The following is a 55,161-nucleotide window of genomic DNA, read 5'->3' as shown; positions in this document are numbered from 1 at the left end:
AAGCACCTGACCAGCTACAGCCACTGGTGAACCGCAGATAAGCGAGTTGGGCGGCGCGGTGAAGAACGTCATCGCGCTCGCGGCCGGCATCGCCTCCGGTATGGGCCTGGGCGACAACGCCACCGCGATGCTCATCACCCGCGGTCTGGCGGAGACCACGCGCCTCGGCGTCGCCATGGGCGCCCACCCCGAAACCCTCGCCGGACTGGCCGGCCTGGGCGACCCGGTCGCGACCTGCTCCTCTCCGCTCTCCCGCAACCGCACCTTCGGCACTCACCTCGGCCGCGGCATGACCATCGCCCAGGCGACGGCCGCCACTCGGCAGACCACCGAGGGCGTCAAGTCCGCCGAAGCCCTCCTGGCCATGGAACGCGTCCACGACATCGAGATGCCGATCAGCGAGGTCATCTCGGCCCTGCTGATCGAGAAGGTCACCCTCGACCAGGCCGCGGCCGCCCTCATACAGAGGCCCCCAAGCCCGAGCGCTGACCCGGAGTACGCCCGCCCGCCGGGCACCTGCTCGTCCCTCCCCCGATCCTCCCGGCCCGGAGGTTTCCCATGTACCTGTCCGTGCTGCCCGCTGCCCAGATCACCGCGACGCTCGCCCTGACGGGGTGGATGATCACCGGATTCACCGGCCTGCCCGGTCGCTGGAAGCGCTGGAAGATGTTCTGCCGGGCCACCTTCACGATCATCACCCTGACCCGAACCACCCGCGACGGCCGCACCGAGCCCGTCAACGTCTACGACTACCTCGGCCCTGGCTCCTTCATCCTCGGCCCGCCCCAGCTCCAGACCGTAATCGACCACCTCACCGCAAGCGGCCACTACGACCGGATCGACGGCCACGGCCACAGCCGCGTCCGGTCCGCACGCGGCGAGCAGCCCGTCGAAGTCAGGAACAGCCGTGTGGTTCTCTGACGCCCTCGCCACCGGATTCCGGCACCCGACCGACCTCGCACGCCTCCAGACGTACCGGATCCTCTTCGGCACCGTCCTCACCCTGCGCTTCGCTCTCACCTTCGGCCAGGGCGGCTGGACCCGCTTCGCCCCCACCTCGCTCAGCACCGCGCTCATGCTGGTCCTGCCGGAGCCGTCATGGAACGGCTCTACCTCAAAAGCCCCAACGCCGTCCGCTGCACCCTGCTCACCGAGGGCTGCCTCCTGCTCGCCGGAGACCTCGGCACCGACCCGCACCTCAGGCACGGCTCCAGCACGGCCAACACCTGGGCACAGCGCCTCCTGGTGCTGATCACCACCGATATCTACTGGAACTCCGCCTGGAACAAACTCCGTTCCCCACAGTTCCGCAGCGGGCTCCACCTGGCCCAATGGGTGCACGTCTACACCCAGGTCCGCGAACAGCTGCCCTACCGCCGCCGGTACGCCATCCCCAGCCCGGTCCGCCGCAACGCCGAGAACCTCACCTTCCGCGACATCCAGTTTCTGGCGGACCGTAGCGGCCGCCGTCATCGCCATGGAGATCGCCCTGCCACCCGGGACTGCTCTTCCCGCAGACCACGCCGTACGCCGTCGCCGCCGGCATCGCCATGCACATCGCTTTCACCCTCCTCAAGCCCCGCCGGCTCATCACCTTCTCCGGACTCACGACGGGCACCTACCTCGCCTTCACCGGCTGACGCATCGCCACCACCGGCAGGAGGGCAGGAATCCACGAGGCATCGCTCGCCGGCCACCCTCGTGAACACCATGGCTCCGGGGCGGGTGAACCTGGGGGATACCCGCCCCGGAGCCGCCCGTGCGGTCGCGATACTGGCCGTGATGACGGACCACCCAGCCCCACCGACACCGTTCACCCGACCCAAGATCCGCGTCAGCGCGCTCGTGTTCTGCGGCGGCAACGTCGGCCCTCATCCGCCGCGACCGCGCTGACTCCGTGCACTACTCGACCATCGGCGGGAACGTCGAAGTCCCGAGTGCTGCCCGACGCCCTGCGCAGGGAACTTGCCGAGGAACTCCGTCGCGACGTCGGCCAGGCCGAGGGCGGCGAACTGCTGTGGGTTGTCGACCAGAGTGTCTCCCGCCCCGGCCCCACGCCCCCGCCCCGCAAACTGCACCTGATCTACCGCTGCCACGTCACCGCGGGCGTCCGCGCCACCCTCGCCGAGCAGGAACTCGACGAACTCGCCGATGGCTCCCATGAGGTCGGCACCGTCGTGTGGATCGACTACTGCCAGACCGCCGACCTGCCGCTCTTCCCGCCCGTCGGCGCTGCCCTGCCGCTCTGACCTCTCCTCGCGCCCACGTTGCCGGCGCCGAGCTTCCGGCCCGTCACGGACCAGAACTGTCGCTGGGTCTGAAGTCTCGCCGACTTCATCCGGTCGGGCCTGGCCCCTGCGCACAGTCGTACGCCATGGAGGTCGCGTCATGACCCGGGAGTGACGCGGAGCCGTTGGACCCGGCCTTCTGCGCGGGGCGTGCACGGCGCTCAGGGCGGGTCCTGGGCCCGCTCGGGGCAGGCCGGTGCATCGTGTCAATCCGTGAGCCCCCGGTGAAGGGGTGTTCCGGGAGGGTTCGGGCCGTTACATCTGGATCAAGCACAATCGCCCGAAGCCGGTTCACGAGCGCGCAAGTGTTCAGCGCGTTCACGCAGGTTCGGGCCCGATCTCCTGAAGAACGTCCCAGGCCGCGCACAGCACCTCTGTGGGAGTGCGATGACCACAAGCTCTGCCGCCGACCCGCCCCTGCCCCCTGCGGAGTACCTTCCTTCGCCGTGTCCGAGCAAGGCAGCACTCCGGCATGTCGCCGTGATCGTGGACGGCAATCGCCGGTGGGCGCGCGCACATCACACAGATCCGGCCGCCGCCTACCGGCGTGGCGGTGACCGAGTGCACGAACTGCTGACCTGGTGCGAGGCGGCCGGCATGAGTACGGTCACGCTGTGGCCTCTGTCCGCCGACAATCTGCGGCGCGATCCCGGTGATGTCGGCGCCCTGGTCCAGGTGATCAGCGAAGTGGTGGGTGAGCTCGCCGATGCCAGGCGCTGGCAGTTGAACCTGTTCGGCAACACCGCGCTGCTCGGCCGGGGCGCGCGCCGCAGGATTCGCGCCGCCGCGCGGCGCACGGCCGCGGGGTCCGGGATGGCGGTCAACATCGCGGTGGCCTACGACGGGCGTGAGGACATCACCTCGGCCGTCCGGTCGCTGCTGGCCGAGCAAGCCGGCCGGGGGACGGCGGTCGCGGACATCGTGGATGGCCTCACCAGTGATCAGATAGCCCGTCACCTGTCGCTGGCCGGGCAGCCTCCGGTGGATTTGATCACTCGGACTTCGGGCGAGCATCGTCTGTCGGGTTTCCTGCCCTGGCAGAGCGCGTACAGCGAGTTCTACTTCTGTGACGTGAACTGGCCCGACTTCACCCGGGCGGACTTTGACGCCGCCCTGCTCAGCTATGACCGACGATCGCGGAGGTACGGGCAGTGACGACGTACACGACGCTCTGGACACCCTACGATCCCCCGCGCCCGGCCCTTCCGTTCCCGTCGCTGCGCAGCGCGCATGCCGCGGGGTTCGAGGACGACGCGCTGCAGTGGGCGACCCAGCGGGGGCTGGTGAGCGGCGGGAACGACGAGGCGTACTGGCGCGAGGTGGGCCTGGGGGAGCTCAGTGCCCGCGCGTATCCGCATGCGGAGGCGTCCACGGGGCTGCTCCTCACGTGCTGGATCGGCTGGACCGCCTGTGTGGAGCGGCACTTCGACGAGCCGGCCACGCCTGCCCCGCGGGAACTGCTCGCCCTGGCCAAGAGTCTGGTGGGCAGGGGGGAGCCGCTGCGGGTGCGGCATCCGCTCGCAGCGGCGCTGTCCGATCTGTGGCGGGACACCAGCAGGCTGATGCCGCCGCACTGGAGCCGGCATCTCGCGGTCAACCTCGCGGGCTACCTCCACGCCTGCGCCGCCGAATCCCAGGAGCACGGCAGCGACCCCGGGCACGTCGGGGTCGAGGACTTCTTCGAGCAGCGCCGGCTCACGGTCGGCAGCTACGTCTACTGCGACCTGGTCGAGCTGTCCGTGGGCTTCGCCGTTCCGGACGGCCTCTACCGAAGCGAGATCTTCAGGCGGATGCGGCAGGTCTTCAACGACCTGACCTCACTCGTCAATGATCTGGCGTCGGTTCCCAAGGAACTGGCGGTGGGGGACATGCGGCACAACCTGGTGCTCCTCACCCACCAGCGGGAGGCGATACCCGTTGCCCGGGCCGCCTGCCAGGTCGCCGCGCGCATCGAGGAACTCGCCGGGACCTTCACCGCCCTCAAGGAGCAGCTCGAGGCCGAAGCCTGCCGGCAGGCGCTTGCGGCGGGGGACCGGGAGGGCCTCCGGTGCTGTGTCGAGGCCATGGAGGCGTTCATCGCGGGAGAACAGCGCTGGCACGAACTCAGCGTCCGCTACACGCAGGCCAGTGAACCTCCCGCAACACCGCGAAGGGACTGTGATGCTCGGTCGTAGGCGACAGCGCTGGTACACGAAACCCGACCTGCGCCCCACGGCGGGCGACGAAGCGTTCCCGCCCGCCCTGCCCAACCCCATGGGCTGGTTCTGTATCGGCTTCTCCGACGAAGTCCGGCCCGGCCAGGTCGTCACCCGCAGGCTCGTGGACGGCGACGTCGTGCTGTACCGCACCCGCAAGGGGCTCCTTCGGGCGACCGAGGCGTACTGCCCACACCTGGGCGCGCACCTGGGGGTCGGCGGCGCTGTCGAAGGGGAGAACCTCGTGTGCCCCTTCCACCGGTTCGCCTACGCACCCGACGGAACCTGCGTGAAGACCGCGTACGGCACGCGCCCTCCCAAGGCCCGGCTGCGGCAGCTTGAGGTCCGGGAGATCAACGGCGGCATCATCTTCGTCTGGTACGACCATGACGGCGCCGGACCGCATTGGGAACTCCCCGAGGTCGACCTGACCGGGTATTCGCCGCTGGTGCACATCACCGTGGATATGCCCACCCACCCGCAGGAGGTCGGCGAGAACACGGTCGACGAGGGGCACTTCCCCGTCATGCACAAGTCGCCGATCCTGGAGATCCGCCCGTACAACTTCACCGGGCACGTTCTCGGCCTCAACTTCACGATGCGCGTCCCGCTCCCTCACCTGCCCCGCGCGGCCATGACCGTGACGTACGACGGGGAACTCCACGGCCTGGGCTACACGGCCGGCTCCATGACCTTGAAGGCCGGGCCCGTCCTGCGCGGCTGGATCATGCCCACCGTCGTGGGGCCCTGGCGGATCCAGCTGCGGTTCGCCGCCTGCCTGCGGCTGCCCGCCCCGCGCTGGCTTCCTCCCCGCCTCGGACAGGCGCTGGCCTACGCCGCCGCCCGGGCCCTGTGCGATATCGGGCTGCGCGCCACCGCAGCCGGTTTCGTGCTGAACGACGACAGCCCGATCTGGCACACCAAGCGCTACCAGCCGGCCCCGCGCCTGGCCGACGGAGACGGCCCGATCATGGCCTACCGCCGCTGGGCCCAGCAGTTCTACCCCGGCCGGCATCAGCCGGCCGACGAGCAGAAGGGCAGCCATGCCGCCTCTCTCCCCAGCGATCGACAAGCGCCCCTTCTACTGCCCCGTACCCCCCGCACCCCATCCGCCGGCTGACACACTCGACGCCGACTCGGTGCGCTGGATGGTGGACTTCGGGATATGCACGCCCGGCTCCTGGATCGCCCAGATCAACAGCGGGCACGTCGCCGCCATGATGATCCCGCTCCACGAGGGCATCCCAGCCCAGCACATGAGCTTGTTCTCCGACGTCTGCTACTGGACCTACGCCTGGGACGACGCACGCGACGCCCGCCTGGACCTGCGGCCCCCCGCCGCACTGACCTCACACTGTCATCGCCTGGACCGGATCCTGGACCACCCCGAAATCCGCCCGCACGAGAGCGACCCCTACTGCCAGGCACTGTGGGACCTGCGCCGCCGCCTCGCCGAACTCGCCGACACCGACCAGGCCATCCGCGTCACCGACGGTCTGCGCCGCTTCTTCCACGGCTGCCACCACTGGACCCGTATGCAGCGCCTCCGCGCGATTCCCAGCCTCAACGACTACCTGCTTGCCCGCAGCGACGACTGCGCCGGCAGCTGGATGGTGCCGTTCTACCCCCTCATCGGCGGCTACCGGCTCACACCCCAGGAAGCCGCCGACCCGCTCACCCTGATCCTCAACGACCTCGTCCCCCTGGTCGGCGCCCTGGACAACGACATCGTCTCCTACCACCGTGAAGCCGCCATGGGAGAGTTCAACGTCCTCGACGTCCTGCGAAAGGAGAACGGCTACTCCCTCCCATACGCCGTCACCGACGCGATCGCCCTGCGTGACCGCCTCATGACCCTGTACGTGCGCATCCGCGACCACCTGGCCCGCACCGCCGGCCCCCACCTCGCCCGCTTCGCACACGACATCGGATACATCATCCGCGGCCATATGGAATGGGCTCTGGAAACCAACCGCTACCGAACACCCCAGAACGCGAAAACCGGGACACTCCACGACGCCACCGCCTACACCATCGACTGGAGCGACCGCCCCGCCGACGACAGCCCCCAACCACCACAGCTCCCTGCCATCGCCTGGTGGTGGGACCACATCCGGGCCGCCGAAGCCAACGGGTGCAGCGTGCAGGACCCGCCTCCCGCCGGACTCTGACAGGCGCCCCGAGCAGTCGGCCGGAGCGGCCCTCACGGGCTGCTCGGGCGGAGCAACGACGCGCACGCCACCGCGACAGACGCGAGCGCAGGCTGCGGTGGGCCTCCGGCCTCCGGGTTCGGCATGACTTCCCCCTCCTGTTGTTGATGATCCGAGGGTGATGACGAAAGCGTGATGGAGAAGCCCGCACGTGATCGACACAAGAAGATCGCCCAGGGCAAGCACCACACCCAGGCCGTGCTCTGCCTCGCGAGACGCAGGGCCGACGTCCTCTTCGCGATGCTCCGCGACGGAACCTTCTACGAACCGCAGCCGTCAGCCTCAGTTACCTGACCTGCGGGTCTGCGAGGAGAACGACTCAGAACACATCAAGTCGCTCCCGGCCCTGCAACTCCCGCAGGTCGACGTCGACTTCATCGTCGGCTTGGAAACGGAAGATCGCCAGCACGTCGGCAGACGGCCAGACCCGCAGGTCCGGACACTCGGCATCCGCCGGGCGGGACAGCACGCCCTCCGCCCGGGGGGACGGGAAGCACCGTCTCTCCCTCGGAGTACTCGCACTTCCAGTCATTCGGGACCCGCACGTCCGGCAGCAACCCCATGAGGTCCGGGTCGAAAAAGCAGCTCACGTCATCCCACAGCAGATCAGCCACCCCGCCATGCTGCCCGGCTCCCAGACCCAACGCACCCCCGTTTCCCTTGACCAAGGACATAGGGTCCCCCGGGAGTTGCCGCCCGCTCACAGAAGCGATTTTGGTGACGCAGCTTGCCCCTCAACCTCTCAAACCTCAAACCTCGAACAGGAACGGGGACTCACTGCCGCTCGCCAGAACCCGGTCCCCGGCCGGATGCGGGACACCGAACGGTGTGCCACATGACCGGAACCGCGTCGGTCACCACAGCCAGCTCGGCATGTCGCGGGGGAACGGGCCGCCGAGTTCCGCGATGACGACGTTGCTCAAGAGATAGGCCAGGACCACGACGTTGGCCAGGCCCACGCCCGCGAGGAGCCGGAGGAGAGGGCGCGCCGACGTAGTGGTTCGGCTGCTCGTCGTGAAAAGCCAGGGGACCGGGCGGGACTGGTCGATCCGGCGCAGGACGAGGATGGGTGTGACCAGGACGAGGCTGGCCGACAGAACCTCCAGCAAAGGCAGCTGGTACCAATGCCCGGCGAACAGCGTGAGCGGGGGATACCCGACCGGATAGACGAACAACCCGCTGGACAGGAAAAGGGCCTCGAGGGGCACGTCGATGAGGGCCCCGATGCCCGCCGCGGCCAGGAACAGCCGCCAGTTGCTCCAGTGCGGCCGACGACGGGCGATCTGCCGGTACAGCACGTACTGGAGCCAGAACCAGAGCATCACGATGGGATATGCCAGCCCCGAGCCGCCGGCCGCCGACTCGTAGCTGGGCGCGCCTCGACTCCTGCTTGTGGTGGACAGAGTGTGTGGGCGGCCGGCCGCTACCCGCACACCACCCCGACTCCCGCAGGCGGCCCTGGAAGCCAGCCTGCGGGAGGCTGCCCGCACCAACAGGGGGACTTCTTGTCCGTTTCACCTTGTGTCAATCGGCTCGCAGGGGGAGAGGCTGGGGTGTGGGTACTGGGGCTGTGCTGAGGGGGCGTGGCCGAGTGCTGCCGGCGCGCCGTACGGGAGTGGTCTGCTGTTCGGCGAGTCTGTTGACAAGCCGGTTTTCCGGCCGTCCTCGACCGTGCGGTTCTCGGTGAGGACCTTGCTGAACGATGTCCGGGCTGTGGTCCGGCCAGCCGATCTCACTCAAGCTCGACGATCTGGACGTCATCTGCGTCGTCCTCGGCTGCGAGATCGGCGACTTGCTGATCCCCGAACCGGGCAAGATCCGATGCCCCGGCGAGGAGACCGAGGCGCGAGAGGCGACAGGCGGCACGACCGCGGCCCCGGTGGTCGTGCCCAAGCGGCGCGACGGGCGGTCCCTGCCGCCTCTGTGCCGCGGGGAAGTGCAGCGATGGGAAAGATCAGCGACAACAAGCCGGCAGCCTCCTGCACGGGCTGTCTCGCCTGGGGGCAGCAGCTACCGGGCCGATACTGCCGCGGCTGCTACACCCGGGGTGAGACCGGTGAGACGCTCGTGGTCGTGGCCAGGACGACCACCCCGATGTGGCAGATCGTCCAACGTGTCGAGAGCCTGCAGACCGAGCGCGGCCGGGCCGATACCGAGTAGCGGCCGAGAGGATACTCAGTGCCCTGGCGGGGGCCTCAGTCGTTATGGGCGACCGGCTCGGGATCGGCGTCGAGCGCATCGAGTACTGCGTCGCCGTTCGCCCTCGCCCACTCGGTCAGCATGTGGATCGGATCGATCAGCGTCGCCCCGAGCGGGGTGAGCTCGTACTCGACGCGGGGCGGCACCTCGGCGTAGGCGTGGCGGCGGATGAGTCCGTGCGCCTCGAGCCGTCGGAGCGTCTGGGTGAGCATCTTGCGGGAGATGCCGCCGATCAGGTCGATCAGCTCGCCATGGCGCACCGGGCCCTTGCTGAGGCCGTAGAGCACGACCGCCGTCCACTTGTCGGCGATGAGCTCGACCGCCAGACGCGCCGGACAGTCGGCGAGAAAGGGATCACCGGGACCGAAACCGCTCATGACGCCAAAGGTAGCTGCTGGTTCAGGTACCTGCTGGTTCCTATCGGAAACCTAGCCTGGGTTCTCTCCCCCCTTCAAAGCCAGGAGAGTCATGCGAGTCATCACCCAGCAGTCGCTCGGCGGTCCCGAGGTGCTCACCGTCGTGGACGCGCCCGAGCCCCGGCCCCTCCCGACCGAGGTTCTCGTCCGCGTCAAGGCGATCGGGCTGAACCCGCTGGAGGCGCGCCTGCGCGCCGGCGAGTTCCCGCTGATCGGCCGGCCGCCGTTCATCCTCGGCTGGGACATCAGCGGCGTGGTCGAGGAGGCGTCGCAGACGTGGCGGTTCAGGCCCGGCGACGAGGTGTTCGGGATGCCGCTGTTCCCGCGAGCGGCGAACGCGTACGCCGAGGTCGTGTCGGCGCCGGCGCTGCACCTGGTACGCAAGCCGGCGTCGCTCTCGCACGTTGAGGCGGCGGCGCTGCCGGTCGTCGGCCTGACGGTGTGGCAGGGACTCGTCGACCTCGCCGGCGTGACCGAGGGCGACCGCGTCCTGGTCCACGGCGGTGGTGGCGGGGTCGGCCACGTCGCGATCCAGATCGCGAAAGCGCTCGGCGCGCACGTGATCACGACCGCCAGCGGGAGCAAGCAGAAGTTCGTCGAGGAGTTCGGCGCCGACGAGGTGATCGACTACACGGCGGTCGACTTCACCAAGGCGGTCCGTGACATCGACGTCGTGCTCGACACGATCGGCGGCGACACCGTCGAGCGGTCGCTCGAAGTGCTCCGCCCAGGCGGTCACCTGGTGACGGCGGTCGCCGAGGGGGATCCGGAGCTCATCGCCAAGTACGAGGCGGCCGGCATGCGCTTCAGCGGCATCGCGGTCGACCCCGATCCGGTCGCCCTGCGAGGTCTCGTCGAACTCGTCGAACAGGGCAAGCTCCGGGTCCACGTGCAGGAGACGTTCCCGTTCGAGCGCGTCGCCGACGCGCACCGACTGCTCGACGGCGGTCACCTCCAGGGCAAGCTCGTCCTCACCGTCTGATCCCGTCGGCGCGGCGATGAAGGCGGCCGCCGGTGTCCTCGTATCTGACGCTGGTCTGCCACGAGGACACGTGGACGTTCGTCGCCACCGAGGCGTTCGGCCGGTGGAAGCCGTGCTGGATCGCGAGCACCCACGACCAGAACGACACGCGCGGCCCGAACATTGCGTGGGTCGGGAGCGGCCGCCACATCCTGGACGTCGTAGGCAACGGTGGCAGCGATCAGCAGTCTTACTGCCGGCGTTCCACATTGATGGCTTCCGCAGGCCTACGGGCTCGTCTGTGTTCGACTGCGGCAGCAGACCGATCTTGGCTCCACACCCTCGTCATCAGTACCGGACTCGCCCCAACCGTCGTAACCCCAGCCATTGAAGATCTCTAGCCGGGATGTGTGACTCCGCCCGATGCCCCCAGGCCACCCACCACCCCTGCCACCGGCCCGTCTGGGCGTCGGCTGCCGCCACCAGCAGGGGCTTCCTCAGCAAGATCGGCCGATCCCAGACGACCGAGAAGTCGCGACTCACGGCCGAGGTCGAGCGGGCCGACCAAGTCGTCGCCGCCATCGATGCGGCCCTGGCCACCGCCACTGGAGGAGTGCATGGGCAGGATCAGTGACACCGACCGGCCCCGCAACGAGGAAGCGATCCGCGCCGCCATGGACCGGCTCCTTCGCGGCGAACTCCCGCCCGGCGGCCGATGCGACCTCAAGAGCTTCGCGGCAGAGGCCGGAGTGACCCGCACCGGCTTCTACCCGAGGAAAGACCGCGACGGCAGCGTCCGAGAGGGGCCCTACCAGCACCTCGGCGACGAGTTCGTACGCCGCCTGGCGGCCCTCCAGGAGGCCGGGGAGATACCCGACCCTGGAGACGCCCAGATCGAGCGCCTGACGGCCCGAAACCCGCTCCCGGCTTCTCAGCGCCGGCTCATTGGATCAGGTCGGTGTGCGGATGGTCTGGGGATGCCGGGCAGACGTAGAGCTGCAGGTTGTCGGTGCTGCCGACTTCGACCGCGGTCGGCTGCGCGGGATTCGCGCCGGCGACGTAGCTGGGGGAGAGGGCGGCGGCTTGATCCTCGTACGGGGCCCAACCATGGGTGCCGCCGTCCCATTCGAAGGAGGCGATGGTCAGCAGCGGGACCATCTGACCCCTCATAGAACTCCTCCGGGTAGTCCTCGTACGAGCTGTCCACGCCGACGTCGGCCGCCTGCCATCTGCTCCAGTCCTTGAGCAGTTTCCGCAACTCTCCGCTCAAATCGGCGGAGTTGGGATACTCGGTGATCTGCTCCGGCGCGAGCAGACACGGCTCCGGCACATAGCCGTCGTAGTCGGCCTCATACGGTTCGGGGGGTACGGCGAGGACGTCGACGACCTCGGCGGCAGACCGCCAGAACAGCGCGGTCGAAGGTTTGTAGTGCGGTTCGTGGTCGTAAGGGCACCACAGCACCTGAAGCAGATCGGCCTGTCCAGGCGGCCGCAACAGGGGTACGTCGCGCAGATACAGCTGGGCCACGGGCAGCATGGGGACCGGACTTTCAGCGGGCCACGGAGGGCCGGCGTCGAGGCGCTCCATGAACACCGCGTCGTTCCGCTCCTTGATTGACGTCTCCTCAGGTGTTTAGTGAGGGCCGTGGGGATCACGGCGCAGCCGGGCCCGCCTGCGCCGCTCCAGCCGTATGTCTGCCGGTGACTTGGACCTGCCGCTGCCGGGGTGCGAGCCGTTGCAGCGCGGCCACGGCTCCTCAGCGGGCCACAGCAACGGCCCCCCGACCGAACTCTCGAACACCGAAGGCGACCCGGCACAAGGGTGCAGCCGAATCGCCGCCCGCGCCAGCGGAGCCAACTCGGGAAAGACCGCGGCGACGTCGACCGGCCTCGGCGGAGTGGTACGAACGAAGTCCATACCAGCGATCCTGCCACCGGCCCCTGACACAAACGCCCTTGCCGGATCCACGTACAGTCGTCACCCGGCTGCTCTCTCCGTTCGGGACGGAGCGACAGTGAACACCTCGGCAACCACATCGGCTTGTGGAGCAGCCCGAGGATGCCCGCTGGCAATTGAACCTCGCTGTCACAAACCGGTCGTTGGTCAACATTCAATGACAACCGATCAAGGTTCGGTGACACGGGACACCTGATAACAGCCACGTTGGCCGTGCTTGAGCAGGCCCCAGTACCGGCCCGTGACCGGGGAAACAGGCCCTTGAGCGGCTTTGGTGAAGTTCGCCGCTGATCCCTGGATGCGGGTCTGCTGGCGGGTCAGCGCCTGGTCCACGGCGGTGCCGATGGCTTCGATGCTGGTGTGAGCGCGGTGCGGGTAGTCCTCGTGTACTTGGCGGAGCGCCAGACGCGTTCGATGTCGTTGAGTCCGGGGCTGCGGGGTGGCAGGTGGAAGAGCACCACTCCGATCTTCGACAGCCGGTCGCGGCGGCTCTTGAACGCCTTGGCCACGTGCGCGGAGGCGTTGTCCAGCACCACCGTGCACGGCCGGAACCGCCGCCAGACGGGCAGAGCCCCGACGCCGTCCGCTGCCAGGGACAGGGCGGCGGCCCCGCCGGACAGGCAAGGCCAGGCGGGAGCAGACGAACTCCAGCAGCATGGCCGCGTCGATCTTGCCAGGGGTGCGCTCCCACAGCAGATCGGGATCGACGCCCACGAGCAGGGCGCCCAGCACATTGACCCGCCGGTTGCGGGTGTCCTCACAAGGCACCACCGCCCGCTGCCCGATCCGTGACCAGGTGTAGCCGGTGGGCATGGTGGGCGCGAATCCCGACTCGGCGAGGAAGATCACATCGTGCGTGCCCGCGTCGGCCTCCATCCGTAAGTCCGTAGTCCGTAAGTCCTCCAGCCGGGCCCGTGCGGCCTGCTGGAGGACGGGGTCGGCCTGGTGCCGGAGGCTGTCGCGCCTCGGCCGAGGCGTCCAGCAACGCCCCCACCGCATTGAGGTCCTCGTCAGTGACCTGGGCGGGCCGGCCCGGACGCGGGGCATCAGCCAGGGCATCGAAACCGCCACCGACGAAACGGCGCACTGCATCGCGCACCGTGACCGGGTTGCATTCCACCAGGCCGGCGACCTGCGGCACGCTCAGCCCCCGGCCCAGCAGCCGGATGCACTCCAACCGCCGCCGCTCATTTAGCCGCGCGGCAGCGCGTCCAGGCCCTTGGTCAGCTCCCACAGTGGCCCGAACTTGCCCGCCCGGGCAGCCAGTTGCCGCAGCTCCGGGAGTCCGGCCAGGGCGCCGCGGATGTCCCGGGGCCCGAATGTGGGGGAATGATTTGGCGATCTCGCCCACGACCTGCGGCGGAATTCCTAGGGCGAGCCCGGTGTCCCGCAGCGCGTGCCGGGCCCGGTAGGTCTCGGGCATGCCGGTGACCGCGGTCCGCTCCCGCCCGAACCGCTCGATGATCACGTCGTACACCTCCAGACGCCGATCGGACTCCACGTCGAGGTCGATGTCCGGGAGTGACGTGCGGCGATCGTTTGTAGGTGCCTTTTGAACGACAAGTGATGTTCAAGGGGGTTGGCGGTGGCCACGAACAGCGTGTGGTCGACTATGCTCCCGGCGCCGGAGCCGCGCGCTGCAACCCGGATCCCGAGCGCCCTCGTATCCGCGACCGCCTGGGTCACGACCAGGTAGTACCCCTCGTACGAGAGGCGGCCGATGCACTCCAGCTCATATGCGAGCTGCCGTACGGCACGCTCGTCCCGAGCCAGGCCACGGGCGACCATCCCGCTCTCACACCGCTGCCGCAGCAGCCGCATCGCTGAACCGGGCTCGCCGATGGCGCCCACGACGGACGCCTCGGGGAGGCGCGTCTGTCCCCGGCCGAGCTCGGCCGGGGTGAGGGTGCAGGACTGGCCGGTGTCCGCAGTCTCGGCCAGCAGGCTACGGCCCGGGCGGGGTCCTCGCCGACGGCCTGGGCGATCCGCTCGGCGGCCGCCGTCATGGCGCCCGGGCCCTTCAGCCAGCGCTCGCCGCCGTCCAGGCGCCGGCGGTCGACGGGCCGCAGCAGCCGGGCCGCATCGAGCACGTCGGCCAGCCGGTGCTGGACAGGGTCGGCATAGCGGACGGCGTTCGACAGCACCACGGGCACGCCGAGCTCGTCGGCCAGGCCCACGGTGCGCGGCCAGCCCCAGCGAGCCCGCACCGGTGCCCTGCCTGCCCAGATACACGGCCTCCAGCCGCAGCCGCTCTCGGGGCTGTGCCGTCTCGTGTCCGCCGCGCACGCCGCGACGGACGGGGGCATGCCGGTCGTGTCCTGGCCGGTCCTGCGCGAGTTCGCCGAGCCGACCTGGTGGTCCTGCTCGGTCCCGGCTCCGAACCGGTCCGGGCCCTGTCCGTCGGCCGTCCCGACGTCGCCGAGCAGCTGCTCGCGCCGTGGCGGGAGCTCGCGGTACGCCGGGCCGGGCGGGGTGATGGGGGGCGACGGCGACGTCGACGCCGAAGACGGGGCGGATGCCGGCGGCTGCGGCGGCCTTGGCGAAGCGGACCGTTCCCGCGACGGTGTCCCGGTCGGTCAGCGCGAGCGTCGTCATCCCGCGCTCGGCAGCACGCTGCACGAGGGCATGGGGGAGGGAGGCGCCGTAGCGGGCGGAGTAACCGGAGGTGACCCGCAGATGAGTAGATCCACGGCTTCCCACCTCCCACCTCCCGTCTCTCGACAGTTGGCAAATCAGCACGCCTGTTGGCAAACGCCGAGAGCCGGGTCTTCTGCATCGCCCATGTGACGAGGGCTGAGGGGGACCGCCTACGGTTCGACGATGTGCCGCAGATAGGTGTGCGGGTCGGCGAGATAGCGGCGCCAGTGATCCACGACGCCGAGCTCCCGCCAGGCGACCCTCCGCATACCGTGCTCACCGACCTCGATGATGTCCGCGCCCGGCAGTGCGGTCAGCAACGGGGAGTGCGTGGCACAGATGACCTGGCCGCCCTCCTTGGCCAACCGGTCGATGTGCCCGATCAGTTCGAGGCACGAGGAGAAGGAGAGCGCTGCCTCCGGCTCGTCGAGAACATAGAGCCCGGCGTGCAGGAACTTCCCGCGGAACGCCGCGAGAAAGCCCTCACCATGGCTGACATGGTCCGGCGAGAACCCCTCCCTGTCCAGGGCGTCCAGCGCGGTCTCGGCACGCAGGAAGAAGCCCTTGCGAGCTGACCAACTGGTGGCCATACGGCGCCCGCGCCCCGAGGCGGCGTCGAATTTCATACGCTCGCCGAGGGTCGACTTGCCGCGCGAGGAAGCGTAGCGCCAGTCATGGGAGCCGCCGTAGGAGTCCAGGCCGAACCCCTCCGCCAACGCCTCGACCAGGGTCGACTTCCCCGAGCCGTTCTCACCGACCAGAAAGGTCACCGGTGCGGTGAACCGCAGCCCTTCGTTGAGCAGCTGTCGGACGCAGGGCACCGACCAAGGCCAGGTTTCCTCGTCGTACGAGGAGAGATGGGCATACGCGCGTTCGATAATCACGCAACCAGTGTCGCCTGGACTCGGACAGCGTACGTGCACCGTTCGACGGAACAGACGTCCTTGTCCTCCTCGGGGAGTCGGGCGAGGAGGACAACACAGTCGGCCGCATTCCCCGGCACGAAGGGTCGATCCGCCGCGCCGACCATCCGTCCGAGATCTTCACGGTCGGCCAGCAGATCGAAGCCGAGGAGATCGGACGCTGGCGAGGGCAGCTGAACCTCTCGGCCCGTGCCTGCGAGAACCCAGAGCTACGCGCTTTCCTGGTGGCCATTCAGCCTGAGATCGTCTCCGGGACCGTGTCGGGAGTTCACAACTTCGGGGTCTTCGTCCAACTCGACGGCGAGTCCGACGGGCTCTGTACTCGGTTCATCCGCGTGTCCGACTTGACGTGGTCCCGGATCAATCACCCCTGAGATGCGGTCGAGGCCCGGCCAGCGGATCACCGGCGAGGTGATCATCTCTGAGACGCGTAGTGGCCAGGTCACGATCTCCTTGAAGGCTCTCCTGGAGGACCCCCTCGTGCGGTTCGCTGATCAAACAGGTCATGTCCTCAACGGGACTGTCACGAAGATCGTCCCGTTCGGCGTGTTCGTGCGACTCGCCCCCGGCATCGAGGGGCTTCTGTACGTCTCCGCGAAGACCGACTCGCCAGTCGAAAGCCCAGACCAGCTCGTGAGCGATCACGGGCGGCACCATGCCCGAATACCTCATGCGCCGTACCGACGGCGTCGTCGGCCTGCTGGAGCGCCTCATCGAGGACGGCTGCCAGGAGGCCATGGACAGCGGCAGGGAACTGCTCGACGAGAACCTCCTCGATGAGATCATCCTCAGCCTCGACGACCCCGACCGTGACCTGCAAGCTGGCGAAGCCCCGCCGATTTCCGGTTCGTCCTCCTCGGCCCGGCCGGCTCCCGCAACCCACGCCAGAACACCGTCTTCGACGACCGCTGCCCCGTCGGCGCAAGGGGATGAACCGCCCATGCCACGACCGCTCGAACCGCTGCCCCGAGCCCTGGCCCCGCTCCTGGGTGAAGGGCTGCCCGGGCTCGTCCTGCGCCTGGCCCGCCGGCTGGATCTGCCTCCCAGCCAGGCTCTCACGCGGACCGGCATCCTGGACGCGGCCAGCCCCTACAGCCCGGACCGGCTCCTGCTGACCCTGGACGAGCGGCTCCCAGCCTTCGCGCACGCGACCCAGCATCGAGGGGGGAGACGACGAAGCCTCCGGGGCCTGGCCGTCCGCGGAGGCTTGTCCCTTGCTCCGCAGACCCGTTCAACGAACCGGGCGCGTCGGCGTCACGCCGCAGCGGTCTGCTTCGCCAGTGCCGAGAGCGGGGAGCGCCGGCCCTTGGGGACCGCCTCGGCGATCCGGTCCGCCGCTGCACCGCCGGACGGCGGGCCGGGCATCGCGGCCCGGATCACGTCGGCGTCAGGCGCCTGCACAGTGGTCCGCGACTACTGCCCCGGCGGTGGTTCATGAGCCAGCCGAGGGTGCGCATGCCCCGCCTGACGTTTTCACCGCAGGTCGTCAACCAGGACCCGACACCACCGCACCAGCACCGTCGGCTCGCCATGTTCCGGCGGGTCCTCAACAACGACTCCCTGCCGCTACGGACCCGGACCGCTGCCGCCCTCGTTCTCCTCTACGCGCAACCGGTCACCCGCATCGTCCGGCTCACCCTCGAAGACGTCATGGACGACGGGTCTCCCAGACGAAGGTCACCGTCCGTCTGGGAGACCCGCCGTCCCCGCTCCCAAAGCCCGCCGTCGGCCTGATGCGGGCCTACATTCAATGCAGCCAGCCCCTGCCCTACGCGAGCAGCGAAGCTCCCGCTGGCTCTTCCCTGGCCGCCAGCCCGGACAGCCGATGGACCCGACCGGCTCCAAGCCCACCTGCGAGAGATCGGTGTCCCTCCACAGTGCGGCAGGGCCTTCGCGATTCACCAGCTCGCCCTCCAGGCCCCGGCCCCGTCGTCGCCAAGGCGCTCGGTTACCACGACAAGACCGCCACCCGATTCGTCACCGAATCCGGCGGAACCTGGAGCCGATATGCCCCCGGCGACCACACACGCTGACCGGGGCGACGTGGGTGACTCTGGCGAGCCAACCTCCCGGGACCGGCGCGGTGTCAGTACCAGGTGGCATGCTCTGCCGCCATGAACAAACAGCAGTTCTGGCAGCTCATTGAGACAGCCCGCAACCAAGCGTCCAACCCGAACGACGGAGAAGCGGTTGCCCGCCGGACAACCGCGCTGCTGGCCACGCACCCGGCCGAGGAGATCGTTGCCGCTCAGCAGGTGTTGTGGGACCTGATGGCCGACTCCTACACGAATCCTCTGTGGGCCGCTGCCTACGTGATCAACGGCGGATGCTCCGACGACGGCTTCGACTACTTCCGCGGTTGGTTGATCGCGCAGGGGCGCGAGGTCTTCGAGCGCATAGTCGCCGACCCCGATGCCCTCGCAATAGTGCCCGTCGTGCGAGCTTCAGCGGCCGACGGAATCGATCTCGATTGTGAGGAGACGCTGAGCATCGTCTGGAACGCACACGTCACGGCGACCGGCAAGCAACTCCCTGACGACGCGTTCACCATCCGATACCCGGAGCTGGACCTCGCTTGGGACTTCGACTTCGACGACCGAGCCGAAATGACTCGCCGACTGCCACGCTTGGCAGCTCTCTACCTTGAATAAGTGGAAACTCGCGGTCACGATGCGAGGTCGAACAGCGGAGGCAAGGCTTCCTTCCAGAGGTCACGGTCTGTCACACCCTCAGGACAAGAACCCGCCTCTGCTGACGAATACGCGACGCATCAACATGCGACCTCACCAGTCTCGACCCCCGGGATCGACGTGTGCCCCCTGTGGCCGGGCCCGGGCGGCCCACGACATGCTCAGTGATGGAAGGACGGCAGGCTCGTGACGGCGGCTGGCCTGCCCCCGGACGAGATCCTCGCCGCTGTCGCGTACCTCCAGGCCGTCCGGGAGGGACCTCGACGCGGTCACGGTGCTGTCGGACCGCGACGGCTCCGAGCGCGGCCTCCTCCGCCTGGTCGTCGACGTCGCGGACGCTTTCGGGCAGCTGTACCTGCTCGGGCATGAACGCGCCGTACGAGGGTGACCGCGGCGAGGCCGCGGGCAACGTCGACGAAGACCCCGCCGCAGCCGTCGCCGCGGTGCTGACGGCTACTGGTCCGAGGTCTGCCGTTCAGGAGACGCCTGCCGGACAGCCTCCTGGACGCCGGCGTCCTCGCGGAGCCCGGCTCGACGCCGGCGGCGCCGGGAAGCGAGGACCACGGCGACGAGTCCCCACACGACGAGGATGAGGACGAGGAGGGTCAGCAGCGCCCAGGGAGTGGTCCAGGTGTGCGTCGTGGACTCGACGGCGGTGAGCGGGCTGATGGAGTTCGCCGCGTCCGTGAGCAGCGGGACGAGGGTGACTGTGCCGGTCAACTGGAGAGCGGGAGTCACTCCGTGGACCGGCACGATGACCTTCCAGGTCTCGCCGGGGAGCAGGTGGGGCGAGTCGTCGACCTGGCCCGAACGCGCCTGCCAGCGGCCGAAGGGGCCGGATACGGATGCCGACTGGCGGGCCGCGAGGATGCTGTTGCCCGTGTTGTGGATCGTGTAGGTGACGGTGGCGTCACCCTTCCCGAACGGATCGGACGTGCCCGAGTAGTGCACCTTGAGGTCCTCGACCGACAGGCTCGGCCTGACGTCGCCGCCCACGCGCAGATGGATCCGGATGGCGAGGCGCCGGTCCACGTCGATCCCCTTCGCCTCGTCGGTCCGCGTCAGCGAGGTGACGATGCCGCCCATGTGGTCGCCGGGCGTGGCGTCGTCCGGCACGGTGATCGTCAACGGCACCTCGACGGACTGGCCCGGCTGGAGCCTCAAGCGGCTCCGGTCCGCGTGGACCCACGTGCCCACATCCGTCGACGCCGTGTCCTTGGTACGGAGGTCGAGCCGCCCCGCGTCGTTGGTGAACGCGTCGGCGGCGTACACGGCCAGGTCGAGTGGCGTGGTGCCGTGGTTGACGACCACGAGACCGTCCTCGACCTTGCCGCCAGGGTTGACGGTGTAGCCGTAGTTCTGCCGGTGGGATCCGTAGCTGTTGGACGCCGTGCTGACCCCCCAGGGGACGTCGTCGGCGGCGGCAGCGGGTCCGGACCACACCCCGGTGAGGCCGAGCACGGCGAGCAGCACCACGACAGCGGCCCTGGAGAGGGCTTGGCGGGCCGTGGTCGTACATGGTGTGGACAGGCGCATCTCATGGTCCTCGGACACTGTGGGAACGGGAGGGAACACGCACCGGTGGGGTGGGCACCGACGGACGCCCACCCCACCGGATTCGAGCGGATACCGATCAGCTCAGAGAGGTGAGCGTCAGCGTCTCCCCGCCGTCACCGTTGCCGCCCTTGCTGGCTGTCCAGGCGTCATCACCCAGGCCGGCCGTGGACAGCTTCTGGGAGTCCTTGTCGCTGTACGGCTCGACCACCACGCTGTCGACGAGGGAGCCGACCGGCTGAGCGGCGCCGGCGCCGCTGTCCGGGCCGCACCACGACACCTTGCCCGTCTCCACCGCGGTATTGGGGGCGGCGCAGGTGCCGCTGCGGACGTTCTCGACGACGAGCCTGTTGTTGCGCACCTCGACCTTGACGTAGGTGCGGACGTGCTCCTGGTTCTCCACCGAGTTGGCCCAGTGGTTGCTGGGGTTCAGCGGGTCCGGTCCGTAGTTCGGGTCCTGCGTCGTGTCCGGGGCGGTGAGGTCGTAGTACTTCGAACCCGAAGCGGAGTTGCCCGTCACGTAGATGACGCCGCCCGGACCCTGTTCCACGTGGGCGGCACCGGGCTGCTCGTCCGGGTTCGCCTTCTTCCCGTTCTTGATCACATAGCTGCGGCTGTAGCTGTGGTCGTGTCCCTGCAGGACCAGGTCGACGCCGAGGTTCGAGAAGGCGGTCGGGAAGTCCTGCCGGCGCTGCTGGTTGTCGCTGTCGTTCGCGTGGTCGGCCGGAGAGTAGATCGAGTGGTGGTACACGAGAACCGTGTACTTGGCCTTGGCGCCCTGCTCCTGGACGACCTTGGAGATGTAGGAGATGTGCGCGGCGTCGGCGCCGTTGGCGTAGGCGTTGCTGTTGAGGTCGATGAACAGGACACCCTTGTAGGTGTACCAGTAGTCACCGCCGGACTCGGTCTTCGCGTCCTTCTTGTAGAACGGCGCGGACCGGTCGGTGTTCGGGGTCCAGAAGTGCTGCTCGTACGCCTTGCCGCCGACGTCGTGGTTGCCGATGGTGGCGGCCCACGGGTACTGGCGCAGCTGGTCGGGCGCGAGGAACGCGTTCCACTGCGACTCGGTGTTGGCGCTCTCGACCTGGTCACCGCCGGAGACCAGCAGCTCGGCGTGGGGGTTCGCGCCGAGGGCGACCTTCATGGTGTCCGCCCAGCCGGCTCCGTCCTTCGCCACGTCGCCGGACGCGCCGATCTGCGGGTCGCCGAAGAACAGGAAGTCGAAGTTGCCGTCGGCGCCCCGGGTCTTGAAGGAGTACGTCGGAGACCAGGCTCCGGCGGTGCCCACGCGGTAGGAGTACGAGGTGCTCTGCTGCAGTCCGTCGATCGTCACATGGCCGTTGAAGCCGCCGTTGACGCTGTTCGCGGTGACCGTGGCCGGGTAGCTGGTCGCGTCCGCGGGGAACTTGCCGTTGACCAGCCTGGCCGTCGGAACGGCCTGCACGACCTGCGCGGTTCCTGCCGAGGAGTACCAGCTCACGACGCGCTGGGACTCGGTGGCGCCGACACCGAGGACGATGCCGGTGGGCGTGGCGGCCGTCGTGGGCACGTCGGCGTGAGCCACCGTCACCAGGCCACTGCCGAAAGCCACGGTGGCACCCAGGGCAGCCGCGGTGACGCCGCGAGTGACACGGCGTCGCACAAGCCCGGGGGCCTGCGTCGATCTGAAGGGCTTCATCTGCTTTGCATCCGTTTCGGATCAGAGGGATGAAAAGGTAGGTCTGGAGCGTTTCGGGTGTTGATGTGATTCAGGTAAATAAGGAAGGACTAAGTAGTGGCTGGATCCGTAAGTCCGGTGATGGTCACATTCCGGATACTCGCTGCACGAACCACGCCAGACCCATCACCGAGACGCCCGCCGCGATTGCCCCGGTAGTCCACCGCGACGCGAGCGGTGCGCGGCGGCGCAGCAGGGCGAGCAGGGGGAAGGCGGCCAGGATGAGTGTCAACTGCACAACCTCGATACCTATGTTGAAGACGAGCAGCGACCAGAGCAGCGTCCACGACCAGGCCTGTTCGATCCCCAGCGCTCCCGCGAATCCGAGTCCGTGCACGAGACCGAAGCAGAAGACCACCGCGAGCCGGGCCCAGCCGCCGCGGTCCAGGCTGAGGCGACCGTCCCCCGCGGTCCGGAGGTCGGTGGCGTGCGACCCGCGCCGCCAGAGCCGCCACAGCGGCCAGCCCGCGACGACCGCGATCGACAGGGCGATGACCGGCTCGACGAACGAGGCGGGCACCTGTACGAGGCCCAGCGCGGCGAGGACGAAGGTCACGGAGTGGGCGAGGGTGAACGTCGTCGCCGCGAGCACGATCTCGCGCAGGCGGCGGGACCCCGCGATGAGCGCCAGCAGGAACAGGATGTGGTCGATGCCGGTGAGCAGGTGTTCCGCTCCGAGCCGGAAGAACTCCCAGAACCGCTCCGTCAGGGACTGCTGCGTGGAGAACGACGGATGCCGTGCGTCGAGGGCGGCGCTGCCGGACGTCATGTCGAGGTCGTAGGTGACGATCGTCTTGCTGTCGCGGACATAGCCCTCGGAGTCCGGGAACAGCCCGGCACGCACCTCGTGCACAGTGGCCCCGGGGCACGTGTAGTCGAGGACCAGGCGTGCGTAGGGGACGCCCTCGCGCTGCTCGATCCCGAAGGGACCGCCCTGCTCCGGGGTGCACGCCTTTCCCGAGGCCGTGACGTGGAAGCGCTCGTTCACGTACGTGAGGACAGAGCCGACGTGCGCGTCGAGTGCGGCCGCCTGCGCCGCCGAGTTTCCGTCCTTGAAGGCCGCGTCGCCCTTCCGGAAGAGCGGATCGTCGTTCTCGTAGTCGGCGGCCGAGACGACGAGCAGGTCGTACTCCAGCCCCAGCTCGGTACGGACGTGCCCCGCCTCGGGCGAGGTGACGTCGACGTAGACGGTCGAGGAGAAGCCGTGTGCGGCGGCGGGCAGGGCACTCAGCATGACGGCCAGGACCGCGGCGGCGGTGGCGATGACCGTGGCGACGGCGGCGTGAACGCGACGTCTGGGGCGGAACGGCATGAACGTCTCTCTCTGTCGGCGACCGCAGGTTCCTCGGAGCAAGCGGACGAGCGGCAGACAAAGGGCGAACAGGTGACGGCTGGATACCGACGAGAACAAGCCACGCGTCGAAAACCGGCCGCCCATCGAGTACAAAGAAGCGACCTTCTCACCCATCCCCGGATCCTCGGAGGACGATCGCCTTGAGCCCGCGACTTCGGACCGTCGGCACCCTGGCCGCGGTAGCCGCGATCGCGGTACTGGCCGGCGGATGCAGTTCCCCCGACGACTGGTCGCGACCCCAAGCCGCGCCCAGCCCGGTCGGCGCCCTCGGCGCCGGGTTCGTCGACCGCTCCGCACCGCCCGCTCCCGAGGCGACGATCACGCCGAGCCCCGGCTCCTGGGATGCTGTCCATCCGTCGCCGGGCTATCGCGTGGTGCTGCTCACCACGGGAGACGACCCGCCGACCAGGACCCTCGTGGCCGCCGTGACGGAGTGGGCCAAGGAGGAGCACGTCAGCCTCAAGACCGTCACGGCCACCAAGCCCGACCAGTTCGTTCCGCGCATCAGCGAGGCCATAGACCTGGCACCCGACCTCGTGATCAGCGCAGGCGACGACCTCATCGACCCCCTGGCGCTGGTCACTGCCAACCACCTCGGGCAACAGTTCCTCGTGGTGGGCGCGGAGCTGGCCGAGCCCACGGAGAACGTCACCGCGGCCGACTGGGCCGGCGCGTCATTCCGCGGCGAGGGTCTCGGCATGTCCTCGACATACGATCCTTCCTCGTTCACCCCCGAGCGCACCGCGGCAGCGGTCAGGGCCGGCGTGGCAAGCGTGCTGAACGGTCTGACCGGAATCGTCATCTGGCTCCACTAGCCTGCCTCTGGAGCGTCCGAGGAGAGCGGCCTTCGCCCGCGGTTTTCGCCGACGCCGGATGCGTGGGCGCTCCTTCCGCTCGGGATCGGGCTCGGTATCCTGCCCGTTTTGTTCTTCGAGGCTGCCCCCTTTGCCCTGGCTTTCTCCGCCTCGGCGGCAGCCTTCTCCAGGACGGTTGACCAGGCGCCGAACTCCTTCGCCATCTCCCGCCACTGTCCGCCGGTCCTGAACTGCCGGATCACGCCCTCGAACTGCTGCCGCAGCCGCTCGGGGTACGGGCCGTACTGGCCGATCAGCAGGTACGGCCCGATGAACTCCCACTCCTGGTCCGTCAGCTGTACTCGCGTCACACAAGACGATCTACCAGTTTCCAGGCCGCGCCACGAGGGCGAATCTGCATTGATCACGCTCTTCGGCCGAGCGAAGAAGAGCGGCACCATCTTCGAGAATCCGACCAGCCGCATCCGCGTTGGCCAGCACGAGTACGGCATCCTCCAACTCCTGGAGCCCGAGCACGTCAACAACTCCGTTGCCGCGGTCGCCAAGCCGGCGGACCGGCTGGTCGTCGCGCTCGCCGCGGGTGCACGCCGCGCGATCGGTGCGATCCGGCGCCTCCAATTCGACGATCTTGACATCGGCAATCGCAAGCTCGTGGTCGACGGTCGGGTGCGGCCTCTGGACGCGCTGACACTGCACGTCGCCCGCGAGTGGCTGGACCACGACGCTGCCGCTGGCCCGACACCGCTAACCGCACCTGCTGATCAACAAGTTCACCGCCTTGAGCACCGGCCCGGTCAGCGCGGTCTCCCTGACCACACCGCTTCGCGGCCAGGCCGCCACCCTGGAACAGCTCCGCGTCGGCCGGCAGCTCGAAGAAGCCCTCGCCCATGGCCCCAACCCCGTCCACCTCGCCGAGGTCTTCGGACTCGATGCGAAGACCGCGATTCGCTACACGGACTCCGCACGGCGCTGCTGGAACAGGCCGCTGAACAACAGCTTCGATGAAACCTGCTCGACCGGACGCACGATGAAGGCAATCATGAGCGAGTGACCTCGGCCGAAGCAGCAGCAACCGCTCTACAGGACCATGCCGTCCTCTGGAGCATGGGCGAGATCCGCGCAACCGACGTCGTCACTGCTGCCTGTGATGCACTCGTTGCGGGCCTCGACAGTCCTGCCCTGCGGATCTTGGCCGCGTGCACACGCGCGGAGGCGGATTACGAGGTCCCCGACCTCCTGCCACCGGCACTCGACGAACTGGGCCTCACCTTCCACCCAGCGGGCAGCGTTGCCGGACAGGAAGCCGCCGCGCGAGCACTTGCCGCCCGGATGCTGGCCGGCGAACTGACACCACGCGAGCTGGCCTTCCGGATCCACCAGCGCTTCGGGCACGAGCTGCCTCTGGCCGAGCGACTCGCCAACCTGGACGACGACTACGACGTCCTCGAATACGGCGACAGAACACCGGCACAGGTCGACGCCGAGGTCACGGCCGAAGCTCTTCGCCTTGTACAGCACCCTCGTGTTCCAACCGAACCCACGGATCTACCGACCTGAAGCAGACCGGTGGACCTGCGGGTTCAGGCTGAAGGACCTTCGGTTTCCTTCAGCGCTGCTGTCCGTGTCGTCCGCGGCCGGGTGGATGACCAGGTCAAGCTGCGCCGCTTCCGCATCCAACTCGGCGAGATCGAGTCCGTGCTGACCGCCGACTCCGGACGGGCCCAGGGGGTCACTCCGTCCGCAGCGCCTTAGCCGTACGGACCTTCGCCGCCCACCCCGCCGGCAGCAGCGCGCCCAGCACGGCGATCACGATCCCGGCCAGCCCCAGCAGCGACAGCTGCGCCGTGTCGTAGACATCGAGGATCGACGGCGGCAGACCGGTGCCCGCCGTATGCCCCATCACCGGCAGCACATAGCCGTGCAGTGCGAACCCGAGCGGCAGTCCGACCAGCCCGCCGATCAGGCCGATCCCGGCGACCGACGCAAGCACGAGGCTCAGGGTCTGCCGCGGAGACATGCCGATCGCCTTGCACACGCCCAGGTCGTGGACGCGTTCGCGGGTGTCGAGCACCACGGAGTTGAGCACGCCGAGGCCCGCCACGGAGACCAGCATGAGGGTGAGCAGCACCGCCATCGCATCCAGGATGAGGATCATGCTCTCCTGCTCCGAGGGCGAGTTGGCAAAGACCTCGCCGCCCAGCGGTTGCACCACCGCGGTGAGATTCTTCGCGTACTCGGCGGGGGAGAGGCCCGGCTTCACCGCGATCTGGAAGGTCTGGGGCTTGGCCTTGGCGAAGGTGGCCATGTCCGCGTTGAGGTGCAACCCGTCGTCGGAGGTGTCGAAGGCCTCGCCGACGATCCGCAGGGTCTGCGTGTCCTTCTGGTAGGTGACCCGCACGGTGTCGCCGATGCTGGTACCGGTCCGCTCCAGGAACCCCGTCGGCACGACAGCCTCCCCCGGAGCGGTGAACCACCGCCCGGAGATCATCTCGTACCGGCCGGTACTCGTGTCGCCCTGGTAGAAGCTGGCCTTCAGCGCGCCGGAGAGGCCGGTGACCTTGACCTGCGCCTGGCTCAGCCCGTAGTACGAGGCTGTGCCCGACTGGGCCTTGATGGCGGCACTGACCTTCGCCGGATCGGCGGACGGCGCCTTCGGGGGCGTCTGCCCCTGGGACGGCCCGTCGCTCTTCCTCTCGGGAGGCGGCCCGCCGCCCCGGCTGACCGGTCCGCCCTCTCCCTCCGGTGCGCCGCTGATGGCGGTGACCGCCGCGCGCTCCTCGGGGTCCGACGCCGCGCCGATCGCGTTGAGGGACTGCGTCAGGCCTACCGCGAAGGTCGCCGCGACCGTGCCGAAGGCCACCGCCAGCAGCAGCGCGAGCGTACGGACCGGATGCGCGAAGGGGCTCGCAAGGCCGTACGTCACCGCTCGTGGCAGCGGCAGCCGGCCCATCGCCCGGTGCGCCCACTGACCGCGCCCGGTCCGCGGCGCCCGGCCGACCGCGATGGCCTCGACCGTACGCAGCCGCCCGGCCCGCAGCGCGGGGAGCAGCGCAGCCATCCCGACGATGGCCAGCGCCACGAGCGGCACCACGACATCCACCCACCACGCCACACTCAGCGAGGCCGTGCCGTAGACCCGCTCGGTGTCCTCCAGCAGCGGTACGGCGAGCAGATTGCCCAGCACGACCCCCAGCACGATGCCCGCACCGGCCGGGATCAACGCCTGCGCCACATAGGCGCCTACGACCTCACGCGGGGTGAAGCCGACGGCCTTCAGGATGCCGATCCGGCGCAGACTGGTGCCCACCGAGCCGCTCACCACACTACCGATGATGATCACCGACATCACGATGCCCAGCACACCGAACGCGAGGAGGAACGGAATCGTCGCCCGCGCACCCGAGTCGGCAGCCCGCTTGGTGTCCAGATACGACTGGGCGCCCACCAGCGCCCCGGACGGCACGGCGGCAGCGAGGGCCTTGCGGTCGGCGGCGATCTGCCCCTTCGAGCCGGCGGAGGCGAACCGGTAGAGCATCTGACTCGTGACCGGGCTGTCCTTCGAGGTGAGAGACCTGACCTGCGCGGGCGCCGCCCATGCGTCGGCGGTCTGGGCCACCGAGGTGGCGAAACCCACGACCGTCAGGGTCTGACTGCCGGCTTCGTCCGACGCCTTCAGGGTGGAGCCGACCTCGAGGAAGGGGCCGGTGAACGACGCGGAGAGCACGATCTCGCCGGGCTTGTCGGCCCACCGCCCGGACTTGAGGTCCAGGTCGTCCACGTCGGCGTGCGGACCGGACCGCCCGACCACGGTCAGGCTCGGCAGATGCCCGCCCTCCGAATCCACCGGTTGGAAGGACGTGGACGGATACGGCCCGCCGCTCGCCGTGACTCCCTCCAGTTGCTCAGTCTCCTTGAGCTGCGCCTCGCTCACCTTGTCCGGATCGAACTGCACGGTCAGATGCGCACCGTGCTGCTTGGCGAAGGCGTGGTCGAAGGGCGCGTTCGTCGCGACCATGAGCGATCCGGCGACGACGGCCGAGGCCACGGCCATCATCGTGGCTACGGCGATCACCACCGTCTGCACCCGCCGCCGGCCCACCCCGGAGCGCACGACCCGGCCCAGCGGGCCTGTACCCCAGCGGCTCATCGGACCGCCTCCGCGTGGGTGTCGAGCGCCGTATGACCGTCGACAAGATGGATCGTGCGGCTCGCGCAGGCCTCCGCCAGCGCCAGATCGTGCGTCACCAGCACGATCGTCTGCCCGCCGCGGTGCAGATCCACCAGCAGCTCCCTTACGTCGTGACCCGAAGCCGTGTCGAGGGCGCCGGTCGGCTCGTCCGCAAGCAGCAGCGCGGGCCGGTTGACCAGCGCCCGGGCCACCGCGACCCGCTGGCGTTCGCCGCCGGAGAGCCTGCCCGGATAGGCGCCGGCGTGCTTGGCAATGCCCAGCACCTCCATCAGCTCGGCGGCGCGGGCCGCGGCCTTCTTCCGCGAGGACCCGGTGAGCTGGGCGGGCAGCTGGATGTTGTCGGCGACGGTGAGGTCGTCGAGCAGATTGAAGAACTGGAAGACGATGCCGATCTGTTCGCGGCGGAACCTGGCCAGACCGTGTTCGCTCAGCCGGTCGACCTGCTGGCCGGCCACGGTCACCGTGCCCTCGGTCGGCTTGTCCAGACCGGCGACGAGGTTCAGCAGCGTCGACTTGCCGCTGCCCGAGGGGCCCGTGACAGCCAGCGCCTCGCCCTTGGCGACGCCTAGGTCGATCGGTCCGAGCGCGGGTGCGCCGGCGCTGTCGTAGCGCTTGGCCACACCCGCCAGTTCGATCACGTGAGACATGAGAATCGTCCGTCCTTGGGTTCGCGAGGGGCTGATGCCGGTGCCGGCTCAGCGAACGTAGGGGCGGGCGCTCCTGCGGCACGTCGGCCGTGGCACCGACATCCGGCCCTCCGCGCGGAGGATCCGGCCGCGGGGTCATCCCCGCGACGTACACCTGCGGGACAGTTCCCGTGGGCGCACAGGGGGACGCGGGCCAGGGCGGTCAGGCCGCACAATGTGCTGATGGAGACGGAGGAACGGCGCGGCTGGCGCTGGCAGTTGCGCGACGTGCTGCGCCCGGATGCGAAGCCCGCCCCGCTGTCGCGGCGCGCTGTGCGTGCCGATGTGCTGCTGGCGGTGGTGCTGACGGTCGTCGCGCTGGTCGTGGCGGCGCGTTACTCCGACGGCGGGCTGGTCCGGTTCAAGCAGGACGTGCACTCTCCGCCGCCGGTGCCTGGGCTGCCCGGCGGTGGCCTGCCTGATCGCGTCGTATCCCGTGAGGAAGAGCGCTCGGGGATGACCTGGTCGTTCGTCGTGCTGGCGGCGCTGCCGCTGGCGTATCGGCGCCGGTATCCGCTGACCGCTTTCGCTGTGGTGATGGGCGCGACGCTGGTCATGGTCGACGACGCCACCTGGATGAATGTGCTGACCTGTGTCCTGGGCGCCTACAGCGCCGTCATGTACAGCCGCCACCGGATGGGTGCCATGGCCGGCATGGTCCTCGCCGCCGTACTGGCCGGCCTCGCGTTCGAGGACACGGAACCCATCCTGCCGGGCTGGTCGAGTCCGGCCGTCGTACTGCTGATCGGTGGGGCGCTGGCGGGCCTGGTCCGGTTCTGGCTGCGGCAGCTGGCAGCGAGCCGTGACCGCTATACGAAGCTGGAGCAGGCACAGCAGGAGGCCATGCGGCGAGCCGTCGCGGAGGAGCGCTCCCGGATCGCCGCCGAACTGCACGACGTGGTGACCCACAATGTGAGCGTGATGGTGATCCAGGCAGGTGCGGCGCGCAAGGTGATGGATGCGGCGCCCGAGCGGTCGAAGACGGCGTTGCTCGCAGTGGAGTCAGGAGGCAGGGCAGCCATGGCCGAGCTGCGCCATGTGATGGGCCTGCTCGCCGTCCCCGACCACGAGCGCCCCGACGGCTTCGAGCCCCAGCCGGGCCTCGGACAGCTCGGCTCCCTGGTCGAGCGGGTACGGGCCGCCGGCACCCCCGTACGCCTGGCGGTGTCGCTGCCGCCGGACCCGCTGCCGCCCGGGGTGGACCTCGCGGCGTACCGCGTCGTCCAGGAGGCTCTCACCAACACGATCAAGCACGCACCCGGCGCGGAGGCCTCCGTCATGATCGGTTACGCCGAGGACTGCCTGGAGATCGAGATCATGGACACCGGCGGAGTCCGGGACGCGGTCCCGGCGGAGGGCAACGGCCGCGGCCTCATCGGACTGCGCGAACGGCTCGCGGTCTACCAGGGCGAACTGACCTCCGGCCCGACACTGGCCGGCGGCTTCCGGATCAAGGCCCGCATACCCTGGCGGTCCGCATGACCCAGCCGCCGCTGCGCGCCGTCGTGGCCGACGACCAGGCCCTGGTGCGCACGGGCTTCGGGCTGATCCTCGCCGCCGACGGGATCGAGGTGACGACCGAGGCGGCCAACGGGGTCGAGGCGGTCGCCGCGGTCCGCCGCACCCGGCCCGATGTCGTACTCATGGACATCCGGATGCCCGAGATGGACGGCATCGAGGCGACCCGGCGGATCCTCGCCGACACCGGCCCCGACGGCACCCGCGTCATCATCCTGACCACCTACGACCTCGACCACTACGTCTACGCCGCGCTCACCGCCGGCGCCAGCGGCTTCCTGCTGAAGGACGTCAGCCCCGAGCATCTGGTCGCCGCCGTACGCCTGGTGCAGTCCGGCGACGCACTCCTGGCCCCGTCCATCACCCGCCGACTGATCGAACGCTTCGCCCAGCGCACCGAAGTCCCCGCCACCACCCTGCACCGCGATCTGTCCGGCCTGACCGCGCGCGAGCTCGAGGTGCTCCGGCTGCTCGGCACTGGCCTCAGCAACGCCGAGCTGGCGGACCGTCTGTTCCTCAGCCCGACCACGGTCAAGACCCACATCGGCCGCATCCTGTCGAAGCTGGATCTGCGTGACCGCGTCCAGGCCGTCGTCCTCGCCTACGAGACCGGTCTGATCGCGCCGGGAGGCGGCACCCGGGGGACGACCGACGGCCCCGCCTAGACGAGCAACTCCTATGTCCCGTCGAGCGCAAAGGGTGAGGGTCCCGTTGGTCGATGTCTGACGAACGACCACGAGACCCTCATTGCGGCACGGGTTTCGTCCGAGCGGGTCTTGAGGTCTTCGATGTCCAGGGTCGGCGGCCTTTGCGTGTGCTGTGACCGGTGCACTCCGCTGAGGTCGAGAGTGGTCAGGTCAGCGGTGCGCAGGTGCGGCCCAGGCGCCCATCCCGGTCCCTGGTCGGGGCTGGTCACGGCGACCGGTGAGCATGGGCTCGGGCAACGTCCACGTTGCCAGCGACGAGTGTGGGGGCCCCAACGTCTCCTCCGCCACCGACTTCCTCGACCGGTACGAACGCCGGCTCAACCACAGGGGTGCCGGACCGGCAACCGGGCCCTGGAACTTGCCGGCCTGTGTCAGGCGAGGTAGTAGGGGCGGTTGTGTGCGGCGACGGGGGGTGACTGGAATGTCCAGGCCCCGGCCGCGGGTTTGTCGCGGATGAGGCGTACGAGGTCTTGGCCGACGTCGCAGGCCGGGTCGTGCACGGTGAGCTGGGAGCGTCCGGACGCCGGGCCGCTGAGGTCGTACCAGCGATACGGCTGGTACACGTTCATCGGACCGGCGAGTGCGACGCCGGTGGAATCGGTACCGTATCCGGTGATCGGGGTGTTGTTCGCGGGAACAGACGTGAGCTGGCTCAGTTGGGCGTTGAAGGAGAATAGCTCGGCATCACGACGGGCGATGCCGCCGTCCGCTGTGGCCTCGGCGGCGTGGCAGTGGATGTTCCAGGTGTCGCCGTCCGGGCCGTTGAGCGAGGGCATCTCCACCTCGAACCAGCCGGGATACTTGGGTTCCGCGTACAGCGTGCGTCCGGCGTCGATGGCCAGCGCGTTGTCGCACAGCACGTGGATACGGGCGATGCCGAGCAGCTTGGTCTGGTCGTACCCCTGGGCGTACTGCTGGTAGCTCACCTGCGGGATCCGCCGCGCGGCCGCCGTCGGGTAGGCGACGATATTGATTTCTATCTCCTGGGTGATGCCCCCACCGAACTGGTACTGGGCGAAGTACAGCTGGTAGTTCAGCGAGACCAGGCACTCGCCGTCGAAGTCCGCCGCGGTCAGGGCCGGATGGTGCTTTGCCAGTACCTCGCGCACCGGATCGGGGCCGACGAGGTAGTCCAGGCCGATGTTGTGGAGCGCCCCGTAGTGGAACGGCAACTGGTAGGGCGCCGCGACGGGCGGCAGGGGCAGTGGGGTCACGAGGCGGCTCCGAACGTTCGGGGGGCGGTCAAGGTGATGGGCCGGTCGCGTTCGGCCAGGTCGGCTTCGATCCACTCGGCGCTGCGCAGAGCGAGGGCGGCCATGGTCAGGGTCGGGTTGGAGGTCGCCACCGACGGCATGCTGCCGCAGCCCACCGCGTACAGGCCGGGGTGGTCCCAGCAGCGCTGCCACTGGTCGACGACCGACGTGGTCGGGCTACCGCCCATGATGTGGGTGCCGGCGGCGTGGCCCGCGCCCCGGTAGCCGTAGGTCCGGCCCCGGTGTTCGAACCGGCCGGGCCAGGCGGCGGCCTCGAAGGCGGTGTGGTCCTCGGCGCCCAGCAGCGCGAAGAGCTGGTCGGACACCGCCTTGGCCGCCGCGATGCCGTCCTTCACATGCGTGGACAGGTCGTAGGTCACCACCGGGCGCGGCACACCGAGCCGGTCGCGGTGCCGGGGGTCGAGAGTGACCCGGTTGGCAGGGTCGGCGCTCTGCTCCATCTCGAACTGGAGCGTGAACTGCCGTCCGATGCGGTCGGCCACCGCTTGCCGCAGCCCGCGTCCCCGTAGCCCGCGCCGGTCAGGTCCCGCCGCACGTGTCAGCTCGACGACGTCCGTGTCCACGGGGCCCTTGGCCCACAGCCAGCCCCAGTTGCCGATCTCGATGCGGAACGGCGCGCGCAGGCGGCGGGCAGGGCCGGCCCGGAACCCCTCGAGACCCGAGGTGGAACCCGGCCCCCGGTACGGACCGACCTGCTCGGGCAGGAGCCCCCAGGTCAGCAGCACCGGATGGTCCATCAGGTTGCGCCCCACCTGTCCGCTGCGGTTGCCGAGGCCGGACAGGAGCAGCAGCTTGGCGTTCTCGATCGCGTGTGCCGCCAGCACCACCACATCCGCGTGCACGGTGTGGCGGCTGGTCACGGCCCGCGGCCCCGCCTGGACCCTTCCGTCGGCCTGTGGATAGGCCAGGTACTCGACTCCGGTGGCCCGGCCTCCGGGGTCGACGAGGATCCGGCTGACCACGGCCCGGTCCCGGAGTGTGACCGAAGGGCCCCAGCCTGCCTGAGTCTTGAGGGGGGTGTACTTGGCGTGGGAGGGGCAGTGGGGGATACAGGTCGCGCTGCCCACGCAGCGACCGCCCGGGCCGGGGCGCCCGTACGCACCGATGGGCTCGAAGCCGGCGCCGCCCCCGTACCGGGGATTCGGGATGCCGTTCCGTCCCTGTGGAGTGCCCACCACGCGCAGCTCCACCGGCTCCCCGCCGCCGGGCTCCCTGACCCGGCGGCCGTCCAGACGTTTGGCCATCACTGCGTCGACGCGGCTGGGGGGCAGGGCCCGCATGGGGAAGACATAGCCCTCGGGGAAGGGCAGGTCCACTGCGCTGCGCTGCTCGTCGACGTCGGCCGACACCCCGATCGCGTACTCCGCCGCGCGGTAGTACGGTTCGAGGTCCCCGTAGGCCAGGGGCCAGCTGCGGCCGTAGCCGAACGCTTCGGTGTCGAAGTCCTCGGGCAGCATGCGCGGGGTGAGACCGGTCCAGATGTTGCCGGTGCCGCCGTTGACCCGCACATAGCCACTGGCATAGGGGAGTGTGCCGCGCTGGACGAGATACCCGTCCGAGCGGTACCCGCCACCGTCGAGTCCGGTCAAATCGGTGACCTCGGGCCACGGGGTCGCCTCGTGCATGAGATAGGGCGAGCCGGGCACCTTCGTCGAGGCTGCCAGGAACCGTTCCATTGCCTCGCGATGCCCCTGCTGCGGGTCGGCCGCGCGGGCACCCGCCTCCAGCACGAGGACACGGCGGCCGTGATCGCCCAGCTGCCGGGCCATGAGTGAGCCGGCGATACCACCGCCGATGACGATCACGTCGTACCGACCCGCTTCGGTCATCGCCCCCACCCCGTTCCGTCGACGCCAACCTCTGCCGGCTCGGCCCAGCTTCCGAAACCCGGCGCGGAGGTGCCCGGTGCGCGCCCACCGATGGCCCGCCACACCAAAGCGCCGGCGTAGGCCTGAGGCGACACCACGAATGGTCCACCGCTCCCGGCCAGTCCCGGCCAGCTGCCGGTGTACCAGAGGTGGATCAGAGCCTCCGCCAACGACACGAGTTCCTCATCGCGTGCGTCGGGCGCCGCGGCCAGTCGCCGGTAGGTCTCGGCGCCGACCTGTTCCAGCACCACAGCCAGGAGTTCAGACGCCAGGCCGTCCTCGCGCAGTTCGTCGGGGCTGAAGCCGGTCAGATGGCTGGACAGCACGAGGAACTCCTCCACCCCGCAGCCTTCACTTCCGACATGCCGCCTCACGCTCCCGCCTGCGTTCACCGCGATCCCTCCGTGGACGCCGTTCCGGCGACGTTGGCCATCGGCCCCTTCACGGCAATCAGCCCTGCCCTGGCGCGGATCACCCCATGCGTCCCGTCCGCCGCGCGGCCGGAACTCTCCTGCCCTTGACCGGAACCACAATTTCTCCGACAAATGGCAGCCCGCGGATATCAGGGGTCGATCTCCGGCCGTCGAACCCAGCCGTACCCTGGCCGAGGCGGTTGACCCGCGGAGTGAACCCACGTCCGGTCTCGGACACCTCGCGGGGCGGTGGCCGCAGCAGCGGCTGTTCGTGGGCGAAGTGCTCGCCGATGGTGCGGCTCTTCGACCGCAGACGCCGGCTCTCGTCATCCAGGTCCCACTGGTCGGCCATGGCGTTCGGCTCGGTCAGCGAGGCGACCTCGGGGCGGGGACGAAGTGGTTGCGGCGGTAGCAGCCGGTACGGCCACCCGGTCGTGTCCGTCCCGGACAGCCGCAACAGATCGAACGCGACGAAGCGGGCCGGCCACTCCGCCGCCGCCCGGACCGCCCCGGCACCGCGCCGGGCAAGCCGGTTCTGCAACCGCTCGAACGCGAGGCGGCCCGCCGCGTCCCACACGACCAGCTCGCCGTCCAGGGCGGTCGAGTCCGGCAGCTGCGCGGCCACCCGGCCACAACCACCGGGAACGCTGGCCCCATTTCGGTGCCGCGCCTGGAGCACAGCACCACCCGGCCCGCGTCGACGGAGACCCCTGCCCGGAACCCGTCCCACTTCGGTCATGCGCTGTTGAGCTGCCCACGGGCCATCGTCCACCGTCATGTCGATCACGGGTTGGCGGGTGCACTTCACTCGCCGAGACCTGCCATGACCGCGCGAAGAGACCCCGCTCATGCGGGAGTTCAGCGCTCTGTTCGCCGGTCTCAATGAGAGGTTGGACGATCTGTGCGTACCCGAGGGGCAGCCCTTCCTGATCAGTCCGGCGGGTCGGTACGACGTGCCGCTGAACCGGTACTGCTCGGTGTGGCTTGCGTCGTCACCGTGGAACACCCAAGCCGCCCATGCCCGGACCTGCGCCCGTACTTCGACTTCCTGTGTTCGCACGAGGCCGGCATGACTGGTGCGACGCGACCATGGACGACCGAGCGGCATACGAGTGGTGGCGTCGTCGCGACGACCATGGACCTCGCTTGGAAACCAGCTGGGACCGGGAGGTCTCCACGGTCAACCAGTTCTACCTGTGGGCGATCGAGCAGGACCTCGTCCGGGCCAATCCCATCCGCCAGCGCGCGGCCGCACTCTGGTCGCCCTGGCGGGGCGGGACTGGCGGCGGCATGGTGCGGCAGGTGCCGGCCGAGACATCACACACAGGCCCACGGAGCGAGGTGAAGCGGCTGCCACCGAGGTCGTACCGGCTGTGACGCAGTGTCGGGCTGCGCGGCTTCGACTCGAAGGAGACCGAGCACCGGTCAATCGCAGGACCGGACCTCCGGGCAACGCCGTGATCAACCGTCGGCCCGGTTCAAGCCAGAACGAAACCGTGCCCCTGACGCCCCGCCTCAGCGTGCGTGCGTGCGAAGGAAAGACACCCTCATGGCCAACTTCCTGCTCAGCATCCACGTGCTGGCGGCGGTCCTGCTCATCGGACAGGTCACCATCGCGGCCAGCCAGGTCCCGCGTTACGCGCGCCAGGCACTGGCCGACGGACCCGAGCAGGAATCGGCCCAGGGATCGGTCCGGCTGGTGCACCGAATCTGTCGGGTCTACTCCGTGGTCGGCGTCTCCGTCCCGGCCTTCGGCATCGGCACCGCCGAGGTGATGGGCGTGACGGCAGCGCCTGGCTGATCGCCTCCGTGGCTCTGACAGCGGTGGCCGCCTGGAGTCGCGGCGCAGCGCCGGGTCGATGCTGGTGCCGGTCAGTTCGCCGCGGTGGCGTCCCGGCATCCGGTAGACGCCTGGCTCGCTGGTCCGCAGGAAGGCGACGATCAGGAAGTCGACGAGGTCCACCTCCCCGGCCGGCGAGCCGAGCGTCGCGCCGGCCTGTCCGAAGCAGCGCTTGACGGCCCGCGGGTCCTCAGCCGGTCCTGGTGATGCCGGAAATACGCCTCGGAGAAGCGCCGCCCCTGTCCGGAGTCGTGGACACGTCCTGCTCCACAGGGCGCTCTCCCCGATCGAGACCATCTACGCGGTGCCGGAGGATCCGGCCGGTGTGGTGCAGGGGCTGGCTCAACCCCGCAGCCGTGACGAGCGGTTGGCCAGAGCCCCCGCGCCCGAACCCCGGCCGGGCCCGGAAACCCTCAGCAGCGACGACCTCTGGGAGGGCTGGACGGACCGGCTGCTGTTCGACACCGTCGCCGCCCTGATGCCTGGCGCCCGCGCGGTGTTGCGCCGCCTGGTCGAGCTGGGTGGCACCGCCTCCTACGACGACATCCGCGAGCACTTCATCGACCACCCCGGGACGCCGATCCCGCAGGGGAAGATCGGCGGGGTACGGATCGGCCCGGACAACCGGACCGACGCGCTCGAGCTGGACGACCGTGTCCGCGTCCACCAGATCGATCCCGCGATCGTGGAGGGCCGCAAACGGGCTTTCGCCCTCGCCGACGCGCGCCCCGACCTGCTCCGACAGAAGCCAGCCGCACGCGCTGTGAGCATGGCTCGGATTCCAGATCCGTCCGGTTGACCTCTGTCGTCATCCCGCTCCGACCAGATGGACGTGATCCGGCTCGAGGGGACGCCGGCACGCCGTACCCCGCGGTCTCCGTATCGCTCCTTTGACGGTCCACCGGGAACCCGACTGTGCCCCCGGTCGCAGACGCCGGTCGGGGGGCACAGTCCGCAGGAGGAGGGGGTCAGCCGGCTGGCACCGTGATGGTGTGTGCCTCGGTGAACGTGAGCAGGCCGTCCGGGCCCATTTCGCGTCCGATGCCGCTCTGGCGGAAGCCGCCGAACGGGGCGCGGTCGTCGCACACGACGGCGTTGGCGTGGTTGATCCAGGTGGTTCCGGTGCGCAGCCGCTCCGCGAGGGCGGCGGCGCGAGCGGGATCGCCGCTCCAGACCGAGGAGCACAGCCCCGACCAGTCGTTGTTGACGTGGTCCAGGACGGTCTCGACGTCGTCGAACGGAAGGATCGGCAGGGCGGGTCCGAACTGCTCCTCGGTGACGATCTGCAGGCCGGGGTCGGGGTTGAGGACGAGGGCCGGGCGCAGGAAGTGGCCCCCGGAGGTGGCCGCGCCGGGGTCCAGGGTGCCCAGTTCGCGGACCTCGGCTCCCGCGTCGGCCGCCTCGGCCAGCATGGCGGTGACCGTGTCGCGCTGGGCTGCGCTGTTGAGAGGGCCCATGGTCGAGGCCGGGTCGGAGCCGGGGCCCACCTGCTGGGAGCCGAGGGCGGTGGTGAGTTTGCCGACGAGTTCGTCGTAGCGCGACCGGTGGACGTACACCCGCTTGACGGCCATACAGACCTGTCCGCTGGTCAGAAACGTGCCCTGTACCAGGCGGCCGATGTGTTCGTCGTCCAGCTGGGCGTCGTCCAGGAAGATCGCGGGGTCGTTGCCACCGAGTTCGAGGGTGACCGGGGCGAGGTTCTGCGCGGCGGCAGTCATGATGTGCTTGCCGGCGGCGGTGCTGCCGGTGAACACGATCTTTCGTACTCGCGGGTCGGTGAGGATGGGGGCTACCGCATCGTTGCTGCCGGTCACGACGTTGAGCACGCCGGCCGGCAGGCCCGCGGCGAACAGTTCCAGGGTGCGCACCATCGCCAGCGGGACGGTGGGCGGGGGCTTGACCACGGCGGTGTTCCCGGCGAGCAGCGCGTGCGGCAGGCTGGCCCCGAGGATCGCGATCGGCCAGTTGAACGGCACGATGATGGTGACCACGCCCATGGGCAGTCGATGGATCCGCGAGGCCAGCGGCGGGCCGTCAAGGTGCCGCACCTGGTCGAGGGTGTCGACCAGATCCAGTGCCCCTCGGGTGCGCCCGGCGAAGACCGCCATCTCGACCTGGCTCTCGAAGGAGATCTTGCCGTTCTCGCGGGTCATCAGGGCCGCGCGTTCGGCGGTGCTGTCTTCCAGCAGGGTGAGCGCCTGGGCGATGATCTCCGCGCGTCGGCGGGCGGGCGTAGCGGCCCAGCCGGGGAACGCGGCGTCGGCTGCGGCGACCGCTGCACGGGCCTGCTCCTGGGTCGCCGCGGCGGCGTACCCGACGATCCGGTCCGGGGCGGCGGGATCGCGGACGGCGGTGTGGTCGTCGGTCTCGACTGTCTTGCCGTCGATGAGCAGTCCGGTCCGCACGGTGGGAGTCGGCTGTTCCTCTGGTCTCGTACCAACGTCTTGGGACATGCGGCTCTCCTGGTGGTTTCGGGGGCGCGGCCGACCGGCCGCGCCCGGACGGATCCAATCCGGCCGTGGCGCCGGCATGCGGGAAGTTTCAGGTGGTGCCCGGGGGGCGAGGTCCGACTCCGGGAGGGGCCTGAGCGAAGCCGTGGCCGTTCGGCCGCGGTTCATGCCGACCTTCGTGTTCCGGTCGTGAGGGAGCGGGTCAGATGCTTCCGATGGCTTCGAGTCCGAACGGCGCTGGCCTGAAGTCCTGCGGACGGTCTGCGTAAGCGCCGGCGAAGAGCTCGCTCACCGAGGACGTCGTCCAGCCGCTCGGACGGAGCTGGTCCGCCACCTCCCCGGGACGCGTCCACCGGGCGATCCTGTCGTCTCCGGCGGCGATGGCCTGCCCGGTCATGCCGGCCGACTCCTTCGACGCCAGGTAAACGATCACCGTGGCGACGTCGTCCGCCGAGCGGGGCATGCCGGCGCCCATGCGGGTCAGCGCGGTGGGCACGAGGGCGTTGACGGTGACGTCGATCTTCGCGAGTTCCAGCGTCCAGGTCCGCGTCATCGCGACGATCGCCCCTTGGAGGCCGCCGCGGCCACGTCGCATTCGAGGTCGTCGACGACGATGGCTCCCGCCGCCGGCACACGGACGTGGGCCCGTCCCAGGCCGCGGCCCGCACCTGCGACGATGGCGACTCGACCGTCGAGCATGTTGTCCTCCTGAGCCGGTGGTCGGTTTGGCGATTCCCCGAGCGTAGGAACGTGCGGGGGCCGAAGGATCGGCCCGATGACGGCTCAGGCTGCCGTCCCGTGTCCCGGGGGAACCGGGACATGTGTCGCTGTCGGGAGCTGCTCGCGGCATCGTAGCCTGGCGCATCCGCACCTGGTCTACGTCATTCGACCTGTTCATCGCCTGGTCGAAGCGCCTGCCCGGTTCAGTCATTGCTCGCCTTCCCGCTCCGGGCGACACCTGCCTAGCCTGGGCGTCCACTGCCCGCCGAATCCGGCCGACCCCCGACAGGACCCGGCGGAGTAGGTAGCTCAGGAGGTGTGCGCGGCTGTGCGATCCGTCCGAGCACGAGCTGTCCTGGCACCGAGGACGAGGAGGTCCGAGGAATGGACGTGTCCATCGGCACGATCTGGGAGGCGGTCGCCCGCGCCCTGCCCGGTGCCGTCGCCATCGCCGACCCCGGCCGCGAGCTGACCTATCGGGAGTTCGACGAGCGCGCTTCACGGCTGGCCGCCGCGCTGGAGGAGGCGGGAGTACGGGCGGGCGACACCGTGGCCTGCTACCTGTACAACGGCGCCGCCTACTTGGAGACGGTGTTCGCCGCGTTCAAGCTCGGTGCCGTGCCTGCGAACGCCAACTACCGCTACACCGGCGAGGAACTGTCCGAACTTCTCACCGACGCCGACGCGGCGGCGCTCGTCTTCAGCAGTTCTCTGGCGGATCGGGTCACGCACGCCGCGGGACACGTACAGACGCTCAAACTGCTCGTGAGCGTGGCGGACCCTGCCCCACAGCTTCACGTGGGAGGTACCCCCAGCGAGGGGCCGACCCGGCCCGACGCACCAGAGCTGGAGGACCTCCTCGCGGCGCACGCACCGCGCGCACCTCGGCCGCGGCCAGGAACGGACCGGCTCTTCATGTATACCGGGGGCACCACCGGCAAACCCAAGGGAGTCGTCTGGCAGCAGTCCGACCTGCTCCACTCACTCACCGTCCCCGTCTACCACCCGCTCGGGGTCACGGAGCTGCCCGCGACCCTCGACGAGGCCGTCGCCATCGCGGTCGCGGCCAACCACCAAAAGCGTGCACCGACCACGATGCCGGTCGTACCGCTCATGCACGCCACCGGACTGTTCAACACCATGGGCGCCCTGCTGGTGGGCGGCCGCGCGGTCACCGCAAAACAAGGTGGTCTCATCCCGGAGCACGTGTGGCACACGGTCGCCGGGCAGGGCGTCGACACGGTCATCGTCGCCGGCAACGCCGTCTGCCGGCCGCTCGTCGACGAACTCGTGCACGCCGAGCAGGTCGGCACGCCGCACGACCTGCGTTCGCTGCGCAGGATCATCAGCTCCGGCACCGCGCTCGACGACCGGCTGAAGAGGGAGCTGCACGAGCGCGCCGAGGTGACGGTCATCGACGCCATCGCCTCCAGCGAGGGCGGCCCCTTCGCCTTCGCGGTCACTTCGTCGGTACGCGACCTCCCCGCTCGGTTCCACCCAGTGCCACAGACCAGAGTGATCGGCGACGGTGACCGTTTCGTCGAACCCGGCAGCGGCGAGACCGGGATCCTCGCCTACAGCGGGCCCATGCCGCTCGGCTACCACAAGGACGCCGAAAGGAGTGCCGGCACGTTCCGCACCATCGGCGGGGTCCGGTACGCGATCCCCGGCGATCTCGCCGGTATCGAGTCCGACGGCGCGATCAGGTTTCTCGGGCGCGGCTCGAGTGTGATCAACACCGGCGGGGAGAAGGTGCACCCGCAGGAAGTGGAGAACGTGCTGCTGACGCACTCCGGTGTGACCGATTGCGTCGTCGTCGGTGTCCCTGACGGCACCTGGGGCGAACGGGTGGCAGCCGTCGTCGCGGTGTCACCGGGTGCTGTTGTCAGCGCCGAGGACATACGCGACTGGGTCCGGCGGTGCCTGGCCGGGTACAAGGTGCCGCGTTCCGTCGTCCTGACGGATGCCCTGCCCCGAACCCCGACCGGCAAGCTCGAAATCGCCTGGGCCAGAAAGGTGGTCCAGAACTCCGGCTCGGGCCGTGGAGCGTGAGCGTCCCGCACAGACACCCGGGGGAGACAGCTCGTGGCAGGTGGGCAGCGGCTCACCGGCGGCTACCGTGTCGGCGAGGGCTGTTCCGGCGGCACACGACGGCCGAGGGCCGCACCGAACAGGTCGCGGGTGACCTGGAGACCGAGGGCACCGGGCCATCGGCGGATCCTTCGCCGTCGGCCTCGCTGTGGTGGAGAGCGAGGCCGACCGGCGTGACAGTCGGTTCCGCGGCCCGAACACCGAGCAGTATGTGAACACCACTTTCGAACTCACCGAGCCCGTCGATTTCGGTTCGGTGCCCGAAACGGACGAGCAGGTCGGAGTTCCTCCTCGTCTTCGAGAACGGCAGACAGCTGCAGATCGTCGAGCACTGGGACGTCATCCAGGACGTGCCGGAGAGCTTCGCCGGCGACAACACCATGTTCTGGCCCGGAGGGCACTGCCGGCCCTTGCCGTGCCGGGTCGTGGATCAGCCGGCGCGGCCCTGGGCTACTGCCAGGGCCCGCAGCGCATCCACCACGCCGGAAACGTGGTCCCGCATGGTGGCTTCGGCTCTCGCTGGGTCCCCGGCGACGATCGCCTCGATGATGCGCCGGTGCTGGGGGAGTGAGGCATGGGCCCGTCCGGGCACCAACGAGAGCATGGAATGGTGTCGGACCACCTGGGCGCGCAGCCGTTCGAGGATCTGGTTCGCCGCCTCGTGGCCGGCGATGTCGCGTACAGATCGGTGCAGGCGGACGCTGAGATCCTTGTACGTCATCAGTTCACCGTCGGATACGGCCTTCGCCATGTCCGTGCCAGTCTCGCGCAACTCCTCGGCCTGCGTACGGCTGATCCTCTCGGCCGCGCGGGCGGCGATCAGGCCTTCCAGGACCATGCGCGCCTCGGTCATTTCGACGGCCTCGGCGAAGGTGACCTCTCTGACGCGAGTGCCGCGGTTGTGCTGGATCTCGACGAGCCCCTCCGCGGCCAGTTGCTGGAAGGCCGATCGCACGCCGGACCGGCTGACACCGAACCGCTCGCAGATGTCCGCCTCGACCAGGCGCTGGCGCGGTACGTAGTCGCCGCGCAGAAGTGCGTCCCGAATCGCACCGGCGACGTCGGTTTCCCTGGAAGTGCTCATTGCGCAGTTACCCCCACCGTAGGTCCATGACGAGAAGAGCGGCTCGTTCCGAGCAGTCGGCCGTCCGCTGCGCGGCCGGAGCTCCTGGTGAAGGCGCACGCCGTACGAAGGCCGGCCATCAGCCGTGGCGACCGTTCGACGAATCGACCCAGGCGACGGGACTCGGTCCTGATGGGGATCTCGATCAGCCGGCTGGTGCGGTGAGCCGGTATTCGAGCTGGTCGAGCACTCCGTAGCAGGGCAGGACGTCGGTGACGCTCGCGTTGGGCGCGCGCCCCTGGCGCAGGGCGGTGACGAACTCCCGGTCCTGCAGTTCGACGCCATTGGCGCTGACCCGGGTGTACGGCGTGAGGTCGACCGGATCGCCGCGGCCCGAGACCAGGTCGTCGTAGCGGGCGAGATAGGTGCCGGTGTCGCCGATGTACTTGAAGCCGGTACCGAGCGGACCGTCGTCGTTGAAGCTGAGTGACAGGGTGCAGAGCTTGCCCGTCTCCGTGGCCAGCTGGATGGACATGTCCATCGCGATGCCGAGCCGCTCGTCGAGTGGCCCCGCCATCGCGTTGGCGACGGTCACCGGCTCACCGGTCTGGTACTGGAACAGATCGACGGTGTGCGCCGCGTGGTGCCACAGCAGGTGGTCGGTCCAACTCCGGGGCTGCCCCAGGGCGTTGGTGTTGGTGCGGCGGAAGAAGCAGGTCTGCGCGATCAGGTGCTGGATCGACAGCTCACCCGCGGTGATCCGGTCGTGGATCCACTGATGGGACGGGTTGAAACGGCGTGTGTGCCCCACCATGCAGACCCTGCCGGTCTCCTCCGCCGTCCTGGCCACGTCCACCGCGTCGGCCCAGCTCTGCGCCAGCGGAATCTCGACCTGGACGTGCTTGCCCGCACGCATGGCTGCGATCGCCTGCGCGGCGTGCAACGGGGTGGGCGTACACAGGATCACCGCGTCCACGTCGTCGCGGACCAGTGTCTCGTCCAGCTGAGTGGTGGCATGTCCGGCGCCGTACCGGGCAGCGACCAGCTCGGCCTGCAGGCGTTTTCGGCCGACGATCGACACGACCTCGACGCCGTCGATGTTCATCAGGCCGTCGAGGTGCTTGATCCCGAAGGCCCCGGCGCCCACGACGGCGACGCGCAGCCTTCCCGACCTCGTCATGGGACTCCTCATGTGGCCTCGTGCCGACGACTTGCCCTGCCACGAGCACGGTAGGCGCCGGCCCTCAGGTCTGTCCCGGTGCGAATGACGTCTTCCGCCCGCCCGGATGACCATGGTCGGCTACGACATGTGTCCCGCCCTCCCGGCCGCCGCGCCCCGAGGGCCCGAGCCGGGACAAGTGACGTACCCGGGGAACGTCATGGCGCTCGGCAGCCCGCGCCATTCGTCGTGTTCCCGCCCAATTGCCGCGGGGCCTAGATTCCGGCTCACATTCAGGCGATGGGGCCTCATCCGGCCCTCCATGCTGTTCCAGAGAGGACCACGATGAGCGTGAAGCCATTTGTGCGGGGTGCAGGGAGTGGGGTGAACCGGCGCTGGCTCGCTCCGGTCATCGGGGCGGTCCTGCTCACCTCCGCGTGCGGCGGTTCGTCCGACGGCGGCACGTCCACGGACCCGGCGAATGCCGCCGCGGCGTCCGCCGAGACCTCGGCGGGCGAGAAGGTGGAGGACGGCGTGACCGATTACCTCGGCTACGTCGGTGGCGAGAGGAAGAAGGCCGATACGGCCCTGCCGCCCGTCACCCTCGGCTGGGTGAACGTCGAGGGGACCGCCAACGGCGCGCCCGAGGCGACCAAGGGCGCACAGGCCGCCGTCAGGTACGTCAACGAGGAGCTCGGCGGTATCGACGGTCATCCACTGGCCCTGAAGGTCTGCGAGATCGCGGCAGCCGAGGAAGAAGGCCAGAGATGCGGTCAGGAGATGCTCAACGATTCGGCGGTGCCGGCTGTCGCGTTCGGTAACGTCTTCGTCGGCGACCAGTCGTTCAACTCGGTGCTCGCGGGCAAGAAGCCGGTACTGGTCAGCGTGGCCACCGGTCCGTCCGTGCCGACGGCGAAGAACACCTCCATCGTCTTCGGCGACCTGTCGCACGTGTTCGGGCCCTGGGGCTCGTACAGCAGGGATGTGCTGCACGCCAGGACGGCCGCGGTCGTCCACACCAACACACCATCGGACAAGATCGCGGCGAAGGCCGCCGGCGAGGCGATGGAGAAGGCGGGGATCAAGGTCAAGTCCGTCGGCTTCGACGCGCAGGCGACCGACCTGCTCGGTCCGGTGACCGCCGCCGGCGGCCAGAGCGCCGACGTCATCGTGCCCATCACCGCCGGCCAGGGATGCGTGGGTGTGGCCAAGGCGCTCAAGCAACTCGGCAGCACCAAGCCGGTGGTCTCCACACCGATCTGTCTGTCACCGGATGTGGCCGAGGGGCTGGGCGGCGACCTGCCGAAGTGGACGTACGGCGTGGCCCAGACCCTGCCGTCCGACAGTTCCGCTCCCGACGTGAAGGCGTACACGAAGGCCTCGACCAGTGCCGGACTGAGCAAGGACGACCAGGGCAAGGTGTGGGCCGCGGTCTCCTGGACCTCCGTCCTCACCTACACCAAGGTCTTGAACGCGGTCGGCGCGGACAAGATCACCCCGAAGACGGTCGGAGCGGAGCTCGCCAGGTTCCAGGGCCCCGTGATCATGGGCGCACCGAAGGTGGCATGCGGCAAGTACTCCGACGCCCCCGCGGTCTGCAACGACCAGGCCCGCTTCTACCAGTACAAGGGCAAGGGCGAGTTCACCCCCGCGACCGGCTGGCTGCGTCCCCCGGCCTGACCGGCGGAACGAGTGAACGGACGGATGGTCCATGGAACAACTGCTGCTCTTCGCGCTGCTCGGTCTGGGACAAGGCGCCCTGATCGCCGGCATGGCGCTCGGCGTCGTCGTCACCTACCGCGGTTCCGGCATCATCAACCTCGCCACCGGTGCGGTGGCGATGCTGGCCGGCTACGCATTCTGGGCCCTGCGGACCGACCAATTCGGTGCGTCCCTGGGGCCGGGCCTGTCGCTGGCCGGGGCCCTCGTGGCGGCGACGCTGGCCGCTCTGCTCAGCGAATACCTCGCCTTCAGGCCGCTCAGGAACGCCCCGCCCCTCGCCAAACTGGCTGCGTCACTGGGGCTGCTCCTGACGGCGCAGGCCGCCGTCCTGCTCGGGTTCGGCACCGAGCCGCGCCAGATACCGAGCCTCCTCCCCGACAACACGGTGACCGTCCTCGGCGCCATCATCCCCGTCGACCGGTTCGTCCTGGCGGGCATCGTGATCGCGCTGACGGTGGCACTGGTGGCTCTGTACCGGTGGACCCGCTTCGGCCTGGCCACCCGTGCCACGGCGGAGAACGAACAGGCGGCACTGCTCGCAGGGCTGTCGACCAAGGAGATCTCCCTGGTCAACACCCTGATCGCCGGCCTTGTCGCCGGCGGGCTCGGTGTGCTGGCGGCCCCCATCGTGCAACTCGACTCGACGACCCTGCCGTTGCAGGTCGTGCCCGCGCTCGCGGCAGCTCTGTTCGCCCGGTTCACCTCGCTGGGGATCGCCTGCACGGCCGGGCTCCTCATCGGCGTACTCCAGTCATTGCTCACCTACCTCTCGGCGCAGAGCTGGTTTCCCAGCGACAACGGCAACGCCATGCCCGGCATGCCACAGCTCCTCGTCTTCGTGGTCATGATCATTGCGCTGTTCCTGCGGGGGGCCGAGCTGCCCGGTCGGGGTGAGGAGACGCAGGCCCGGCTTCCCATCGTGCCGGTACCGGAGCGGCTGCTGCGGACGGCACTGTTGTCGGCGGCCGCCTGCGCCGTCGCGCTGGTGGTCTTCCCGTTCGACTTCCGGCAGGCGCTGACCAACTCCCTCATCGGAGCCGTGATCATCATGTCCCTGATCGTGATCACCGGATATGTCGGTCAGATCTCCGTAGTGCAGCTCGCTCTGTCCGGGACGGCGGGTTTCCTGCTGTCCCACCTGGCGGTCGGCGCGCACATTCCGTTCCCGTTCAGCCCGTTGATCGCGGTGGCCGGGGCGACCGTGCTGGGTGTCGCGATCGGGGTGCTGGCCTTGCGGGTGCGCGGAGTGAGTCTCGCCGTGGTCACCCTGGCCGCCGCCCTGGCCGTGGAGCAGGCCCTGTTCGCCAACTCCTCCTTCGGCGGACTGGGCGGTGTGCGGGTCCCGTCCCCGGAGGTGTTCGGCATCTCCGTCGGGACGGACGCGTCCTTCCGCGGTCTGGACGGCTCCCAGCCCAGCCCGTTGTTCGGCTTCCTGGTGCTCGCCGTCACCGTGGCGCTCGGCCTCTACGTCGCCAATCTGCGCCGCACCTCGCTCGGACGGCAGATGCTCGCCGTACGGTCCAATGAGCGCGCCGCGGCTGCGGCGGGGGTGAACGTACGCAATGTGAAGGTCGCGGCCGTCGCGATCAGCTCCTTCGCGGCCGGGACCGCGGGCACCCTCTACGGTTACAACTTCTCCTCTGTCAGCGGCGGCCGCTTCACGGCTCTGGCCTCCCTCGGCCTCCTGGCCTTCGCCTACGTCGGGGGGATCACCATGGTCTCGGGTGCGGTGTTCGCCGGGCTGCTCTCCACGGAGGCGCTCGTCCCGCACGCCCTCCACGAGTGGTTCGGGGTCAGCGGCACCTGGGCGCTGCTGTTCGCCGGGGTGTCCCTGATCGTCACCCTGGTGATGAACCCGGACGGCGTGGCCGGAGCCCGCCACCGGAGCAAGCAGAACAGACGCCTCAAGCGCGAAGCGCCGCCGGACCCGGACGGGAAAACGGACATGCCGACGGCCGAGACCGGCGTTCGCCCCGCGGGGGTGACCCGGTGAGCGGACTGTCGGTACGGGACCTCAGCGTCAGCTACGGCGGCGTGCACGCCCTCTCCGGAGTCGATCTCGACGTCGAGCCGGGGCACCTGGTCGGGCTCATCGGTCCCAACGGCGCGGGCAAGACCACGTTCATCGACGCCGTGACCGGCTTCGTCCGCCACGCCGGCCGGGTGGAGCTGGACGGCGGCGACCTCACTGGCCTGCGGCCGCACCGCCGGGTCCGACAGGGGCTGGCACGGACCTGGCAGAGCATCGAACTGTTCGACGGCCTCAGTGTCGCGGAGAACGTGGCCGTGGCCGCCGACCGGCGCTCCGGATGGGCCGCCGCCTTCCGGGAGACCTTCACCAAGCCGACGGACCCGGGCCCCGATGTCGAGGAGGCGTTGTCCGTCGTCGGTCTGACGGACCGGGCCGGTACACAGGCCGTCGATCTCTCGCAGGGCGAACGCAAGCTGGTCGGCGTCGCCCGCGCCCTCGCCGGCCGTCCACGCGTCATCTGCCTCGACGAGCCCGCGGCCGGTCTGGACAGCGAGGAGAGCATCCGGCTGGGGCGTCGGCTGCGCCGCGTCGTCGACGCCGGCACGGGGATGCTGCTGGTCGACCACGACATGGCACTCGTCCTCGACGTGTGCGACACCGTCGTGGTGCTGGAGTTCGGCAAGGTCATCGCCTCCGGGCCGCCGGCCCAGGTACGCAACGACCCGCACGTCGTCGCCGCCTACCTGGGCAGCTCGGCGGCCGGAGCAGAGCAGGAGACATCATGAACGAGCCGGTCCTGCGCATCGAGCGACTCACCGCCGGGTACGACGGCGTCCCCGCCGTCCGGAACGTGGAGCTCACCGTCGGGCGCGGTGAGGTGGTGGCGCTGCTCGGCGCCAACGGCGCCGGCAAGACCACCACGCTGAAGGCCGTCTCCGGGCTGGTCCGCCCCCTTGGCGGAGCCATCCTCTTCGAAGGCGAGCCGCTGACGAAGGCTCCTCCGAGCGTCCGTGCCAAGCGGGGGATCGCCCACGTCCCCGAGGGCCGCGGAGTCTTCTTCGGGCTCACCGTCGCCGAGCACCTCCGGCTGGGCCACCGCGGCGAACATCTCGACGCGGACGAGGTGTACACGCGCTTTCCCGCCCTGACCCGGCTGCGGAACCGGCGTGCCGGGCTGCTGTCGGGCGGTGAGCAGCAGATGCTCGCCGTCGGCCGGGCGTTCGCCCGGCGGCCCCGGCTGCTGCTCCTGGACGAGCTGAGCCTCGGGCTGGCCCCGGTGATCGTCGAGCGGCTGCTCCCCGTCATCCGCCGATTCGCCGACGAGACCGGGTGCGGGATCCTGCTCGTCGAACAGCACATCGAGCTGGCACTGGAGGTCGCCGACCGGGGGTACGTACTGGCGCACGGCGAGATCACTCTCGAACGGCCCGCCGGGGAACTCGCCGGGGACCGCGAGCTGATCCTTGCGAGCTATCTGGGCGAGCACTCCGCCCCGGCCGTCTGAGGTCAACAGCCCAAGGGGGACACCCCGGCCCTACGTCGAATGTCGCGGTCCGGTCCGCCGGACCGCACGGGGCCGGCCGGGCCCCCGGGCTCGGGACAGCGATGTACTCCCGGCCTACTCTCAGGGTGATTGAACCGGATGCAAGGAGGCATCTCGTGACCCAATCGAACAAGACCGGAATGTCGGTTCCGCCGTCCACGGCGTACAAGATCGTGGACACGCCGCAGCTGTACAAGGACGTGATCGGTCGCTATGGCGTGGACGGCAGCCACATCGGCATGTCCGAGGAGGAGAGCCCCTGGGTTCCCTTCGGGGAGGGCGCGGCAATCCGCCACCTGGCATTCGATGTACGCAGCAACACCTTCAGCAACATTCTGTGGATCAAGGGCCCCGGCGTCATCGGCACGCACAACCACCGGGGCACGGTCGTCATGGTCTGCCTGGAGGGCAGCTGCCGCTATCTCGAATACGACTGGGTCGCGGAGCCCGGCGGTTTCATCTACGAGACCCCGGGGCTCTCGCACACCCTGGTCAGCGACCACCCCGAGGGCGTCAAGCTCTTCGGCTGGCTCCAGGGGCCGATCGACTTCTTCGACGACCAGGGCGGCTTCATCGAGACCCTCGATGTGTGGTGGTACATCAACCACTACGAGTCCTACTGTAAAGAGAACGGCATACCGATCAACCCCAAGCTCTACCTGTGAGGGCGCACGAGACCACGGGCTTGGCGAGAACGGCCGGGCAGTTGATGATGACAAGGTGCACGATGAGGTGGACCCGCTGACGCTCGCCGCTCCCTTCGACGTGAGCGCCGACCTGCTGCTTCAGACGCTCATGGAGGTGTCGGCGGACGGGCTGGCGGTGGTCGATTCGCAGGGCCGCTTCGTGGTCGTCAATGACGCGGCGGCCCGGATCCTGGGCCTGCCCGCTGCCGGGCTGACAGGGCGGACCGCGCCCTTCCCCGTCCACGAGGAGGGGGACCGTCCCTTCGCGGAGTCGTTGCCCACGTCATGGTGGGGCCCGGACGGTCGCTGCCGTGATCTTGAGTACCGGAAGAAGCCCCTAGGGGAAGCGGGATACGCCGTGTGGTTCAGTGACGTGACCGGGGCGCGCAGACAGCAGGAGCGTCTGACCGCCATCACTCGTGCGGCGTCGAGCGTCGCCGACGCCGGCTCACTGCACGCGACCCTCGACGCGGTCGCGCGGGAGATCGTGCTGACCGCGAACATCGCAGCCGTTCAGATTCTGGCCGTCGACAACCCCGCGGACGAGCTGCGGGTTCTGGGCATGGCGGGCTTCGGGGACGTCACGGACTTCACCGAGCGGCTGGCCGCCTGTCGCCGGAGGGGCGCCAAGGTGCACTTCTTCGACGCCTTCCTCGGCAGGCGGCCGGTCGTGGTCCCGCACCGCAAGGCGGCGATCATGGCGGATCCCCGCTGGGCCCCGCTGCACGAGTTCATGGACCGCCCGGACTGGGACGGTTTCGTCGCCATGCCCCTCGTGGTACGTGGCCGTCCTGTCGGCGTGATCAACACCTACTACCTCCCCGGGGAGGATCCCGGCGCAGGCTCTCTGGCGTTCCTGGAGACCATGGCCGACCACGCCGCCGTTGCCATCGACACCGCCGCACTGCTGTCGCAAGCCCGCTCCCGCGCCCAGCAGGACGAGCGCCGGCGGCTCGCCCGGGACCTGCACGACTCGGTGGTCCAGCAGCTGTTTTCCATGCGGATGCAGGCGAAAGCCCTTCGTGCCCAGCTCGACAGCGCCGTTCCCGACGCGGCCGCGATGTACGACGGCGCCGAGGAACTCGCCGAACTGTCCGACAGCGCGCTCGCCGATCTACGTCGGCTCGTCTTCGAGTTGCGCCCGCTGGACCTGAGCGAACACGGCCTGGTCGACGCGGTCCGGGCGCACGCCGCGAGCGTGGAGAGCCGCACCGGGTTGGCCGTACGGGTGAGAGCTCTCGCGGGCCTGGAGCTGGGCTATGGAATCGACATACAGGAGGACCTGTACCGCATCGTCCAGGAGGCCCTGCACAACGTGGTGAAACACGCCCACGCCGCCTGCGTGGACATTCGCTTCGCGTTGGTCGAGGGCGGTGGTGACGCCCCGCTCGATGCGGGCGTCCCGGCTGACGGACTGTTCCTGGAGGGCCTGTACGTCGAGGTCTCGGACGACGGCAGCGGAGCGGACCCGGCAGCGGACGCCGCAGCCGACCGCTCGCCTCATCTCGGACTGGTGTCGATGCGCGAACGCGCCGAGCGATGGGGCGGACAGCTGATCGCCGGTCCCCGGCCCGGGACGGGCTGGAGGGTCGCGGTGACACTGCCGGCGGCGTGGTATGCCTCCGGCGCAGAGGAAGGAAGAAGCGATGAATGAGCCCATGACCGCGTCGGACGTCATCCGGATCATGGTGGTCGACGACCACACGATCGTACGGCGGGGCCTGCTGGCCTACATCGCCACGGTTCCGGCGTTCCGGATGATCGGAGAAGCCGCCGACGGCGAGCAGGCACTCGCCCTGCTGCGGGAGTGGCACGTTCTCGGGCAGCCCCTGCCGGACGTCGTGCTGATGGACCTCCAGATGCCGGGCATGGGCGGCGTAGCGGCCACCGAGGAGATCACCGAGACCTACCCGGACGTGAAAGTCGTCATCCTCACCAGCTTCGGCGAGGTGGAACGGGTGCACGCCGCGCTCGCCGCCAACGCGGCCGGCTATCTCCTCAAGGACGCCGATCCCGACGAGGTGGTCACCGCCGTCCGCGCCGCCGCGGCCGGAGACGTGCACCTGAACACGGCCGTCGCGCGTCGACTCACCCGACGCATGGCCGCACCCAGCGTCGGTCTGACCGCGCTGACCATCCGCGAGCGGGAGATCCTCGCCCTCGTGGCAGAGGGCCAGTCCAACCGGGACATTGCCCGTCACCTGGTCATCAGCGAACGCACCGCCCGCACCCATGTGAGCAATGTACTGGCCAAACTCAAATTGGCCTCCCGCACCCAGGCGGCGCTCCTGGCCATCCGGGAGGGGCTGGTACCGCCACCGAGCTGACCGTTCCCGGGATCCCGGAGCTGGAACGGTCAAGCACGTTCCTGAGGGTGTGCGGCGAGTGCTTCGACGGACACATCCATCCACTTCCACATGGGCAGCGAGGTGAGCGCGTCGTGCAGCGCGGCCGGGTCCACCGCCTCGTACAACCCGATGGTGGCGTTGCGGCCGGGTACACGCCAAAGTCGCTTGAGGATCCCTGCCTCGCGGAGCTCCATCGCGCGCTCACGCTCGGCCGCGCGCAGCTTCTCGCGGATCTCGTCGGATGTGTCCACTGGCAGCAGGTTTTCGGTGCGGACCAGAAATTCCATGGTTCGTCCTTATGGGCTCAGGTAGCTGCAACGGTCAGCAACAGGTCCGCCAGTGCGTCGGGCGCGGTGACCATGGCCTCGTGCCCGGTGGCGATCGTGTGCACGGGCCAGCCCCTCGTTCCCGCGCGTTCCGCGTGCGCCTGGAACACGCGGATCCAGTCCGTGCACTCGATGAACGCCGCGGGCACGCGGTCCGCAGCGCCGGTGAGCCGGAGCGGCTCGGTGTAGGTGAGCCACGGATGCGGGGTCAGACGGGCACTCAGCCAGTCCACGTCGGGCTTTTCGGTAACTCCGAGGACCTGCAGGGACCGGACCGGGATGAGCCATCCGAAGCCGGGGCCGGCGACCGACTCCCGGTAGTGGCCCGCGACCTTCTCCGGCTGCAGATCGATGGCGGACTCGCCGTCGTCCCCCACGAACGCGTCGAGGTAGACCCGTTGCGCCAGGCGCTGCGGGACGCGGTCGGCCACGCCGGTCACGACCTGACCTGCGTAGCTGTGGCCGACGAGGACGACGTCCCGCGCGTCGTAGGCCTCGATGAGCGCCACGACGTCTTCGATGTGAGTGCCGAGCCCGACAGAGGGGGTCAACAGGTGTGCCCGGTCGCTGACCCCGGTGAGCGTCGGCGTGTGCACTTCGTGACCGGCGGCGCGGAGCAACGGTGCGACACGTTGCCACACCCAGCCGCCGTGCCAGGCGCCGTGCAGCAGGACGAACGTGCTCACAGGACCACCGTGCCCTTGGCACCGAGATCTTCGAACAGCGCCAGCGCCGCAGCGGTGTTGGACGCCGGGACGTGGTAAGTGTCGTGGACGCGGCGGATGTTGTCGCTGAGGGCACCACGCATGACCAGCCACATGATCAGCTCGATCCCCTCGGTGCCGGCATCCCTGATGTAGTCCTCCCGGGTGAGGGCGGCGAGCTTGCCGGGATCGGTCTCGATGGCTTCGAGGAACATCGTGTCGAACTCTTTGTTGATCAACCCCGCCCGGGCGCCGGACAGTTGGTGCGACATACCGCCGGTTCCGAAGACAGCGACCTTGACATCCTTCGGGTAGGAACGGATCGCCCGCCCCAGGGCCTGTCCGAGCGCGTGGCAGCGCGCCGCGGTCGGCTGCGGGTACTGGATCACATTGACCAGCATCGGGACCACCGGGCACGGCCAGGCGTCGCCCGGCTCCGGGCAGTACACCGACAGCGGCACGGTGAGGCCGTGGTCGACGTCGAGTTGGTGGAAGGTGGCGATGTCGAACGACGAGTCCATCAGCTCGCGCACCAGATGCTCGCTCAGCTCCGGGGCCCCGATCACCGGCGGCACGCGGCGGCGTCCCCAGCCCTCGTCGGCGACGGCGTAGAAGTCGGCCGTGCCGATGCCGAACGTGGGGACCAGGTCCAGGTCCACGGCGTTGGCATGGTCGTTGTAGACGACGATCGCGACATCAGGCCGGTGTTCGGCCATCCACTCACGGGCAGGCGCGTACCCGTCGAACAGCGGTTTCCAGTACGGGTCGTCGGTCTTGTGATGGTCCATGGCAGCCCCGATCGAGGGGACGTGCGAGGTCGCCAGACCCCAGATCACCTCAGCCAAACCTCCGCCCTCCCGACCGCAGCTCCGCCGCGAACTCCTCTGTTGTCATCCCGGTGAACACGCCACCGAGGTACTGCATCGACTTCTCGTCCATCATCGCGAGCTTGAACGTGTAGAAAATGGAGGCTCCGAGATCCTGCATTCCGATCCAGTCCCGTTCGACAACGGCCTTCTTCTGCTCGGGCGACAGTCCGTACGCGTCGCAGTAGGCTGCCTCGTCCGCGGTGAACCGCTCCCGGTTCTCCGCGTGCCTCAGTGATCCGCACAGCCGGTTGAGCGCGTAGCCACGCCGGTTCTGTGCGATGTCGAGGATGTAGTTGTCATGTGCCTTTTTCATGTCCCTCCCTCACCTCGCCGATTCGTGGTGCCGGGCTGCCTCGACGGTCTGCGCGATCAGCGTGGCGATGGTCATCGGTCCGACGCCGCCGGGAACCGGGGTGATGTACGACGCCCGCTCGGCGGCGGCGCCGTACTCGACGTCTCCGCGGTTGTCGGCGTAGCCCGCGTCGACCACGACGGCACCGGGTTTGATCCAGTCACCGCGGATCAGTTCCGGGCTACCGGCCGCGGCGACGACGATGTCGGCGTGCGAGACGTGGTCGGCCAGCCCGGCGGTCCGGGAGTGGCAGTAGGTCACCGTCGCGTCGCGGGCGAGCAGCAGCATGCCGACCGGCTTGCCGAGGATCGGGCTGCGGCCGACGACGACCGCGTGCCGGCCCGTCAGCGGGATGGCGTGGGCGTCGAGCAGGGCCATGATCCCGCCGGGGGTGGCTGACGTGAAGCCGCCCTCGTCGAAGGCCATCGTCGCGAACGACGTCCGCGTCACTCCGTCGACGTCCTTGGACGGCGCGATCGCCTCGAAGGCGGCTCGTTCGTCGATGTGGTCCGGTACCGGGTGCTGGAGCAGGATCCCGTCGACGGTGGGGTCGGCCGAGAGCTCATGGATCTGCTTGACCAGGGCCGAGGTGGTGATGTCCGCGTCCAGGTCGATGCGAAGAGAGTGGATGCCGACTTTCGCGCACCGATTCGCCTTCATGCCGACGTAGGTGTGCGAGGCAGGGTCGTCGCCGACGAGTACGGTTGCCAGAACCGGAACCCGACCGTGCTCGGCGACGAGGGCG

58 protein-coding genes and 6 pseudogenes (2 of these 64 cut by a window edge) are annotated in these 55,161 nt (G+C 69.4%); 34 read left to right on the top strand and 30 right to left on the bottom strand.

Going from position 1 to position 55,161, the window contains the following annotated elements:
* The 10 genes and pseudogenes from ACFPIH_RS42595 to ACFPIH_RS42550 form a co-directional block, all read left to right on the top strand.
* Positions 1-10 carry the final stretch of a hypothetical protein gene (locus ACFPIH_RS42595; RefSeq protein ID WP_381183486.1) on the top strand. The gene continues 257 nt to the left of window position 1, outside the view, so 10 of the gene's 267 nt are visible here — the last part of the coding sequence; the start codon falls outside the window, past its left edge; the stop codon is at positions 8-10.
* A 33-nt stretch (positions 11-43) separates the two neighbouring features.
* A pseudogene (locus ACFPIH_RS42590) lies at positions 44-481 on the top strand (NAD(P)H-dependent glycerol-3-phosphate dehydrogenase); the annotation flags it as partial.
* Between the two features lie 77 nt (positions 482-558).
* Positions 559-921 (top strand): hypothetical protein, encoded by a 363-nt coding sequence (locus ACFPIH_RS42585; protein WP_381183483.1) that lies wholly within the window; start codon positions 559-561, stop codon positions 919-921.
* Positions 908-1,252, top strand: coding sequence for a hypothetical protein (locus tag ACFPIH_RS42580; protein WP_381183480.1), 345 nt, complete (start codon positions 908-910; stop codon positions 1,250-1,252). Before ACFPIH_RS42585 ends, ACFPIH_RS42580 begins: the two co-directional genes overlap by 14 nt.
* A 685-nt stretch (positions 1,253-1,937) precedes the next feature.
* Complete coding sequence (locus tag ACFPIH_RS42575) at positions 1,938-2,249, top strand: NUDIX hydrolase (RefSeq protein ID WP_381183478.1); 312 nt, start codon at positions 1,938-1,940, stop codon at positions 2,247-2,249.
* A gap of 426 nt (positions 2,250-2,675) precedes the next feature.
* On the top strand, positions 2,676-3,443 hold the full coding sequence (gene uppS / locus ACFPIH_RS42570; RefSeq protein WP_381183475.1) for a polyprenyl diphosphate synthase: 768 nt from the start codon (positions 2,676-2,678) through the stop codon (positions 3,441-3,443).
* Positions 3,440-4,462, top strand: coding sequence for a terpene synthase family protein (locus ACFPIH_RS42565; protein ID WP_381183472.1), 1,023 nt, complete (start codon positions 3,440-3,442; stop codon positions 4,460-4,462). The genes uppS and ACFPIH_RS42565 overlap by 4 nt, the downstream gene beginning before the upstream one ends.
* Positions 4,449-5,603, top strand: coding sequence for a Rieske 2Fe-2S domain-containing protein (locus tag ACFPIH_RS42560; protein WP_381183469.1), 1,155 nt, complete (start codon positions 4,449-4,451; stop codon positions 5,601-5,603). The genes ACFPIH_RS42565 and ACFPIH_RS42560 overlap by 14 nt, the downstream gene beginning before the upstream one ends.
* Entirely contained in the window at positions 5,527-6,654 is a 1,128-nt protein-coding gene (locus tag ACFPIH_RS42555; protein ID WP_381183467.1) for a terpene synthase family protein, read from the top strand. Before ACFPIH_RS42560 ends, ACFPIH_RS42555 begins: the two co-directional genes overlap by 77 nt.
* 201 nt (positions 6,655-6,855) lie before the next feature.
* Positions 6,856-6,987 (top strand): annotated as a pseudogene (locus tag ACFPIH_RS42550) (IS110 family transposase); the annotation flags it as partial.
* Positions 6,988-7,015: 28 nt separating this feature from the next.
* Here the strand turns inward: ACFPIH_RS42550 and ACFPIH_RS42545 are convergent.
* A pseudogene (locus tag ACFPIH_RS42545) lies at positions 7,016-7,307 on the bottom strand (hypothetical protein); the annotation flags it as partial.
* Between the two features lie 240 nt (positions 7,308-7,547).
* The gene (locus ACFPIH_RS42540) at positions 7,548-8,126 is read right to left on the bottom strand and encodes a spirocyclase AveC family protein (RefSeq protein ID WP_381183464.1); all 579 of its coding nucleotides are present in this window, start codon (positions 8,124-8,126) and stop codon (positions 7,548-7,550) included.
* A gap of 269 nt (positions 8,127-8,395) precedes the next feature.
* Between ACFPIH_RS42540 and ACFPIH_RS42535 the strand changes: the two are divergent.
* Together ACFPIH_RS42535 and ACFPIH_RS42530 are read left to right on the top strand one after the other, a co-directional pair.
* Positions 8,396-8,452: pseudogene (locus ACFPIH_RS42535) on the top strand (helix-turn-helix domain-containing protein); the annotation flags it as partial.
* A gap of 185 nt (positions 8,453-8,637) precedes the next feature.
* Complete coding sequence (locus tag ACFPIH_RS42530) at positions 8,638-8,853, top strand: hypothetical protein (RefSeq protein ID WP_381183525.1); 216 nt, start codon at positions 8,638-8,640, stop codon at positions 8,851-8,853.
* 35 nt (positions 8,854-8,888) lie between these two features.
* Here ACFPIH_RS42530 and ACFPIH_RS42525 read toward each other — a convergent pair whose 3' ends face one another.
* Positions 8,889-9,269, bottom strand: coding sequence for a winged helix-turn-helix transcriptional regulator (locus ACFPIH_RS42525; protein ID WP_381183461.1), 381 nt, complete (start codon positions 9,267-9,269; stop codon positions 8,889-8,891).
* A 91-nt stretch (positions 9,270-9,360) separates the two neighbouring features.
* Here ACFPIH_RS42525 and ACFPIH_RS42520 point away from each other — a divergent pair, with 91 nt between their 5' ends.
* Positions 9,361-10,290, top strand: a complete 930-nt coding sequence (locus ACFPIH_RS42520) for an NADP-dependent oxidoreductase (protein WP_381183460.1) — start codon at positions 9,361-9,363, stop codon at positions 10,288-10,290.
* On the opposite strand, the gene ACFPIH_RS42515 is transcribed toward ACFPIH_RS42520, so the two are convergent.
* From ACFPIH_RS42515 to ACFPIH_RS42490, 6 genes are all read right to left on the bottom strand, one after another.
* Positions 10,280-10,438, bottom strand: a complete 159-nt coding sequence (locus ACFPIH_RS42515; protein WP_381183457.1) for a hypothetical protein — start codon at positions 10,436-10,438, stop codon at positions 10,280-10,282. The genes ACFPIH_RS42520 and ACFPIH_RS42515 overlap by 11 nt on opposite strands.
* A gap of 773 nt (positions 10,439-11,211) precedes the next feature.
* Complete coding sequence (locus ACFPIH_RS42510; protein ID WP_381183454.1) at positions 11,212-11,439, bottom strand: hypothetical protein; 228 nt, start codon at positions 11,437-11,439, stop codon at positions 11,212-11,214.
* Between the two features lie 1,104 nt (positions 11,440-12,543).
* Positions 12,544-12,960, bottom strand: coding sequence for a transposase (locus tag ACFPIH_RS42505; protein ID WP_381183451.1), 417 nt, complete (start codon positions 12,958-12,960; stop codon positions 12,544-12,546).
* A 23-nt stretch (positions 12,961-12,983) separates the two neighbouring features.
* Positions 12,984-13,727 (bottom strand): helix-turn-helix domain-containing protein, encoded by a 744-nt coding sequence (locus ACFPIH_RS56470; protein WP_417801384.1) that lies wholly within the window; start codon positions 13,725-13,727, stop codon positions 12,984-12,986.
* On the bottom strand, positions 13,691-14,926 hold the full coding sequence (locus ACFPIH_RS42495; RefSeq protein WP_417801383.1) for a PHP domain-containing protein: 1,236 nt from the start codon (positions 14,924-14,926) through the stop codon (positions 13,691-13,693). The genes ACFPIH_RS56470 and ACFPIH_RS42495 overlap by 37 nt, the downstream gene beginning before the upstream one ends.
* A 107-nt stretch (positions 14,927-15,033) precedes the next feature.
* On the bottom strand, positions 15,034-15,747 hold the full coding sequence (locus tag ACFPIH_RS42490) for an AAA family ATPase (RefSeq protein ID WP_381183448.1): 714 nt from the start codon (positions 15,745-15,747) through the stop codon (positions 15,034-15,036).
* A gap of 263 nt (positions 15,748-16,010) precedes the next feature.
* Here ACFPIH_RS42490 and ACFPIH_RS42485 point away from each other — a divergent pair, with 263 nt between their 5' ends.
* From ACFPIH_RS42485 to ACFPIH_RS42465, 5 genes and pseudogenes are all read left to right on the top strand, one after another.
* On the top strand, positions 16,011-16,160 hold the full coding sequence (locus ACFPIH_RS42485; protein WP_381183446.1) for a S1 RNA-binding domain-containing protein: 150 nt from the start codon (positions 16,011-16,013) through the stop codon (positions 16,158-16,160).
* Position 16,161: 1 nt separating this feature from the next.
* Positions 16,162-16,362 (top strand): annotated as a pseudogene (locus ACFPIH_RS42480) (S1 RNA-binding domain-containing protein); the annotation flags it as partial.
* A gap of 79 nt (positions 16,363-16,441) precedes the next feature.
* A complete protein-coding gene (locus tag ACFPIH_RS42475; RefSeq protein WP_381183443.1) occupies positions 16,442-17,224 on the top strand; it encodes a hypothetical protein in 783 nt (260 codons plus the stop codon).
* Positions 17,221-17,520 (top strand): hypothetical protein, encoded by a 300-nt coding sequence (locus tag ACFPIH_RS42470; RefSeq protein ID WP_381183440.1) that lies wholly within the window; start codon positions 17,221-17,223, stop codon positions 17,518-17,520. The genes ACFPIH_RS42475 and ACFPIH_RS42470 overlap by 4 nt, the downstream gene beginning before the upstream one ends.
* A gap of 380 nt (positions 17,521-17,900) precedes the next feature.
* Positions 17,901-18,437, top strand: a complete 537-nt coding sequence (locus ACFPIH_RS42465) for a DUF4240 domain-containing protein (RefSeq protein WP_381183438.1) — start codon at positions 17,901-17,903, stop codon at positions 18,435-18,437.
* A 492-nt stretch (positions 18,438-18,929) separates the two neighbouring features.
* Here ACFPIH_RS42465 and ACFPIH_RS42460 read toward each other — a convergent pair whose 3' ends face one another.
* From ACFPIH_RS42460 to ACFPIH_RS42450, 3 genes are all read right to left on the bottom strand, one after another.
* Positions 18,930-20,012, bottom strand: a complete 1,083-nt coding sequence (locus ACFPIH_RS42460; RefSeq protein ID WP_381183435.1) for a WxL protein peptidoglycan domain-containing protein — start codon at positions 20,010-20,012, stop codon at positions 18,930-18,932.
* A 97-nt stretch (positions 20,013-20,109) separates the two neighbouring features.
* Positions 20,110-21,708 (bottom strand): purple acid phosphatase family protein, encoded by a 1,599-nt coding sequence (locus tag ACFPIH_RS42455; protein WP_381183432.1) that lies wholly within the window; start codon positions 21,706-21,708, stop codon positions 20,110-20,112.
* 124 nt (positions 21,709-21,832) lie between these two features.
* The gene (locus tag ACFPIH_RS42450) at positions 21,833-23,059 is read right to left on the bottom strand and encodes a HupE/UreJ family protein (protein WP_381183429.1); all 1,227 of its coding nucleotides are present in this window, start codon (positions 23,057-23,059) and stop codon (positions 21,833-21,835) included.
* Between the two features lie 182 nt (positions 23,060-23,241).
* Between ACFPIH_RS42450 and ACFPIH_RS42445 the strand changes: the two genes are divergently transcribed.
* Complete coding sequence (locus tag ACFPIH_RS42445) at positions 23,242-23,916, top strand: type 1 periplasmic-binding domain-containing protein (protein WP_381183426.1); 675 nt, start codon at positions 23,242-23,244, stop codon at positions 23,914-23,916.
* Here ACFPIH_RS42445 and ACFPIH_RS42440 read toward each other — a convergent pair.
* Together ACFPIH_RS42440 and ACFPIH_RS42435 are read right to left on the bottom strand one after the other, a co-directional pair.
* Positions 23,914-24,266: pseudogene (locus tag ACFPIH_RS42440) on the bottom strand (transposase); the annotation flags it as partial. The gene ACFPIH_RS42445 and the pseudogene ACFPIH_RS42440 sit on opposite strands and share 3 nt — an antisense overlap.
* A gap of 10 nt (positions 24,267-24,276) precedes the next feature.
* On the bottom strand, positions 24,277-24,636 hold the full coding sequence (locus ACFPIH_RS42435; protein ID WP_381183423.1) for a hypothetical protein: 360 nt from the start codon (positions 24,634-24,636) through the stop codon (positions 24,277-24,279).
* Between the two features lie 58 nt (positions 24,637-24,694).
* Between ACFPIH_RS42435 and ACFPIH_RS42430 the strand changes: the two genes are divergently transcribed.
* Positions 24,695-24,967 carry a hypothetical protein gene (locus tag ACFPIH_RS42430; protein ID WP_381183420.1) on the top strand — a complete coding sequence of 91 codons (273 nt, stop codon included), beginning with the start codon at positions 24,695-24,697 and terminating at the stop codon, positions 24,965-24,967.
* Positions 24,964-25,473 (top strand): hypothetical protein, encoded by a 510-nt coding sequence (locus tag ACFPIH_RS42425; protein WP_381183417.1) that lies wholly within the window; start codon positions 24,964-24,966, stop codon positions 25,471-25,473. The genes ACFPIH_RS42430 and ACFPIH_RS42425 overlap by 4 nt, the downstream gene beginning before the upstream one ends.
* 172 nt (positions 25,474-25,645) lie before the next feature.
* On the opposite strand, the gene ACFPIH_RS42420 is transcribed toward ACFPIH_RS42425, so the two are convergent.
* The gene (locus ACFPIH_RS42420) at positions 25,646-28,063 is read right to left on the bottom strand and encodes an ABC transporter permease (protein WP_381183414.1); all 2,418 of its coding nucleotides are present in this window, start codon (positions 28,061-28,063) and stop codon (positions 25,646-25,648) included.
* The gene (locus ACFPIH_RS42415; RefSeq protein ID WP_381183411.1) at positions 28,060-28,752 is read right to left on the bottom strand and encodes an ABC transporter ATP-binding protein; all 693 of its coding nucleotides are present in this window, start codon (positions 28,750-28,752) and stop codon (positions 28,060-28,062) included. Before ACFPIH_RS42415 ends, ACFPIH_RS42420 begins: the two co-directional genes overlap by 4 nt.
* A gap of 222 nt (positions 28,753-28,974) precedes the next feature.
* Between ACFPIH_RS42415 and ACFPIH_RS42410 the strand changes: the two genes are divergently transcribed.
* Both ACFPIH_RS42410 and ACFPIH_RS42405 read left to right on the top strand, forming a co-directional pair.
* Complete coding sequence (locus ACFPIH_RS42410) at positions 28,975-30,273, top strand: sensor histidine kinase (RefSeq protein ID WP_381183408.1); 1,299 nt, start codon at positions 28,975-28,977, stop codon at positions 30,271-30,273.
* Complete coding sequence (locus ACFPIH_RS42405; RefSeq protein WP_381183405.1) at positions 30,270-30,974, top strand: response regulator; 705 nt, start codon at positions 30,270-30,272, stop codon at positions 30,972-30,974. Before ACFPIH_RS42410 ends, ACFPIH_RS42405 begins: the two co-directional genes overlap by 4 nt.
* Before the next feature lie 413 nt (positions 30,975-31,387).
* Here the strand turns inward: ACFPIH_RS42405 and ACFPIH_RS42400 are convergent, their stop codons facing one another.
* The 4 genes from ACFPIH_RS42400 to ACFPIH_RS42385 all read right to left on the bottom strand — a co-directional run bounded on the left by ACFPIH_RS42400 (position 31,388) and on the right by ACFPIH_RS42385 (position 35,196).
* Positions 31,388-32,230 (bottom strand): hypothetical protein, encoded by an 843-nt coding sequence (locus tag ACFPIH_RS42400; protein WP_381183402.1) that lies wholly within the window; start codon positions 32,228-32,230, stop codon positions 31,388-31,390.
* Positions 32,227-34,119 carry a GMC family oxidoreductase gene (locus tag ACFPIH_RS42395; protein WP_381183399.1) on the bottom strand — a complete coding sequence of 631 codons (1,893 nt, stop codon included), beginning with the start codon at positions 34,117-34,119 and terminating at the stop codon, positions 32,227-32,229. Before ACFPIH_RS42395 ends, ACFPIH_RS42400 begins: the two co-directional genes overlap by 4 nt.
* Positions 34,116-34,499, bottom strand: a complete 384-nt coding sequence (locus tag ACFPIH_RS42390; RefSeq protein ID WP_381183397.1) for a hypothetical protein — start codon at positions 34,497-34,499, stop codon at positions 34,116-34,118. Before ACFPIH_RS42390 ends, ACFPIH_RS42395 begins: the two co-directional genes overlap by 4 nt.
* Before the next feature lie 130 nt (positions 34,500-34,629).
* Positions 34,630-35,196 (bottom strand): DNA ligase-like domain-containing protein, encoded by a 567-nt coding sequence (locus ACFPIH_RS42385; protein WP_381183394.1) that lies wholly within the window; start codon positions 35,194-35,196, stop codon positions 34,630-34,632.
* A gap of 521 nt (positions 35,197-35,717) precedes the next feature.
* Between ACFPIH_RS42385 and ACFPIH_RS42380 the strand changes: the two genes are divergently transcribed.
* From ACFPIH_RS42380 to ACFPIH_RS42370, 3 genes are all read left to right on the top strand, one after another.
* Entirely contained in the window at positions 35,718-35,948 is a 231-nt protein-coding gene (locus ACFPIH_RS42380) for a hypothetical protein (protein ID WP_381183392.1), read from the top strand.
* 151 nt (positions 35,949-36,099) lie between these two features.
* Positions 36,100-36,372, top strand: a complete 273-nt coding sequence (locus ACFPIH_RS42375; RefSeq protein WP_381183389.1) for a hypothetical protein — start codon at positions 36,100-36,102, stop codon at positions 36,370-36,372.
* 343 nt (positions 36,373-36,715) lie between these two features.
* Positions 36,716-37,210: a hypothetical protein gene (locus tag ACFPIH_RS42370; protein WP_381183386.1), complete on the top strand. Its 495-nt coding sequence runs from the start codon at positions 36,716-36,718 to the stop codon at positions 37,208-37,210.
* 169 nt (positions 37,211-37,379) lie between these two features.
* Here the strand turns inward: ACFPIH_RS42370 and ACFPIH_RS42365 are convergent, their stop codons facing one another.
* From ACFPIH_RS42365 to ACFPIH_RS42355, 3 genes are all read right to left on the bottom strand, one after another.
* The gene (locus ACFPIH_RS42365) at positions 37,380-38,864 is read right to left on the bottom strand and encodes an aldehyde dehydrogenase family protein (protein WP_381183384.1); all 1,485 of its coding nucleotides are present in this window, start codon (positions 38,862-38,864) and stop codon (positions 37,380-37,382) included.
* A gap of 199 nt (positions 38,865-39,063) precedes the next feature.
* Complete coding sequence (locus tag ACFPIH_RS42360; RefSeq protein ID WP_381183381.1) at positions 39,064-39,414, bottom strand: hypothetical protein; 351 nt, start codon at positions 39,412-39,414, stop codon at positions 39,064-39,066.
* Entirely contained in the window at positions 39,411-39,560 is a 150-nt protein-coding gene (locus ACFPIH_RS42355; RefSeq protein ID WP_381183378.1) for a hypothetical protein, read from the bottom strand. Before ACFPIH_RS42355 ends, ACFPIH_RS42360 begins: the two co-directional genes overlap by 4 nt.
* A 405-nt stretch (positions 39,561-39,965) precedes the next feature.
* On the opposite strand from ACFPIH_RS42355, the gene ACFPIH_RS42350 reads away from it, so the two are divergent.
* Positions 39,966-41,633 carry an AMP-binding protein gene (locus ACFPIH_RS42350; protein WP_381183376.1) on the top strand — a complete coding sequence of 556 codons (1,668 nt, stop codon included), beginning with the start codon at positions 39,966-39,968 and terminating at the stop codon, positions 41,631-41,633.
* A gap of 469 nt (positions 41,634-42,102) precedes the next feature.
* Here ACFPIH_RS42350 and ACFPIH_RS42345 read toward each other — a convergent pair whose 3' ends face one another.
* Both ACFPIH_RS42345 and ACFPIH_RS42340 read right to left on the bottom strand, forming a co-directional pair.
* A complete protein-coding gene (locus ACFPIH_RS42345; RefSeq protein WP_381183373.1) occupies positions 42,103-42,756 on the bottom strand; it encodes a GntR family transcriptional regulator in 654 nt (217 codons plus the stop codon).
* 184 nt (positions 42,757-42,940) lie between these two features.
* Positions 42,941-43,915, bottom strand: a complete 975-nt coding sequence (locus tag ACFPIH_RS42340; RefSeq protein WP_381183370.1) for a Gfo/Idh/MocA family oxidoreductase — start codon at positions 43,913-43,915, stop codon at positions 42,941-42,943.
* Between the two features lie 363 nt (positions 43,916-44,278).
* Here ACFPIH_RS42340 and ACFPIH_RS42335 point away from each other — a divergent pair, with 363 nt between their 5' ends.
* The 7 genes from ACFPIH_RS42335 (at position 44,279) to ACFPIH_RS42305 (ending at position 52,144) form a co-directional block, all read left to right on the top strand.
* Entirely contained in the window at positions 44,279-45,574 is a 1,296-nt protein-coding gene (locus ACFPIH_RS42335; RefSeq protein WP_381183367.1) for an ABC transporter substrate-binding protein, read from the top strand.
* A gap of 31 nt (positions 45,575-45,605) precedes the next feature.
* Entirely contained in the window at positions 45,606-47,609 is a 2,004-nt protein-coding gene (locus ACFPIH_RS42330; RefSeq protein ID WP_381183364.1) for an ABC transporter permease, read from the top strand.
* Entirely contained in the window at positions 47,606-48,373 is a 768-nt protein-coding gene (locus ACFPIH_RS42325; protein WP_381183361.1) for an ABC transporter ATP-binding protein, read from the top strand. Before ACFPIH_RS42330 ends, ACFPIH_RS42325 begins: the two co-directional genes overlap by 4 nt.
* Positions 48,370-49,092, top strand: a complete 723-nt coding sequence (locus ACFPIH_RS42320) for an ABC transporter ATP-binding protein (protein ID WP_381183358.1) — start codon at positions 48,370-48,372, stop codon at positions 49,090-49,092. The genes ACFPIH_RS42325 and ACFPIH_RS42320 overlap by 4 nt, the downstream gene beginning before the upstream one ends.
* A gap of 155 nt (positions 49,093-49,247) precedes the next feature.
* Entirely contained in the window at positions 49,248-49,796 is a 549-nt protein-coding gene (locus ACFPIH_RS42315; RefSeq protein WP_381183355.1) for a 2,4'-dihydroxyacetophenone dioxygenase family protein, read from the top strand.
* A 55-nt stretch (positions 49,797-49,851) separates the two neighbouring features.
* Positions 49,852-51,471, top strand: coding sequence for a PAS domain-containing sensor histidine kinase (locus tag ACFPIH_RS42310; RefSeq protein ID WP_381183352.1), 1,620 nt, complete (start codon positions 49,852-49,854; stop codon positions 51,469-51,471).
* Positions 51,464-52,144 carry a response regulator gene (locus ACFPIH_RS42305; protein ID WP_381183351.1) on the top strand — a complete coding sequence of 227 codons (681 nt, stop codon included), beginning with the start codon at positions 51,464-51,466 and terminating at the stop codon, positions 52,142-52,144. Before ACFPIH_RS42310 ends, ACFPIH_RS42305 begins: the two co-directional genes overlap by 8 nt.
* 29 nt (positions 52,145-52,173) lie before the next feature.
* On the opposite strand, the gene ACFPIH_RS42300 is transcribed toward ACFPIH_RS42305, so the two are convergent.
* The 5 genes in view from ACFPIH_RS42300 to ACFPIH_RS42280 are tightly spaced (at most 17 nt apart) and all read right to left on the bottom strand, a layout consistent with a single transcriptional unit that may run on beyond the window.
* The gene (locus tag ACFPIH_RS42300; RefSeq protein ID WP_381183348.1) at positions 52,174-52,452 is read right to left on the bottom strand and encodes a muconolactone Delta-isomerase family protein; all 279 of its coding nucleotides are present in this window, start codon (positions 52,450-52,452) and stop codon (positions 52,174-52,176) included.
* A gap of 17 nt (positions 52,453-52,469) precedes the next feature.
* A complete protein-coding gene (locus ACFPIH_RS42295) occupies positions 52,470-53,177 on the bottom strand; it encodes an alpha/beta fold hydrolase (protein ID WP_381183345.1) in 708 nt (235 codons plus the stop codon).
* On the bottom strand, positions 53,174-54,031 hold the full coding sequence (locus ACFPIH_RS42290) for a class III extradiol dioxygenase subunit beta (RefSeq protein WP_381183516.1): 858 nt from the start codon (positions 54,029-54,031) through the stop codon (positions 53,174-53,176). The genes ACFPIH_RS42295 and ACFPIH_RS42290 overlap by 4 nt, the downstream gene beginning before the upstream one ends.
* Position 54,032: 1 nt before the next feature.
* Complete coding sequence (locus tag ACFPIH_RS42285) at positions 54,033-54,377, bottom strand: protocatechuate 3,4-dioxygenase (RefSeq protein WP_381183343.1); 345 nt, start codon at positions 54,375-54,377, stop codon at positions 54,033-54,035.
* A gap of 9 nt (positions 54,378-54,386) precedes the next feature.
* Positions 54,387-55,161, bottom strand: the 3' portion of a protein-coding gene (locus tag ACFPIH_RS42280) for a bifunctional 5,10-methylenetetrahydrofolate dehydrogenase/5,10-methenyltetrahydrofolate cyclohydrolase (protein ID WP_381183340.1). Its footprint extends 71 nt past the window's final position; only the last 775 of its 846 coding nucleotides appear in the window; the start codon falls outside the window, past its right edge — the gene reads right to left on this strand; it ends in the stop codon at positions 54,387-54,389.

The sequence above is a fragment of the Streptomyces vulcanius genome, from assembly GCF_042653945.1.
GTDB lineage: Bacteria > Actinomycetota > Actinomycetes > Streptomycetales > Streptomycetaceae > Streptomyces > Streptomyces mangrovi.
The sequence above is the reverse complement of the archived record's forward strand: the minus strand, read 5'-3'. Positions and strand labels throughout refer to the sequence as shown.

What these genes read in the sequence shown, in the direction of transcription:
- ACFPIH_RS42420 (WP_381183414.1), bottom strand. Translation starts at nt 28,063, where the DNA reads ATGAGCCGCTGGGGTACAGGCCCGCTGGGCCGGGTCGTGCGCTCCGGG.
- ACFPIH_RS42410 (WP_381183408.1), top strand. Translation starts at nt 28,975, where the DNA reads ATGGAGACGGAGGAACGGCGCGGCTGGCGCTGGCAGTTGCGCGACGTG.
- ACFPIH_RS42355 (WP_381183378.1), bottom strand. Translation starts at nt 39,560, where the DNA reads ATGCTCGACGGTCGAGTCGCCATCGTCGCAGGTGCGGGCCGCGGCCTG.
- ACFPIH_RS42470 (WP_381183440.1), top strand. Translation starts at nt 17,221, where the DNA reads ATGAGCCAGCCGAGGGTGCGCATGCCCCGCCTGACGTTTTCACCGCAG.
- ACFPIH_RS42510 (WP_381183454.1), bottom strand. Translation starts at nt 11,439, where the DNA reads ATGAGGGGTCAGATGGTCCCGCTGCTGACCATCGCCTCCTTCGAATGG.
- ACFPIH_RS42525 (WP_381183461.1), bottom strand. Translation starts at nt 9,269, where the DNA reads ATGAGCGGTTTCGGTCCCGGTGATCCCTTTCTCGCCGACTGTCCGGCG.
- ACFPIH_RS42285 (WP_381183343.1), bottom strand. Translation starts at nt 54,377, where the DNA reads ATGAAAAAGGCACATGACAACTACATCCTCGACATCGCACAGAACCGG.
- ACFPIH_RS42450 (WP_381183429.1), bottom strand. Translation starts at nt 23,059, where the DNA reads ATGCCGTTCCGCCCCAGACGTCGCGTTCACGCCGCCGTCGCCACGGTC.
- ACFPIH_RS42360 (WP_381183381.1), bottom strand. Translation starts at nt 39,414, where the DNA reads ATGACGCGGACCTGGACGCTGGAACTCGCGAAGATCGACGTCACCGTC.
- ACFPIH_RS42320 (WP_381183358.1), top strand. Translation starts at nt 48,370, where the DNA reads ATGAACGAGCCGGTCCTGCGCATCGAGCGACTCACCGCCGGGTACGAC.
- ACFPIH_RS42455 (WP_381183432.1), bottom strand. Translation starts at nt 21,708, where the DNA reads ATGAAGCCCTTCAGATCGACGCAGGCCCCCGGGCTTGTGCGACGCCGT.
- ACFPIH_RS42520 (WP_381183460.1), top strand. Translation starts at nt 9,361, where the DNA reads ATGCGAGTCATCACCCAGCAGTCGCTCGGCGGTCCCGAGGTGCTCACC.
- ACFPIH_RS42415 (WP_381183411.1), bottom strand. Translation starts at nt 28,752, where the DNA reads ATGTCTCACGTGATCGAACTGGCGGGTGTGGCCAAGCGCTACGACAGC.
- ACFPIH_RS42345 (WP_381183373.1), bottom strand. Translation starts at nt 42,756, where the DNA reads ATGAGCACTTCCAGGGAAACCGACGTCGCCGGTGCGATTCGGGACGCA.
- ACFPIH_RS42465 (WP_381183438.1), top strand. Translation starts at nt 17,901, where the DNA reads ATGAACAAACAGCAGTTCTGGCAGCTCATTGAGACAGCCCGCAACCAA.
- ACFPIH_RS42365 (WP_381183384.1), bottom strand. Translation starts at nt 38,864, where the DNA reads ATGTCCCAAGACGTTGGTACGAGACCAGAGGAACAGCCGACTCCCACC.
- ACFPIH_RS42530 (WP_381183525.1), top strand. Translation starts at nt 8,638, where the DNA reads ATGGGAAAGATCAGCGACAACAAGCCGGCAGCCTCCTGCACGGGCTGT.
- ACFPIH_RS42555 (WP_381183467.1), top strand. Translation starts at nt 5,527, where the DNA reads ATGCCGCCTCTCTCCCCAGCGATCGACAAGCGCCCCTTCTACTGCCCC.
- ACFPIH_RS42340 (WP_381183370.1), bottom strand. Translation starts at nt 43,915, where the DNA reads ATGACGAGGTCGGGAAGGCTGCGCGTCGCCGTCGTGGGCGCCGGGGCC.
- ACFPIH_RS42560 (WP_381183469.1), top strand. Translation starts at nt 4,449, where the DNA reads ATGCTCGGTCGTAGGCGACAGCGCTGGTACACGAAACCCGACCTGCGC.
- ACFPIH_RS42475 (WP_381183443.1), top strand. Translation starts at nt 16,442, where the DNA reads ATGCCCGAATACCTCATGCGCCGTACCGACGGCGTCGTCGGCCTGCTG.
- ACFPIH_RS42405 (WP_381183405.1), top strand. Translation starts at nt 30,270, where the DNA reads ATGACCCAGCCGCCGCTGCGCGCCGTCGTGGCCGACGACCAGGCCCTG.
- ACFPIH_RS42395 (WP_381183399.1), bottom strand. Translation starts at nt 34,119, where the DNA reads ATGACCGAAGCGGGTCGGTACGACGTGATCGTCATCGGCGGTGGTATC.
- ACFPIH_RS42305 (WP_381183351.1), top strand. Translation starts at nt 51,464, where the DNA reads ATGAATGAGCCCATGACCGCGTCGGACGTCATCCGGATCATGGTGGTC.
- ACFPIH_RS42300 (WP_381183348.1), bottom strand. Translation starts at nt 52,452, where the DNA reads ATGGAATTTCTGGTCCGCACCGAAAACCTGCTGCCAGTGGACACATCC.
- ACFPIH_RS42585 (WP_381183483.1), top strand. Translation starts at nt 559, where the DNA reads ATGTACCTGTCCGTGCTGCCCGCTGCCCAGATCACCGCGACGCTCGCC.
- ACFPIH_RS42350 (WP_381183376.1), top strand. Translation starts at nt 39,966, where the DNA reads ATGGACGTGTCCATCGGCACGATCTGGGAGGCGGTCGCCCGCGCCCTG.
- ACFPIH_RS42505 (WP_381183451.1), bottom strand. Translation starts at nt 12,960, where the DNA reads ATGTGCTGGGCGCCCTGCTCGTGGGCGTCGATCCCGATCTGCTGTGGG.
- ACFPIH_RS42330 (WP_381183364.1), top strand. Translation starts at nt 45,606, where the DNA reads ATGGAACAACTGCTGCTCTTCGCGCTGCTCGGTCTGGGACAAGGCGCC.
- uppS (WP_381183475.1), top strand. Translation starts at nt 2,676, where the DNA reads ATGACCACAAGCTCTGCCGCCGACCCGCCCCTGCCCCCTGCGGAGTAC.
- ACFPIH_RS42460 (WP_381183435.1), bottom strand. Translation starts at nt 20,012, where the DNA reads ATGCGCCTGTCCACACCATGTACGACCACGGCCCGCCAAGCCCTCTCC.